45 protein-coding genes and 2 riboswitches are annotated in these 54,666 nt (G+C 54.4%); of the genes, 15 read left to right on the forward strand and 30 right to left on the reverse strand.

Annotated elements, in window-relative coordinates:
- Window positions 1-104 precede the first annotated feature (104 nt).
- Both AC6RNO_RS33025 and AC6RNO_RS33030 read left to right on the forward strand, forming a co-directional pair.
- Complete coding sequence (locus AC6RNO_RS33025; protein WP_497108052.1) at window positions 105-554, forward strand: transposase; 450 nt, start codon at window positions 105-107, stop codon at window positions 552-554.
- Between the two features lie 34 nt (window positions 555-588).
- Window positions 589-882, forward strand: a complete 294-nt coding sequence (locus tag AC6RNO_RS33030; protein ID WP_497108023.1) for a hypothetical protein — start codon at window positions 589-591, stop codon at window positions 880-882.
- 121 nt (window positions 883-1,003) lie between these two features.
- Here AC6RNO_RS33030 and AC6RNO_RS33035 read toward each other — a convergent pair whose 3' ends face one another.
- From AC6RNO_RS33035 to AC6RNO_RS33050, 4 genes are all read right to left on the reverse strand, one after another.
- Window positions 1,004-1,093 (reverse strand): putative holin-like toxin, encoded by a 90-nt coding sequence (locus tag AC6RNO_RS33035; protein ID WP_497108024.1) that lies wholly within the window; start codon window positions 1,091-1,093, stop codon window positions 1,004-1,006.
- A 380-nt stretch (window positions 1,094-1,473) separates the two neighbouring features.
- On the reverse strand, window positions 1,474-1,563 hold the full coding sequence (locus tag AC6RNO_RS33040; RefSeq protein WP_488436113.1) for a putative holin-like toxin: 90 nt from the start codon (window positions 1,561-1,563) through the stop codon (window positions 1,474-1,476).
- A gap of 789 nt (window positions 1,564-2,352) precedes the next feature.
- Entirely contained in the window at window positions 2,353-3,465 is a 1,113-nt protein-coding gene (locus AC6RNO_RS33045) for a hypothetical protein (RefSeq protein ID WP_497108025.1), read from the reverse strand.
- A gap of 216 nt (window positions 3,466-3,681) precedes the next feature.
- On the reverse strand, window positions 3,682-4,410 hold the full coding sequence (locus tag AC6RNO_RS33050; RefSeq protein ID WP_474684226.1) for a ThuA domain-containing protein: 729 nt from the start codon (window positions 4,408-4,410) through the stop codon (window positions 3,682-3,684).
- 207 nt (window positions 4,411-4,617) lie between these two features.
- On the opposite strand from AC6RNO_RS33050, the gene AC6RNO_RS33055 reads away from it, so the two are divergent.
- Complete coding sequence (locus AC6RNO_RS33055) at window positions 4,618-5,562, forward strand: helix-turn-helix domain-containing protein (RefSeq protein ID WP_497108026.1); 945 nt, start codon at window positions 4,618-4,620, stop codon at window positions 5,560-5,562.
- Window positions 5,563-5,639: 77 nt separating this feature from the next.
- Here AC6RNO_RS33055 and AC6RNO_RS33060 read toward each other — a convergent pair whose 3' ends face one another.
- The 3 genes from AC6RNO_RS33060 to AC6RNO_RS33070 all read right to left on the reverse strand — a co-directional run bounded on the left by AC6RNO_RS33060 (window position 5,640) and on the right by AC6RNO_RS33070 (window position 11,034).
- Window positions 5,640-6,395 carry a hypothetical protein gene (locus AC6RNO_RS33060; protein WP_497108027.1) on the reverse strand — a complete coding sequence of 252 codons (756 nt, stop codon included), beginning with the start codon at window positions 6,393-6,395 and terminating at the stop codon, window positions 5,640-5,642.
- A gap of 165 nt (window positions 6,396-6,560) precedes the next feature.
- Window positions 6,561-7,784: a multidrug effflux MFS transporter gene (locus tag AC6RNO_RS33065; protein ID WP_488436109.1), complete on the reverse strand. Its 1,224-nt coding sequence runs from the start codon at window positions 7,782-7,784 to the stop codon at window positions 6,561-6,563.
- Window positions 7,785-8,070: 286 nt separating this feature from the next.
- On the reverse strand, window positions 8,071-11,034 hold the full coding sequence (locus AC6RNO_RS33070; RefSeq protein WP_488436108.1) for an OmpL47-type beta-barrel domain-containing protein: 2,964 nt from the start codon (window positions 11,032-11,034) through the stop codon (window positions 8,071-8,073).
- A 209-nt stretch (window positions 11,035-11,243) separates the two neighbouring features.
- Here AC6RNO_RS33070 and AC6RNO_RS33075 point away from each other — a divergent pair, with 209 nt between their 5' ends.
- Window positions 11,244-11,792, forward strand: coding sequence for a stalk domain-containing protein (locus AC6RNO_RS33075; protein WP_488436107.1), 549 nt, complete (start codon window positions 11,244-11,246; stop codon window positions 11,790-11,792).
- A 169-nt stretch (window positions 11,793-11,961) separates the two neighbouring features.
- Window positions 11,962-12,210 (forward strand): hypothetical protein, encoded by a 249-nt coding sequence (locus AC6RNO_RS33080; protein ID WP_488436106.1) that lies wholly within the window; start codon window positions 11,962-11,964, stop codon window positions 12,208-12,210.
- 942 nt (window positions 12,211-13,152) lie between these two features.
- On the opposite strand, the gene AC6RNO_RS33085 is transcribed toward AC6RNO_RS33080, so the two are convergent.
- From AC6RNO_RS33085 to AC6RNO_RS33120, 8 genes are all read right to left on the reverse strand, one after another.
- On the reverse strand, window positions 13,153-15,339 hold the full coding sequence (locus tag AC6RNO_RS33085) for an alpha-galactosidase (RefSeq protein ID WP_497108028.1): 2,187 nt from the start codon (window positions 15,337-15,339) through the stop codon (window positions 13,153-13,155).
- Window positions 15,340-15,361: 22 nt separating this feature from the next.
- Entirely contained in the window at window positions 15,362-16,183 is an 822-nt protein-coding gene (locus tag AC6RNO_RS33090) for an ABC transporter permease subunit (protein ID WP_497108029.1), read from the reverse strand.
- Window positions 16,183-17,049, reverse strand: coding sequence for an ABC transporter permease subunit (locus tag AC6RNO_RS33095; protein WP_497108030.1), 867 nt, complete (start codon window positions 17,047-17,049; stop codon window positions 16,183-16,185). Before AC6RNO_RS33095 ends, AC6RNO_RS33090 begins: the two co-directional genes overlap by 1 nt.
- A gap of 87 nt (window positions 17,050-17,136) precedes the next feature.
- Window positions 17,137-18,399 carry an extracellular solute-binding protein gene (locus AC6RNO_RS33100; RefSeq protein ID WP_497108031.1) on the reverse strand — a complete coding sequence of 421 codons (1,263 nt, stop codon included), beginning with the start codon at window positions 18,397-18,399 and terminating at the stop codon, window positions 17,137-17,139.
- A 272-nt stretch (window positions 18,400-18,671) separates the two neighbouring features.
- Window positions 18,672-19,694 (reverse strand): substrate-binding domain-containing protein, encoded by a 1,023-nt coding sequence (locus tag AC6RNO_RS33105; protein ID WP_497108032.1) that lies wholly within the window; start codon window positions 19,692-19,694, stop codon window positions 18,672-18,674.
- Between the two features lie 127 nt (window positions 19,695-19,821).
- Window positions 19,822-20,025 carry a hypothetical protein gene (locus tag AC6RNO_RS33110; RefSeq protein WP_497108033.1) on the reverse strand — a complete coding sequence of 68 codons (204 nt, stop codon included), beginning with the start codon at window positions 20,023-20,025 and terminating at the stop codon, window positions 19,822-19,824.
- 21 nt (window positions 20,026-20,046) lie between these two features.
- Window positions 20,047-21,231, reverse strand: a complete 1,185-nt coding sequence (locus AC6RNO_RS33115) for an MGDG synthase family glycosyltransferase (RefSeq protein ID WP_497108034.1) — start codon at window positions 21,229-21,231, stop codon at window positions 20,047-20,049.
- Window positions 21,228-22,001, reverse strand: coding sequence for a phosphatase PAP2 family protein (locus tag AC6RNO_RS33120; protein ID WP_497108035.1), 774 nt, complete (start codon window positions 21,999-22,001; stop codon window positions 21,228-21,230). Before AC6RNO_RS33120 ends, AC6RNO_RS33115 begins: the two co-directional genes overlap by 4 nt.
- A 500-nt stretch (window positions 22,002-22,501) precedes the next feature.
- On the opposite strand from AC6RNO_RS33120, the gene AC6RNO_RS33125 reads away from it, so the two are divergent.
- Window positions 22,502-23,077, forward strand: a complete 576-nt coding sequence (locus AC6RNO_RS33125) for a BsuPI-related putative proteinase inhibitor (protein WP_497108036.1) — start codon at window positions 22,502-22,504, stop codon at window positions 23,075-23,077.
- A gap of 227 nt (window positions 23,078-23,304) precedes the next feature.
- On the opposite strand, the gene atzF is transcribed toward AC6RNO_RS33125, so the two are convergent.
- The 4 genes from atzF to AC6RNO_RS33145 form a co-directional block, all read right to left on the reverse strand.
- A complete protein-coding gene (gene atzF / locus AC6RNO_RS33130) occupies window positions 23,305-25,065 on the reverse strand; it encodes an allophanate hydrolase (protein ID WP_497108037.1) in 1,761 nt (586 codons plus the stop codon).
- A gap of 21 nt (window positions 25,066-25,086) precedes the next feature.
- Complete coding sequence (locus AC6RNO_RS33135; protein WP_497108038.1) at window positions 25,087-28,833, reverse strand: ATP-binding protein; 3,747 nt, start codon at window positions 28,831-28,833, stop codon at window positions 25,087-25,089.
- 5 nt (window positions 28,834-28,838) lie between these two features.
- Window positions 28,839-29,489 carry an urea amidolyase associated protein UAAP2 gene (locus tag AC6RNO_RS33140; protein ID WP_474684208.1) on the reverse strand — a complete coding sequence of 217 codons (651 nt, stop codon included), beginning with the start codon at window positions 29,487-29,489 and terminating at the stop codon, window positions 28,839-28,841.
- Between the two features lie 28 nt (window positions 29,490-29,517).
- Window positions 29,518-30,237, reverse strand: a complete 720-nt coding sequence (locus tag AC6RNO_RS33145; RefSeq protein WP_497108039.1) for an urea amidolyase associated protein UAAP1 — start codon at window positions 30,235-30,237, stop codon at window positions 29,518-29,520.
- 72 nt (window positions 30,238-30,309) lie between these two features.
- Window positions 30,310-30,421: riboswitch (guanidine-I (ykkC/yxkD leader) on the reverse strand.
- Between the two features lie 194 nt (window positions 30,422-30,615).
- Window positions 30,616-30,716, forward strand: a riboswitch (guanidine-I (ykkC/yxkD leader).
- 67 nt (window positions 30,717-30,783) lie between these two features.
- On the opposite strand from AC6RNO_RS33145, the gene AC6RNO_RS33150 reads away from it, so the two are divergent.
- The gene (locus AC6RNO_RS33150) at window positions 30,784-32,139 is read left to right on the forward strand and encodes an amino acid permease (RefSeq protein ID WP_497108040.1); all 1,356 of its coding nucleotides are present in this window, start codon (window positions 30,784-30,786) and stop codon (window positions 32,137-32,139) included.
- A gap of 52 nt (window positions 32,140-32,191) precedes the next feature.
- On the opposite strand, the gene AC6RNO_RS33155 is transcribed toward AC6RNO_RS33150, so the two are convergent.
- Complete coding sequence (locus tag AC6RNO_RS33155; RefSeq protein WP_497108041.1) at window positions 32,192-32,665, reverse strand: VanZ family protein; 474 nt, start codon at window positions 32,663-32,665, stop codon at window positions 32,192-32,194.
- A 202-nt stretch (window positions 32,666-32,867) separates the two neighbouring features.
- On the opposite strand from AC6RNO_RS33155, the gene AC6RNO_RS33160 reads away from it, so the two are divergent.
- Entirely contained in the window at window positions 32,868-32,957 is a 90-nt protein-coding gene (locus AC6RNO_RS33160; RefSeq protein ID WP_497108053.1) for a putative holin-like toxin, read from the forward strand.
- A 185-nt stretch (window positions 32,958-33,142) separates the two neighbouring features.
- Here AC6RNO_RS33160 and AC6RNO_RS33165 read toward each other — a convergent pair whose 3' ends face one another.
- On the reverse strand, window positions 33,143-34,282 hold the full coding sequence (locus AC6RNO_RS33165; RefSeq protein ID WP_497108042.1) for an N-acetylmuramoyl-L-alanine amidase: 1,140 nt from the start codon (window positions 34,280-34,282) through the stop codon (window positions 33,143-33,145).
- Between the two features lie 576 nt (window positions 34,283-34,858).
- On the opposite strand from AC6RNO_RS33165, the gene sdaAB reads away from it, so the two are divergent.
- The 3 genes from sdaAB (at window position 34,859) to AC6RNO_RS33180 (ending at window position 36,936) form a co-directional block, all read left to right on the forward strand.
- Window positions 34,859-35,530 (forward strand): L-serine ammonia-lyase, iron-sulfur-dependent subunit beta, encoded by a 672-nt coding sequence (gene sdaAB, locus AC6RNO_RS33170; RefSeq protein ID WP_497108043.1) that lies wholly within the window; start codon window positions 34,859-34,861, stop codon window positions 35,528-35,530.
- 13 nt (window positions 35,531-35,543) lie between these two features.
- On the forward strand, window positions 35,544-36,419 hold the full coding sequence (gene sdaAA / locus AC6RNO_RS33175) for an L-serine ammonia-lyase, iron-sulfur-dependent, subunit alpha (RefSeq protein WP_474684201.1): 876 nt from the start codon (window positions 35,544-35,546) through the stop codon (window positions 36,417-36,419).
- Window positions 36,420-36,699: 280 nt separating this feature from the next.
- Window positions 36,700-36,936 carry a hypothetical protein gene (locus AC6RNO_RS33180; RefSeq protein WP_488436089.1) on the forward strand — a complete coding sequence of 79 codons (237 nt, stop codon included), beginning with the start codon at window positions 36,700-36,702 and terminating at the stop codon, window positions 36,934-36,936.
- Window positions 36,937-37,383: 447 nt separating this feature from the next.
- On the opposite strand, the gene AC6RNO_RS33185 is transcribed toward AC6RNO_RS33180, so the two are convergent.
- From AC6RNO_RS33185 to AC6RNO_RS33205, 5 genes are all read right to left on the reverse strand, one after another.
- On the reverse strand, window positions 37,384-38,478 hold the full coding sequence (locus AC6RNO_RS33185) for an S-layer homology domain-containing protein (protein ID WP_497108044.1): 1,095 nt from the start codon (window positions 38,476-38,478) through the stop codon (window positions 37,384-37,386).
- 264 nt (window positions 38,479-38,742) lie between these two features.
- Window positions 38,743-39,642 (reverse strand): UTP--glucose-1-phosphate uridylyltransferase GalU, encoded by a 900-nt coding sequence (gene galU / locus AC6RNO_RS33190; protein WP_497108045.1) that lies wholly within the window; start codon window positions 39,640-39,642, stop codon window positions 38,743-38,745.
- Between the two features lie 23 nt (window positions 39,643-39,665).
- Window positions 39,666-41,780 carry a glycosyltransferase family 39 protein gene (locus AC6RNO_RS33195; protein WP_497108046.1) on the reverse strand — a complete coding sequence of 705 codons (2,115 nt, stop codon included), beginning with the start codon at window positions 41,778-41,780 and terminating at the stop codon, window positions 39,666-39,668.
- Between the two features lie 217 nt (window positions 41,781-41,997).
- Complete coding sequence (locus tag AC6RNO_RS33200; protein WP_497108047.1) at window positions 41,998-43,305, reverse strand: trypsin-like peptidase domain-containing protein; 1,308 nt, start codon at window positions 43,303-43,305, stop codon at window positions 41,998-42,000.
- Between the two features lie 40 nt (window positions 43,306-43,345).
- Window positions 43,346-43,510 carry a hypothetical protein gene (locus AC6RNO_RS33205; RefSeq protein WP_497108048.1) on the reverse strand — a complete coding sequence of 55 codons (165 nt, stop codon included), beginning with the start codon at window positions 43,508-43,510 and terminating at the stop codon, window positions 43,346-43,348.
- A 324-nt stretch (window positions 43,511-43,834) separates the two neighbouring features.
- Between AC6RNO_RS33205 and AC6RNO_RS33210 the strand changes: the two genes are divergently transcribed.
- Entirely contained in the window at window positions 43,835-44,875 is a 1,041-nt protein-coding gene (locus AC6RNO_RS33210) for an LLM class flavin-dependent oxidoreductase (protein ID WP_474684194.1), read from the forward strand.
- Window positions 44,876-44,972: 97 nt separating this feature from the next.
- Here the strand turns inward: AC6RNO_RS33210 and AC6RNO_RS33215 are convergent, their stop codons facing one another.
- Window positions 44,973-46,166: an MFS transporter gene (locus tag AC6RNO_RS33215; RefSeq protein ID WP_497108049.1), complete on the reverse strand. Its 1,194-nt coding sequence runs from the start codon at window positions 46,164-46,166 to the stop codon at window positions 44,973-44,975.
- Window positions 46,167-46,477: 311 nt separating this feature from the next.
- On the reverse strand, window positions 46,478-46,921 hold the full coding sequence (locus tag AC6RNO_RS33220; RefSeq protein ID WP_474684192.1) for a MarR family winged helix-turn-helix transcriptional regulator: 444 nt from the start codon (window positions 46,919-46,921) through the stop codon (window positions 46,478-46,480).
- Window positions 46,922-47,252: 331 nt separating this feature from the next.
- Between AC6RNO_RS33220 and AC6RNO_RS33225 the strand changes: the two genes are divergently transcribed.
- From AC6RNO_RS33225 to AC6RNO_RS33235, 3 genes are all read left to right on the forward strand, one after another.
- Window positions 47,253-50,585 (forward strand): NTTRR-F1 domain, encoded by a 3,333-nt coding sequence (locus tag AC6RNO_RS33225; RefSeq protein WP_497108054.1) that lies wholly within the window; start codon window positions 47,253-47,255, stop codon window positions 50,583-50,585.
- Between the two features lie 130 nt (window positions 50,586-50,715).
- Window positions 50,716-50,868, forward strand: coding sequence for a hypothetical protein (locus AC6RNO_RS33230; protein ID WP_474684191.1), 153 nt, complete (start codon window positions 50,716-50,718; stop codon window positions 50,866-50,868).
- A 103-nt stretch (window positions 50,869-50,971) separates the two neighbouring features.
- Entirely contained in the window at window positions 50,972-52,783 is a 1,812-nt protein-coding gene (locus AC6RNO_RS33235) for a DUF2334 domain-containing protein (RefSeq protein ID WP_497108050.1), read from the forward strand.
- Between the two features lie 125 nt (window positions 52,784-52,908).
- On the opposite strand, the gene AC6RNO_RS33240 is transcribed toward AC6RNO_RS33235, so the two are convergent.
- Both AC6RNO_RS33240 and AC6RNO_RS33245 read right to left on the reverse strand, forming a co-directional pair.
- Entirely contained in the window at window positions 52,909-53,328 is a 420-nt protein-coding gene (locus AC6RNO_RS33240) for a MerR family transcriptional regulator (RefSeq protein WP_474684189.1), read from the reverse strand.
- A 23-nt stretch (window positions 53,329-53,351) separates the two neighbouring features.
- Window positions 53,352-54,086 (reverse strand): SDR family NAD(P)-dependent oxidoreductase, encoded by a 735-nt coding sequence (locus AC6RNO_RS33245; protein ID WP_497108051.1) that lies wholly within the window; start codon window positions 54,084-54,086, stop codon window positions 53,352-53,354.
- Window positions 54,087-54,666 lie beyond the last annotated feature (580 nt).

Here is a 54,666-nt window from a genome sequence, read left to right on the forward strand (position 1 = left end):
TTAGTACCTGCCTAAGCCGTTATGACGATAATGAACGGGATCTGGCCAAACGGAACGTAGAACACCTGTTGAGTCTTGAAACCACGCCTGTTCGGAATCTGATCTTGTTTGATCGTGGCTACCCGTCAGCGGAGTTCATGCTGTATTTACAAGAAAAAGGCATCTTTTACTTGATGCGGGCTCAAGGGTCATTTTACAAAGAAATTGTAAACACGACACTGCCGGATGAAGTCGTGACGATCGAAATCACGAAAGCCAGAGCCAAAGAACTGAAGAAGCAAGGGAAAAGCATTCCACCGGGAACAATACTGAAAGTTCGGGTACTGAAAGTGGAACTATCTACCGGCGAAACGGAAATCCTGTTAACCAACGTTAGCGCTGACGAACTGAGTTACGCAGCGAGCAAGCCCTTGTATTTCAAAAGATGGGGGATTGAAACGCGTTTCGACGATTTGAAGCATAAGTTTGAGATTGAGAATTTTTCGGGACAAAAGCCTCAGATCATTGAACAGGATTTCTACGCANTTTTCGGGACAAAAGCCTCAGATCATTGAACAGGATTTCTACGCAGCGGTGCTGCTGAGCAACATGGCTTCTATATTGGAACAAGAAGCCGAAACGCAGATGAAGGAAAGCAAGCGAACTGAGCATCTGAAATACACAGAGTACCGGATCAATAAAAATATTCTGGTCGGCAAATTGCGCAATCGGCTCATCGAAATGATGCTGGAAGAAGACGATACGAAAAGGGACGACCTGCACGCCCGATTTTTGGAGGAGCTTCAGCGCAACATCGTCCCCATAGTGAAGGATCGCTCTTTCAAACGGAACAAACAGACAAAAGCTAACAAATTCACGAAGACCAAGCGGCGGGGGCTATAACCGCTTAACCTGACAACATTGGGTTGCACCCGTCCCCCCTGCGCAATAGCCGCTTTTAAGGGCGGTTGGCTTTTAAAGGTGAAACAGTCAAGAATAGACCGCTACCTTTGACCAGGGCGGTCTATTTCTTTTTCATGTAGGTAAGCAGCACAAGAATAAACATTCCGAATAGGAACATTAACTGGATCGCTTGAAATACCTCCACTGGCATCACCTCCCTTCCGGGAGACTAGCCGACCGCCCATATCAGCCGTTCTATTGTGCAAGCCATATTATAGCACGATAGACCCTCTGCCTGAAGGCCTATTTTCTTCAAAATGAATCTCATACTGTCTTTTCATTATTTTCACCATAATTAATTGCAGCTTCATCGGAATAGCATTCATTCCCGGCGTGCCGTTCGGCCAAGCTGAGCGTAGAGGGTATTTTGTATAAGGTGGTTGCGCGTATAAAGTGCTGGTATTATAATAAAAATAAATAAAGAGGAGCCGGTTGCAGCCGTCTCCCCTGCACGATAGCCGCTTTTAAGGGCGGTTGGCTTTTAAAGGTGAATCAGTCAAGAATAGACCGCTACCTTTGACCTAGGGCGGTCTATTTCTTTTTCATGTAGGTAAGCAGCGCGAGAATAAACATTCCGAATAGGAACATTAACTGTATCGCTTGAAATACCTCCACTGGCATCACCTCCCTTCCGGGAGACTAGCCGACCGCCCATATCAGCCGTTCTATTGTGCAAGCCATATTATAGCACGATAGACCCTCTGCCTGAAGGCCTATTTTTCGTCGGGTTTGATTCCCATATCAAGTCTAAATCTTCAGGCTTCCCGAGAAAGTCGCGGTACTTTGTTAGGGCAGCCAGAGATAGCCCTGATCGGGGGGCAGCCACTCATAAAGCAGCTACAACCCGAAAAGCCTGCGATTGTGCAGGCTTTCTTCGTAAAAGCAGCTTAGTTTGCCGAAAGCCTGCGATTGTGCAGGAATTTTCAGTGAAAACGGGCCTGAACCCAGATGTTCGATGAAAAACCTGTATTTTTGCAGGAATGTTTCGTTATTAGCGTATGAACCTACAAAAAACTGCACTTTTGCAGGTATTCTCCGTACTACGAAGCAGATGCGCTTCCCTGGTGAGGGATTTGCAACTGTCTCACTTTTTTACGAACTAGTTTCCAACTGTTACGCTTTTAAAGCTTGAAACTGTAGCAGTAGAACTGATTATTTTCAATCTGTGGGGGGGTGACCTCCACGGGTCGTGCGGGTTTTGCAAGTTTTCTCCGTGTTGTTAAGCAATGCGCTGTCTCCTAGCAAGCAACTGGAAGACCGGCTGCCAACGAGAACAAAATCAGGTCTGTACGTTCAAAACTATCAAACAATCACCCGCATTTCAGACCTGATGCTGGGCTAGCGTCCCCCCGATTCAGCCTGCGTAATTCCCATCAAACCCCAGACTGCCTTATCATTATTACATCATATTTATTCGCTAGATTCACCGGAATAGCGCTCTAGCAGTTGATGTATGCCCGTTGGCAATTGGCCGGCTTCCTCGATATCCATTACGGATCCGGGGCTCAATTGGTAGCTTAAATTCTGCAAATCTTTCCCAGTGGCGATGCCCTCGATTTCGGTAACGTCAAAGGAAGTGAATTTATACTTCGCAATCGAATCCAGATTCATCAAACTCAAGACATTCGGATCGGCATCGAACCAGCTTATCGTGTACTTGTCCCCTTGTTCGGTGGTGCCTTCGCCATAAATTTGAGCCACGGACAGGTTGTTTTCTTCAAAAAAATCTTTCAATCCGTTTGGAGACACCGGTTTATCAAAAGTAATCGCAAACGGAATGTTTACATCTGGCGAAGCGATATTAATCAGCCGTTTCCTCTCTTTTTTGAATTGCTCCAGCGACTCTTTGGAATCAATTTTCATGTAACTTTTCACTTTACCGCCATTGATGAAAGCCTCTTCCGCTTTGCCGGTAAAGAACCCGCTATTGAACGTATAGTCTGTATCGCGGGTTTTGGAGTCGATAGCTTTCAACTGCTTCCACTCTACACCGGCCAGCGTATCTTCGGTTTTCGTCAAATCGTTGACCGTGCCGTTTCCGGGCTGCATAAAGCGCTGGAGCGACTGCAGGGTAATGGCCGGGTTATCTTTTTTGCCTCCCGCGTAAGTCCATGAAGTGGAAAACGTGTAGGACTTGTCCTCGGCCAGTTTCCTGCCGTCCAAAGCAGTTACTTCGATTTCGACTCCCCGGCCGTCGTCCACAAGCTTTTTGTTAAATTTCGCGCCGGGCAAATTAGTGACCAACACTTGGGGCTGCAGCAGATCGGAGCGATCCGCCGTCATTTTTAATGCAGGCACATAAAATTTCCGGTTTGAAATATCGATTTTATCCTTGCTCCACTGCACCTCAGCGGTAGTAGAGACGTACTTGTCGTCCACTTGGAATGCTTCCAGCCGCCCTTTGGCAGGACTGTCCCAATTCGTCTTGTCCTGGTTTGTAAACTCCATCTGACTAGCGGAAGCGGTTGTCTCCAAAAGCAACAGTACCGTCAAGGACGCTGCAATCACTTGCCATTGTTTCATCGATTTAATCCCTCCCTCTACCAGAGTAACATTATTTTCCTTTCCGCTCAAGAAAACGGGAATCCGGTAGTCCGCACTAGCCTGTGGTCGACCGGCCGCCGTGATGCTGCGCAACACCGCGCACCGGAAGCTGCGGGCGGTTATAACGAAACAGCCCCGCGGCGTTCTGCACAAGGCAGCTGCCGCAGGGCTAATCGTTTTTTAAGATTGAACTTCCTAAGCTTTCGCTTTGATCGTTTCCAGCGGCTTGTGGTTGCCGTATTTCGGATATTCGCGCGTCGTCGGAGCCGCCCAGTGCGCAGCATTGCGAATCACACGGCGAACTTGCTCGTTGTAGTAAGTAGGGTACGTTTCGTGTCCCGGGCGGAAGTAGAAAATTTTGCCCTGGCCGCGATTGAATGTGCAGCCGCTGCGGAACACTTCGCCGCCTTCGAACCAGCTGACCATGATCAGCTCATCAGGCTGCGGAATATCGAAGTGCTCGCCGTACATTTCTTCTTCTTGCAGCTCGATGTACTCGCCGATGCCTTCGACGATCGGATGTCCCGGCGCTACGACCCAGATGCGCTCCTTCTCGTCGGCTTCGCGCCATTTGAGGTCGCAGCTTGTGCCCATCAGCTTTTTGAACACTTTGGAAAAGTGTCCGGAATGCAGCACGATAAGCCCCATGCCATGCAGGACGCGGTTTTGAACGCGGTTTACGATTTCGTCCTGCACTTCGTCATGCGCCTTATGTCCCCACCAGATCAATACGTCCGTATTGTTCAGCACTTCCTCGGTCAGCCCGTGCTCGGCATCATCAAGCGTTGCATACGTAACTTCCACATCGCCAAGACCTTCGCCAATGGCCGTATGGATGCCGTTCGGATAAGCCGCGCGGACGATTTCGCTTTCTTTTTCATGACGGAATTCGTTCCAAACTGTAACTTTCAGCTTCTGGCTCATTTGCAAATTACCTCCACGGGGTAGGAATTGATTTATTACCTTGAGTATAGGCTTCCGGCTGCCGAATAAAAAGGCGTGATCCTGCCTATTTCTTATTCAAAAATGTCTATCCGCTAAAAAGCATGCTATACTTGTACTGGGAAATCCCCGTTTGTTGCCGTCTTTCTTCTATTCAAAATTGTCTTTCCGTTAGCGAGGTATGTACCTATGACGAGTGCCGCGAGTACATTTACAGAGCTTGTCAATGAGGAAGTCGTTTATCAGAATCCGCTGCTATTTTTGAAAGTATGGGAAATCGCCAACGAAACGGCCGACTGCGGCATCCGCCATCCCTGGCCCTGGCATTACCATAAGCAGGTTGAATTTCTGGCCGTCACCCACGGGCATCTGGGCATTCAGACCAGGAACGACTTTGCCGTTCTCGGCCCCGGCGATGTGATCGTACTGGGCTCTTCCCAGCCGCACCGCACTTACAAGCACACCGCAGATCCGCTCTCTTACGTCGTATTCCAGGTCGATCTGTCGCAGCATTTTGACCCCAGTACCATGCCGTATTTGCACTGTTTTTCCGAGTTGACGCAGCCGCTCGAACTGTTTAATTATTTGTTTCGGGAAAATGCCGCGGTCAAGCAGTCGGCCTACGATCTCATTATGGACATTTTCCAGGAGTCCCAGTCGCGCAAGCTGGGTTACGAATTGGCCATTACCGCATCCATCAAAAGACTGCTGCTGCTGCTTATGCGCAGCGATAACCGCAATCTGATCGGCACCGCCGAGGAAACCGGGCTTATCCGGCTCCGTCCTGCGCTTGACTACATCGAGACGCATCTGAGCGATAAAATCGCCGTCGAGGACGTATGCTCCCTGCTCAATCTGAGCTATCATTATTTTATCAAATATTTCAAAAAAATAATGGGCATGTCCTTCGTCGATTACGTGAATTACAAAAGAATAAAAAAAGCCGAGCGCCTGCTTCTGACCGGCGATCTCAGCATGATGGATGTGAGCTTTGAAGTGGGCATTTCAAATATGGCGCAGTTCTACAAGCTGTTCAAGCGCCATAACGAATGCTCGCCCAAGGAATTCAAGCGGCGCATGAGAAGCCAGCGCGCCATCGGCTCGGCGCTGCAAGCGCCAGGCGGCACGCCGTAAGCCCGGCCCGCCCGCCAACAAAAAAAAGGTTGTCCGACAGTCTGCAAAAGACATGCCGGAGCAACCTTTTTTCGGGTTTATGGCGTCGTCGTTGGAGCAGGCGTGGCGCTTGGGGCAGTGCCGCTGTCCGCTTTTTTCGCATGCGGCCCGCCTTTGTGCTCAACGAACTTTGTAAGCTGATCGGTCAGGCTGTCTTTCAGCTTCGCAATCAGTTGATCTTCGCTGATGCCTTTTTCCGCGGCGATGTCGGCGATGGATTTGCCGGCTTTGCGCTCTGCCGCCAGCTCTTCCTTGGTCATGCCGAGCAGGCTCGCGATTTTGTCCGGGCTGCCCCACTTGGCGGCCTGCTGCTTGCCTTTGAAAGCCATCGCCTTCGGCTTGCTTTCGACAAGTTTTTTCAACCGGTCGGCGAGCCCGGATTTTTGCTTGTCGGCTTGTGCTTGCGTAATTTTGCCGGCGCTGAGGGCGTCGTCGATTTTTTTCGTTTGTGCATCGGTCAGCTTTTGCAGCACCGCATCCTCGCTGAGCCCTGCTTTTTCCTGTGCGATTTGTGCGATGGTTTTGCCCTGCTTGAGCTCTTCTTTGAAAGTGCTTTGGTCAATGCCAAGAACCGCTGCTGCGTCTAAATAGCTTTTGCCGAGAGCGAAGCCGCCGCGGAATTGATGATGGCTGGCCAAATGTTTGGAGTTGTTGGAAGCCGGCTGATTCGCAGTTGTCGAAGTTGTTCCCGCCTCATCGGCAAAAGCCTGATTGTGCTGCGCCACGATTCCGCCGCCAATCATCAGCCCGGCTGCCAATGTGCCTGTGAGCATTGCTTTGTGAAGTTTCTTCATGAACCTTGTCTCCTCTTCAATGAATTCGACTACGATTCAAAGTATAGGAAATAAATGTGAAGGAACTTTGACGCAAGGCTTAATACAGCTTAAATGTTTGATGAAATGAAAATAAAGGGAGCCTGAACGGCTTAACCGGAAGCCGCCGCTCTCCCAGCCCAGGCCCTAGCTCCGCTGTCTGGCCAGCAGCAGGAAGGATGTGACGGCTCCCGCTTCCATAAGCGCTATAATAATCCCGAGCGGTACGGCGGTCTGGCTGCCGCCGATTCCGACAAGCGGCGCGACAATGCCGCCGATAATGAACATCAGCAAGCCCAGCAGCGCGGACGCACTGCCCGCCGTTTTCCCCTGATTCTGCAATGCGAGCGAAGATGTCGAGGTTGAGACGAGCCCGACGCTGGACACGACCAGGAAAAGCGCCGGCAAAATAACGTGCAGTCCGGCACCGGCCAAAACCGCAACAAGCAGCAGCAGGCTGCCGGTGGCCGCCATTCCCAGCCCCCAGGCAAGCATCTTGCGCAAGTCGACTTTGCCGGCCAGCCGGCCCGTAATTTGACCGGCAATAATAATGCCGAGAGCGTTGATGCCGAACAGCACGCTGAACATTTGCTCGGAAACGCCGAAAATGTTTTGCAGCACAAAGGGCGACCCGGATATGTAAGCAAACATAGCGGCCATCACCAAGCCCTGTGTTAAGGCATACCCCATGAACGAGCGATCCGTAAGCAGCACGCGAAAAGTGGCCAGCGTATTGCCAAGCCCGCCCTTGGAGCGACGATGGGCCGGCAGCGTCTCGCCGAGGCCGAACAAAACGGCGATCAGCATCGCGACACCGATCAGGCTCAGCGCTACGAAGACGCCCCGCCAAGATGCGAATTGTAAAATTTGCGCCCCTAAGATCGGTGCCAAAATCGGGGCAGCGCCGTTAATCAGCATGAGCAGCGAGAAAAACCTGGTCAGTTCCACACCCGAGTACAAATCGCGGACTATCGCTCTTGAAATGACGATCCCCACCGCTCCGGCGAGCCCTTGAATGAAACGCAGTGCGATGAAGACCCAGATCGATGAAGCAATCATGCATAAAATCGAAGCAATGGCATAGACGACAAGTCCCAGGAGCAGCGGCTTGCGCCGTCCCCGCACATCGCTGACCGGCCCTGCGGCCAATTGTCCCAGGGATAGCCCCAGCATGCAGGCCGTCAAGCTCATCTGGGTGAGCGAGGTGCTCGTATGCAAATCGTCGGCCAATACGGGCAATGCGGGCAAATACATATCCAGCGACAGCGGTCCGAATGAGGCAAGCGCTCCTAAAACGGCCGCAGTTCCCAGCCGCCGCGACGGACTCAAAGAAGCCGGAGCCGCTGCGTCGGCATGATTGTGTTTATTCATCGTATATCACAAACTTTCTGTACTTTTTTTGCTGCTACTATTCCACTGTCGAAAAATAGTTGCTACGGCAACTGTTTCTCATCCATCCTACCATTTGACCGGCTTGTCTGTCCAGCACCAAACAACCTAATCCGAGCATGTTTTCTTGTCTGGATAGAGCGCTTTCAAACAGGCCGGATTTCATCAAAGATCCCAGCATGCCGCGATGCCCCGGGCAGCCTTTCAGACAACCCAAAAAGCCCGGCATCGCGGGCTTCTCGGGTACTATTTTTACAGCAGCATTGCCTTACTTCAATCCGTTTAAAATCGCTTCAAGAATAGTCTGCACCAGTTCTTTCGAAGCTTCGGCATTGATGCTGCCCTTCGAAACTTCTCTGTTTACGGAGACTTGCAGTTCCACCATTTTGCCAAACGACTGATCCAAATGACCTTTATTGTACTGATCTTCGGCCTGATTCAGCTTCGCTACGATAGAAGTGTAGGTGCCTTCATTTTTGAAGAACCCGCCATCATGCAGCTGTTTCAAAATTTCCCTGATGATATCGAAGATGCTTCTCACTTTGAACGTTTGGCTTTGCTCGGCTTTATTTCCCGCTGCATCCGTAACCGTATACTGTACCGTATGTGCGCCTAAGCCCAGTTGCTTCGCTTTGATGCTTTGACCGCTGGCGATTTCTTTTCCGTCCAGGAGCAGCTTTTGTGCCGCTACCCCCGATACTGCGTCGGAAGCGGACAGCGTGAAATTCAGCGTTTCAAAAAATGACACATCATGAACCGGCTTGCCCGATTGCGTCAAAGTGACGGAAGGCAGCGTCTTGTCGAGCTTGAATGACAGGGATTGCACCGCTTCCGCATTTCCGGCGGCATCGGTCGAATAGTACTGGATCGTATGAGTGCCTTCCGTTTGAATAACCGCAGGTGCCGTATAAGCCGTCCATGCGCCGCCGTCCAGGTTATACAAAATCGATGCCACGCCGCTGCCTTCATCGGATGCGGTCAATGTCAGCGTCTGATCTTGGTTGAACCAGCCCTCTGTGTTCGGAGTTCCCGACAGTGCAGCTTTCGTCACCGGCGGAGTCGTATCCGCTGGCACCGCAAAATCCGATAAGCCGCGAGGTTTCAATTGATAAACACCTTTGAAAATCGATGCTACGCCCGTAATCGTTACAACTTTTCCCTCTTGATAAGGGAATTGAGTCAAAGTCAAGCCTGTGCGTCCGTCCACGCGAATATGGTTGCTTACCGAACCGGTTGCCGCGTCGAATTCGAAAGAACCTGTCGGTGTCGCGCTAACGATATTGTGAATGGTGACGGAGTCAAGCTGCACCAGCTGCCCTTGGTTGGCGTCATTTACCGCCGCTGCCGATACGGCTTGCGGAACGGCCGCTGTGCCGGTTTTGGCGATTTCAACCGGGTTGGTCAGCTCCAGCTCCGTGTTGTAAAGCGCCGTCGACGCGGTCACTTTCACCGTATCTCCCAGGTGGAAGCCGCTCTGGCTTTGGAAAACATAAATGCCGCCTGTCGCATCCTGCAAATAAAACGCCTGACCGCCAAAAGCGCCCGGCTCGGTCGTAACGGCGCCTTCCAGCGTCACAAGCGATCCTTCGGCTTTACTGCGCGCTTCTGCGACAGTAATTTTGGCCGGGATCGGCGATTCCTCTTCCGGCAGCGGTTCGGCCGGTACGCTTGCGATCGTCACCGCTTCTGTTTTCAAGTTGCCGCCGTTTTGTCTGAGCCGCAAGCTCGCCGCACCGCTTGTACCGGGCTTGATGCGGAATGTCAGATCTTTGGAGGCGTGGCCCTTGAAGTTGGAAGTCACGCTGAAAGCGGAGCTGTAGCCGTAAGCCGTCGGCCATGTGCCGTCGGCGTTTTGCACCATCGCGACCTGCGTGCCTCCGGCCAGATAGATGCCCGCGCTGAAGCCTGAAACAGTCGTGTTCGCAGGCAGATTATCGACGGTGACGCGAACCTGGAAGTCCTGCGCGTTCGGCAGCGTCGCCTGGTGAACCAAACCGTACGTCGCGCTCGCCGTAGCCGCCGGACCGCCGTAGGAGCCCGCTTTGAACGTAGAGCGGTCCCACCACTTGTAGCCCGCATCCGGAGCGGCCCATGGCTCAGGCTTCGGCTCCGTGGAAGCTGCCGGCTCTTCAAAAGGCAGCAGAGCCGTCGGCTGGTCAAGCTGCAGCCCGTCTACTTGCGTCAGGCTCGTGTAGCTTTCCTTTTGCCCCAGCCAGTTGACGAGGTTCACGAGCAGTTTGCCGTCATTCTGTTCTTTAAAGCCGTCGTAAGTCGTTTTCTTCTGTCCGTTGTCTTCGCGCACATATTTCGGAGTGGCGTCCTCTACCGGCGAAGAATCGCCGATAAATGCCGCTTTGCCCGCGCCCGCCTTGGCGATTGCGACATACGGCCCTTCGGCGATGCCACCGCCGTTGTACACGCCCTGATCCACGGCGTTCGCCCAAGCCTCATTCGTCTGCGGCAAATAGACGATGCCTTTCGCTTTCGTCGGATCGACGATTGCTAGCGTAGAGCCCGCGTGCATGGCAACGTTGTATACGGAATCCGTAATGCCAAAAGCTTGCTCCGGCGCAACGATATTGTTGGCGGTAATATCGCCGAGAGCGTTATAGCGGAACTTGACGCCGAAATTCGTCGCCAGCCAGTCCGAGCTGGCTACGTCCTGCATCGCCGCCGAATTGCGCTCTTCGTCGCTCATCCCTTTGGCAGGATCTTCCCATGCGCCCCGGCGGTATCCATTCATAACCTCGGAAGCGTCCCAACGGTTTTTGTTGCGGTCCGCGTTGTAGTGGTCGGCGATGAAGAAAATGCTGCCGCCGCCCTCCACATACTGCTTCATAGCGGCCTGCTCGCTTTGTTTATACGGAATGTTCGCCTCTCCGATCACGAACACGTCGTAGCTTTGCAGATCGGTCAGCGTGATCGGCGTCGTTTTGCGAAGTTCTTTTACATAAAAGCCGTTATTCGCCAAAGCATTGGCAAAGTCCGAAAACCCGCCGTCGATCACCCAATCCGCTGCCCCTGCCGTCTGTGCGTGCGTGTTGTCAAACAGCACCTTCTTGCCGGCATTCCCATTCACAACCTTAGCTTCGATGAAAGGTGCGGGATCGGTCGGACCCTCGGCTAACGCCTGCTGCAAACCGCTCGTAGCCGCAAATTGCAGCGGCAAGGCCAACGATAGCGCCAGCGCCGACTTTACCCATTTCGCTTTCCACCCTGCCATCTTACTCATTATATTCCTCCTCTAGACAAGTGAAGTATGGTCTACCGCCCCCATTCTAACATGTCCCCATCCGGAGCGGTGATATTTTTTTGTAAATGCGGCGAGATTTGTGCAAGCTTCCAAATATCGTTGGAAAAATAAACCTTTGTAAAACGAAACATACGACCGTCAACGTTGTATAAATTGGCATACCGGCAAGTAAAGGAGCTGCCTTTCCAATGAAAAAAATGATTATCGGCATATGTATAGGAGTTTCGCTATCATTTTCCACACTTGTTTTCGCTTCGCCAAACACGCTGGAAGTTCTCTCGTTCCCGGTAAAATACGTAATCGACGGGGCCGAATTGCCGCTGGGCGAAGAATACGTCTCCCTGTACTATCAGGGACATATTTACGCGCCGGTTCGCTTCATAGCCGACAGCCTGGCCGCCAAAATCGAATACCGCTCGGACACGAACACGCTGACCTTCGATACCCCTCCTGTCAGGGGAATCGGCGCCCCCCACGTTAATCCGGACCAGGCGAAACTCACAGCTTATGAGAAACACCATTTGAAGCATGTAGAGGACGACTACACCGTGCGGCTGCTAACCGATGACGAAAAAACGCAAATCCCCGAAGAAGCAAAGAACAAAGCCCCCGTGTACTACTTCCTGAAAGGACAAAACGAAGCCGGCGAAACAGTAACCGTCTGCGTCTGGAGCATGAACCGAGCGGTGAGCTTCCTGTACCACCACCCGGAAGATGAGCGGGAAAAGACCGAGTAAGCCCCGGCGGGCACCTACACAAACGCTTTCACGCTGGAACCCCTCGTCTTTAGAACAAAATCCGGCTTAAACGGGGGCCAATTCTACTCCTTTGCCGGACCGAGACGGTGCAACTGGTTGCGAAGTAGGTTGCCGACCCACAAAGCCTGCAAAAGTGCAGGCTTTTTCGATGGAAACGGCCCGTTTGGAGCAAAAACCTGCGATAGTGCAGGAATTTTTGCCTCTGATCGCTCAGAAGCCCGAATTTAGCGAAAAAAACTGCACATTTGCAGGAATTGTTCGAGGCAAGCGCAGTAAGGTGCAAAAAGATGTACTTTTGCAGGTTTTCTTCGCTAGCAAGCTTTTCGGTAGTATCCTTCGCAGCGCTCGATGGCCGCTAGAGAGCATCGCTCATCGTTGGGAGCAAGAGCGATGCTGATACCGCTGCGGACCCCGTCTGCCGAACGACTCACTGCTCGAACCTCAGTAGCACAATTTTTGCGCCTACCCAATCGTTTTCGCACTGCCCCCTCGTCTTAAGAACAAAATCCGCTCAAACGGGGTCTGACTTGTAAATTTTTCCTTTCTTTAGCCACAGTTGTCGGATGGGGTTTGTTACTCGCAGGGCGATTCTACTCTTTTACCGGACCGAAATGGTGCAGCCGGTTGCGGAGTTTGAACCGCAACAGCACAATTTTTGCGCCTACCCAATCGTTTTCGCACTGCCCCCTCGTCTTAAGAATAAAATCGACTCAAACGGAGGCTGACTAGTAAACTTTTCCTTTCTTTAGCCACAGTTGTTGGATGAGGTTTGTTACTCGCAGGACGATTCAACTCTTTTGTCGGACTGAGACGGTGCAGCCGTCTGCGATGCGGATTGCCGACCCACAAAGCCTGCAAAAGTGCAGGCTTTTTCGATGGAAACGGCCCGTTTGGAGCAAAAACCTGCGATAGTGCAGGAATTTTTGCCTCTGATCGCTCAGAAGCCCGAATTTAGCGAAAAAAACTGCACATTTGCAGGAATTGTTCGAGGCAAGCGCAGTAAGGTGCAAAAAGATGTACTTTTGCAGGTTTTCTCCGCTGGTGAGCTTTTTGGCAGAATCCCTCGCAGCGTTCGATGGCCACTTGGGAGCATCGCTCATCGGTGGGGGCACGAGCGGTGCTTATACCGCTGCGGAGCTGTCTGCCGAACGGTGCTCTGCTCGAAGCGCCTTTGGGCGCGGTGGGGGCGAGCACGGTAGGGCGCACGGTGGCGGCGAGGCCGGCGGGCGGCAAGCGCGGGCGCGGCGGCGGAACGCGTTCGCCCACGCCCGCGCCGCGAGCGCTCGAAAAATAACCGGCCCCCCGGAAGTATCCGGGGGGCCGGTTATTTAAAGCCGCGCTAGGCCTTCAGCCTGTACCACAGGCTGGAGTAATCCTCATGCGGCGCCGGGATCGGCAGGCCGATTTGCATCAGCCGGTCTCCGCCGAACCGGCCTTCCATGCCTTCCACCGCGTAATCGGCCTGCGGGTCCAGCCCTTTCAGGACGAGGCGGCGCAGCGGCGCATTCGGCTCCGCCAGCACCTGAAAGCGGAACACCAGCGCCTCCTTCCGGTCGGCGGAAACGAACATCCAGGCCGTTACGTTGCCCTGGAACGGGCTTTGCAGACGGTACATGTCGCCCGTCTGCACGAGAGCGCGGATGTCCTTGTACATGGCGACCTGCTCCTTGACGGTCCGCTTCTCCTCCGCGGACATCTGCGTCAAGTCCAGCTCGTAGCCGAAGTTGCCGGACATCGCCACATGCCCGCGGGTCGCGAGCGGCGTCACGCGCCCGACCTGATGGTTCGGCACGGCGGACACGTGCGCGCCCATGGAGCTGACCGGATACACGATGCTCGTGCCGTATTGGATTTTCAGCCGCTCCATCGCGTCGGTGTCGTCGCTGGTCCACGTCTGCGGCATGTAATACAGCATGCCGGGATCGAAGCGGCCGCCGCCGCCGGAGCAGCTTTCGAACAAAATATGAGGGAACGCCGAAATCAGCCGTTCCATCACCTCGTACAAACCGAGCATATAGCGGTGCGCGGTTTCCGTCTGGCGTTCCGCCGGGCTTGCAGCGGAGCCGATCTCGGTCATGTTGCGGTTCATGTCCCATTTGACATACGCAACCGGCACGGAAGCAAAGATCGCGCCAAGCGACTCCACGATGTAGTCCCTGACATCAGCCCGCGAATAATCGAGAATCAGCTGGCTTCTCGCTTCCGTGCGCCTGCGCCCCGGCGCATGCAGGCACCAGTCCGGATGGCTGCGGTACAGCTCGCTGTCAGGCGAAACCATCTCCGGCTCGACCCAAAGGCCGAACTGCAGCCCGAGCTTGTTCACCCGCTGCGCCAAATCCTCCAGCCCGCCGGGCAGCTTGTTCTTATCGACGATCCAATCGCCCAACGAGTTCGTATCGTCGTCCCTTTTGCCGAACCAACCGTCGTCGAGCACGAACAATTCGATGCCGAGCTCGGCTGCGGCCGCGGCAATCTGTTCGATTTTGTCCGCGTTAAAGTTAAAATACGTCGCTTCCCAGTTGTTGACGAGAATCGGCCGAACCTTATCGCGGTGAACTCCCCGTGACAATCGCGTGCGGTAGAGGCGGTGATACGTCCTGGACATGCCCCCCAGCCCTTCCGCGGAATACACCATGACCGCTTCCGGGGTCTGGAAGCTCGCGCCCGGTTCAAGCAGCCAACCGAAATCGAACGGATTGATGCCGATGGAAACCCGCGTCGTATGGAACTGATCGACTTCCGCTTCCGCCATAAAGTTGCCGCTGTATACGAGACTAAACCCGTATACATCCCCATGATCCTCGTCCGCATGCGGCCGCAGCAGCGCCATGAACGGATTGTGCTGATGGCTGCTCGAGCCTCTGCGGCTTTCGATCCGCGTGGCGCCGGGCGCGAGCGGCCGCCTTTGCACATGGCGCTCGCGCACCCATGCGCCGGATAAATACAGCGCCTCGTAATCGGCGTCGTGAAAATCCACGCTGGCGCTGAGCGCGCGCCACAGCCGAACAGGAGCGTTTCCGTTGTTCACGAAACGCACCGAACGGGCGATGGCCGCGAAATCCGCGAACACGGTATACGCCACGTATACCGTGATGTTCGCATAAGCGTCCACCAGTTCCAGCTCCAGCGTCTGCGCTTCGCCGCCGGACTCCGCATACACGGCTGGAAGTCCCTCCAACGCGGGCTTCCCGTCAAAAATCTTGTGCCCCCGGTACGTCAGCTCCGTAATCCGGGTGCCGTCTTCCAGCTGCACCTGGTACGCCGGTTCGCGAAAATCGCTCGTGCCGTACTGCGGATACTCCTGCGGCAGCGTGTCCAGCGAAATGCGCCTGTCCTCCGCAACCGGATTCGGGCAAAACGAAGAACGCTCCGTGAACGTCAGGATGCGCGACAAGTTGCCGTCGTGCCGCAGCCTTTTGCCCCAGTAGGCATGAGCCGGGTACCCTTGCACCAGTTGAATGATGTAGCTCATATCCTTGGACTGCAAATGAAACAAGCTTTCTGCTTCGTTATAAAAAATGGCCATGATGGTCTTCCTCTCAACTTGGTTATTTCACTGCGCCCCGCAGCACGCCGCTGATGACCCAGCGCTGGGCGAACAAGTAAATCAGGACAAGCGGCAGCAGCGCCATCAAATACGACGCAAAAGCGTAATTGTAGTTAACTCCGAATTTCGACTGGAACACGTATTGCGCCAGCGGCAGCGTAGCCATCGTCGGCTTGCTCAAAATAATGAGCGGCAGCAAAAAGTCGTTCCAAGCCCAGATGCAAGTCAGAATGCCGACGGTCGCGTTAATGGGCGAAAGCAGCGGGAAAATAATTTTCCAGAACGTGCCCCATACCGTCGCGCCATCCATCGTAGCCGCCTCTTCCAGCTCCGCGGGAATGCTTTTCAAATAGCCGACGTAGACGAACATATTAAAAGCTATGCCGTAAACGACGTAAAGTATGATCAGACCTGCGTGATTGTTCATCCCCAGCTTTGCGGTTTCTTTGACAATCGGCAGCATAATGATCGGAAAAGGAACGAACAAGGCGCTCACAAAGTAATAGTACAAGCCTTTGAAAAACTTTTTGTCCATATTTCTCGCCACCGCGTAAGCGACCATGGAATTCGTCAGCAGCGTGAATACGACTGCGCATGCTGTCACGACCAGGCTGTTTTGAAAAGCGTGGAAAAAATTCGTCATGCGGATCGCTTCCGAGAAGTTGCTCCAGTGCCATTCGGACGGCCAGGCCAGCACGGACGCAGCGATTTGCTGCGGGCTTTTCACGGCGATCATCACGGCCATATAAAGCGGAAACAGCACGATAAGCGAACCCGCGGCAATGAAGAGAGTCGTGATCCAGTTCGTACGCTCGAATTTCATTACAAGCTCGTCTCCCTTCGCTGCAAAAATTTAAGCTGCATTACGGATACAAACACAATAATGATGAAATAAATGACGGAGTTGGCGGATTGATAAGCGAAAGAGCCTCCCTGGAACCCGTCCGTAAAAATCAGGTAAGAGATGGACATCGTCGCTTTAGCCGGTCCTCCTCCGGTAAGCGCGACAATCTGGTCGAATGCCATGAGAAAATTTTTCATCGCCAGCACCATGTTGATCGTGAAAAACGGCGCAATCATCGGGAAGGTGATGTGCCAGAATTCTTTCCATTTGCCCGCGCCGTCCAGGCTTGAAGCCTCGTACAAATCGGCGGGTATCGTCTGCAGGCCGGACAAATATAAAATGATGTTAAAGGCTGTCGCTTGCCAGACGGTCACGATGACGACTCCAAGCCAGGCCCATTCTCTTCTGCCCAAAATATTAAAGGCCAAACTGTCCATATGAAGATTCGCGAACAAATCGGGCAGCAGGTGGGAGAACAAATAGTTGAAAATAAATCCGACAATCAGCATGCTGAGAATGTTCGGGAGAAAATAAATGGCACGGAACGTATTTTTCAGCTTGATTCTCGAATTAAGGCCTATCGCGACAAGCAAACTGACGATATTGACGACAATCGTGGTGAGCACGGCGAATTTAATCGTAAACCAGTACGCCTGGTACACATTTTTGTCCTGAAACACATTCAAGTAGTTTTTTAACCCTACAAAATGATACGTTTTGGCTAATCCGTTCCAGTTGGTAAAGCTGTAGAAAATGCCCATAATAACCGGAAACGTATGAAACGCAAAAAACAGAATCACGGCAGGAATAACCATCATGTAAAACGCGCTCATGTTCTTACGCATCTCGGAACTCCTTTACGAAATGAGGGAATGAAACGTTCGAAAGCGATCCGCCTTCTGTTTCATCCCCGCATGTTCGGTCATTTTAAATTATCTGGCCTGCGCCTTGTTCCACTCGTCGTCCATCGATTTCAGCAGAGCGCCTGAATCTTTTTTGGATACGAACTCCTGAAGAAGCTGGTCGAGCTTCATGCTGCTCGGCACGTAGTGGTCCGGGAAGTCCGCGACAAGACCTTTATCGAACACGGTTTTCAGATCCGCGACCGAAGCGTCGTCCTGGGAAATTCCTTTGATCGCCGAGAACGTATTCACGCCTTTCACATACACTTTCGCATTGTCCGCATCAAGCAGGAAGTCGATGAATTTCTTCGCTTCCGCGGCATGCTTGGTCGTAGCGGACATCGTCAACAGCTGGTCGACGCCGGATACGAGTTTGTTTTTGGCCGGGTCGTTCGTAACCGGGTAAGGGAATACGCCGACCTCGATATTCGGGTTCGCTTTTTTGATCTCGGCGATCGCCCAGACGCCCTGCGCGTACATGAACGACTGTCCGCCCGCAAAAGCTACGTTGCCGTCATTATAGCCTACGCCGAACGTATCCTTTTGTCCGAACGAGACAAACTGCAAATACTTGTCCGCCGCTTCTTTATATCCGGCAGCGAAAGTAGCCTGATTGTCTTTGCGCTTTTTGAAAAATTGGTCCTCCTGCGTGCTCGCGCCAAAAGCGTTGAAAGCCGGAAGCGTCGTCCACGCATCCTTGAACGTGAAGTAGAACGGCAGCTTGCCCATGTCCTGAATTTTTTTGTTCAGCGCCACAAATTCGTCCCAGGTCGTCGGAACCGACAAATTGTTGTCTTTAAACAATTTTTTGTTGTAAATGATGCCGTTAGCGTTAACGCCGTAAGGGATCGCATACGTTTTATCCGTTCCCGCGATATCGCTGAGCATCTTCACGTAAGCCGGCTGGATGTTAGCCAGCTCCGGCGCGTTCGTGAAATCGGCCAGAACGCCGGATTGCGCGAGAGTGGCGTATACGTTGTCGCCGCCGTTGGCGATAACGTCGGGCACTTCGCCTGCCGCGACCTTCGTTTTGAGCACCGTCGAAGCGTCCGGCGGGTTGTCCTGGACGACATGAATGCCCGGATTTTGCTCTTCGAACTTCTTGATCAGCGCGTCGAACGTGTCGCGCGCTTCCGGTTTATATTGCAGAAACTGCAGCTCTACCTTCGCCGTTTTCGTTGAAGCGTTTTCATTAGTGGCAGTGCCGTTCGACGCGCCGCTGCCATTGCCGCAACCGCTGATCAGAGATACGGCAGCGACGGAAGTTATAAGTACGGATAGCATTTTTTTCATCTGTCAAATCCTCCAGGTATCAAGTTTCCTAGTTTGTCGATTTCGTTTGAAACTCTTCTCTTTTTGTTTTACAATTACTTGCATAGTTGTTTTTTTCTTCGACCCATAGCCGCCTTGCGGCTTGGGTTCTTTTTTTTGGTGTTCCCTTGCCCGGTTGCTCCCTCGACTTACCATTCCCGAACGCTCATCAATGAATGCGCCATCACCTCCCCCAATTGATCTCCGCCGGCTTGGAGCCTGTCCGAAGGTGTTGCTATTGTGCGGACAAACTCCTAGCCCCCGCAGCTTTCGCGCACGACAAGCCCTGTGCCGATCACAACGTGCATAGGCACTTCCCTTCCCTCAAGCCGTTCAAGAAGCAGTTGTACGGCAGTTTTGCCTATTTGTTCCGGATACACCTTGACGGTAGTAAGCGGCGGATTTACGTACGCGGATACTTCGATATCGTCAAAACCGACAATCGCCATCTCCCCGGGCACTTTCACTCCGTGCTCGTGCAGCGCTCTCAGCGCGCCGATCGCCATCGGATCGTTGGCAATAAAGCAGGCTGTCGGACGATCCGGCTGCCGCAAAATGTGCTGCATCGCTTCATATCCGGATGCCGTCGACCAGTCGCCGATCTGCACGAACTCGGGCCTGAACAGCTGTTTCACTTCCATGATCCGTTCAAAATGATGTCTCCTGGCATCGGCAACGGGGCTGCCTTTTTTATTCGGAGCCAGCTTATACAAATATTCGTGCCCGCCGATAAAGCCGATGGATGTGTGGCCCAGTTGAAAAAAGTGATCCAGGACGTTTTCCACGGCTTGCTGAAAATCAAGCTTGACCGAATCGTACTTGCGAATGTCGAGCGAATGATTTACTAAAATAATTTCCTTCCTATTACTAAAAATCCGCTCGATATCCTCCACGTCAACGGATCCGACAATGATCAACCCGTCCAGATCCTGCAAAGCGAGATGATCCGCATTATTGCCCCGGATCACTTTGCCGATCGCGACGCCAAGCTCCTCGCAACGCTTTTCGATGCCGCGGCGGACGGAGGAAAAGTACGGATCTTCCTTCTCTTCGTCCGGCGATATCCAGAGAAGAAGGCCGATTTCCTTGCTCGCCAAATCGTTTTCTTTTTTCAGCCGTTTTACGCGCGACGGCTTATAGTGGATATCCTCCGCGATTTGAAAAATCCGCTCCCGCGTCTCTTCGCTGACCGATAAAGAAGGATCGTTGTTCAGAACGCGGGAAACGGTTGCCGACGATACTTTGGCACGCTCGGCAATATCCCTTATTGTAGCCATCTCATCACAACCTAGTTTTAGTTAATATTTTTACTTAAATTTAGTATAACAGAGCAGTACCCATTTTACAAATAAAAAACGATCCTCCCCGCTGCCGCATCCGGGTCGAATCGCTATCACTGCCTTTTTATGAAACGGAAATTTGTTTCTCCACGCGAATGTCCGCCGCCGAACGGTTCATTTCGTCGATGCGCACGTACTTGTAATTCCGGGCCCACAGCTCTTCCAGCACCTTCTGCAAAGCTTGCAGCATATAGGCCGGCGCATCGGAATTAGCCCCGAAAGTCTCGCCGCAGTCGTGAAGCAGAACGACCGAACCGTCTGTGCTCATTCCGTACGCGTGCCGAAGCGATCATGCATTAGCATATGTAACCGACCGGCTCTCGTGTGTCGGCACGTAATGGTGCCGCGTTTCCAAAATTGCATTCAGCGTGTGAAACGCGCCATGCTTCGAATGGGAAGACTTCACCTTCTTCTTTAAGGAAGCAAGCAGCGCCCTGTTGTCAATTACTTGCAGCAGTTGTCTTTTCAAATCCGCCGCATTTTTAGCTTCGAGCGCTGCGCCAAGGCCGACAAGATAGGCCGCATTGTCCTGCTCCTGCCCGGGAATCGGTTTGTACAGCATCATCGGCAGCTCAAGCGCCAACGCCTCCGATACCGTCAGGCCTCCCGGCTTCGTAACGATCAGATCGGATAAAGCCATAAGCTCGTGCACGTGATCCACAAAACCTGTGATCAGCACCCGATGGCGGGTTTTGTGACCCCCGAGCTCGGCTTCAAGCAGCTGTTTCAGCTTTTCATTGCGCCCGCATACGAAAATAAATTGAACCGTGGAAACGAGGTCTTCCGATTGCAGCACCGACAAAAATTGCTTGCCGATCAAACCGTGCCCTCCGCCCATCACCAGCACCGTAGGCAGTTCGCGGTCCAACCCGTGCTGATCCCTCAGCGAGGTCCGGTCGTACTGCTGCATAAAAGGCAGCCGGATCGGAATTCCCGTCACAATAATTCGCTGCTCCGGTATCCGGTAGCGCAGAAGCGCCTGCTTCACATGCCCGGCGCCTACCAGATAGCGGTCCGTACAAGGGTGAATCCAGTAGCTGTGCGCCGTATAATCCGTGATGACCGTAACCGTAGGAACCTCCGTCAGTCCGTTCGCTTTCAAATAAGACATCGCCGCGGCAGCGCCGGGAAACGTGCTGACCACCTCCGTCGGCCTGACTTCGCGAAGAAGCTCCAGCATGCGGTCGGTGCTGAACGATTTCATCCGTTTGAACATGTTGGAAAACGTATTGTCATCTCTCGTTTTGCGGTACAGATAGCCATACAGCGAAGGAAGGCTTTTCACCCATTGCATGTAGCAGTACTTCCCGACCGAATGCAAATAAGGATGCGTCCATTCCAGAAAATCCACCACTTCCACTTCTACGTCAGGGCGGTAATGACGAACCGCCTCTACAATCGCCTGAGCCGCTTTATTGTGTCCGTCACCCAGGGCGCCGGTAAGAATCAAAATTTTCTCTCTCTGCGTTTTCATCGTTTCCTAGGACCCCCTTCAAATGCTTTTGCAGTACCCGCGGTACCCACAGAATGTATGGTTCTTGCAGCCGCTGCCAGCTTCTCTGTTCCCATTGTGCCCATTAATCCCGCCGTTTCTACAGGAAAAGCAGGAGATTTGCCGGCAAAAAATTTGCCGAGCCAACCTTTGCACCAACGATTCACCACATAAATGACACCTTCCGCAACCAAAACGGCGCCAACGATATCCAGCAAAACATGCTGCTTCACAAATTGGGTCGAAATGATGATTACAACAGAAATCACCGTGACAATAAACTTGTAAAACTTCGGAATCACCGCCGAACCGACAAACGCTTTCATCATCAGATAAGCCGTAAGCACATGCGTGCTGGGAAAACAATTCAGCGGTTCATCCGTGCTGTAAACAAAGCCCACCAACCTGTCCAGAAAGCCATCCCCCGTCAGCGCCGGGCGCGGCACATAAGTCTGATACACGGCATACACGCCGTAGCAAATCAACAAACCAAGCAAAAACTTCACCAACGTTTGGAAATAAAGCTCCTTATGCTTGACAGCAAGGTAAACAAACGTGACAAAAAGGAACGCGTACCAGCTTAAATAAGGCACAATAAATATTTTGAGAAAAGGGATCTGATGGTCCATGTCGGTAACCAGACTGTGCGCCGGTCCGCCGGCATGATTCAGATAAACATATATCATTCCCACCAAAGGAATGGAAAGCAGCCAGCTTAATGTTCGCAAATACAATCCCAACGATTCCTTCACCAGCATCCCCTCCTCGAAAACAACTCATTGCACCCGGCGCCCGGATGCGTTTCCCGTTGTTATTTGTTTTCATCATAAAGGAGAATCACGATCGCCAAAACGCACTTTGGTTGTGTATTGTCTTAGACAAAGGTCCGAAGGAATCCCCGACCTAAGACCAGCTTTATGGAAAAAATGGGCAAAATCAGCGGGACAGCCCTGCTTTCATTTTACAGTTTCATATATGATAATACAATTTTTAACAGGCATTTTAATTGGTAAAAATCCGGCTCTGCAAAATAAATATCCACAAAACTGATAGCTGTGGACAAGAGAAGTTGTGGATATGTGCATAGGATTATCCGAACTTATACACAAGAGGCTTTTGGGATATGTTGATAATGTGTATAAATTGTGAATAAGTCATTTTAGGGGATAGAATTGCGGGAAGCTTTTTCGGCGAGTTGCGGGTGGAACATTTTCCAATATCGTACCGTCTAACCGTATTGAGGTGAAGCGCTATGAAAAAAACGCAAATTTTGTGGGGAATCATGCTAATTCCATTGTTGGCCGGATGTTCAGTCATCGTAATCAAGGAAAATCAAGCATTGGAAAACCGCCGGGAACCTGCTGCGTCCATCGAAAGCGGAACGGTTAACGGACCAAAATTAGAGAAAGGCGTTCCGGAAATGAAAACAATGAAGCCCCAGCCCGTATCCGGACTTTTTAAAACTTCGCTGGAATTGAAACAAGAGAACGGGAAAATAAAACTGGACTTTTCTTTGCAGAACGTTTCAGGGAAAGACCTGCAAATTTCATACGGTTCGGGACAAAAGTATGATATTTGGGTCTATAACGAACAAAATGAAGAAGTTTACAAATGGTCGATCAATAAAGCATTTACCCAAGCTTTGATCGTGAGGGGTTTCAAGGATGCGGAGAAGCTCACGTTTAACGAGGAATGGAATCTGAATGACAAGCAAAATCATCCGGTTCCGCCCGGCAAATATACAATCGCCGTCAAAGTGATGATCGGATTAGACTCCGTGTCAATCAGCGATGACGATCTGACGGATAAAATAACAGTCGAATTATAGAACGCCGCGGCGCGTACAGCTCCCAGCGCGCGGTGTTGCGCCGCATGACGACGGTCGATCAAGCCGGGAAAAGGGAACGGGAAGAGGCGCGGCGGGAAAACGTTCGGGAAGGCGCGTTGATGCACGTCATGGGGCATGGAGCAAGTTCAAACACGCCGAGGAACAGGGAGCGCGATCAAGAACACCAAGGAGCAGGAAGCCGCTTGGGCTTTCCTGCTCCTGGTGTATTATGCGGTTGCATTGCGCCAGCCGCCTGAGGCGGTAATGTCTTCCGCGTCCGCAGCCGCGTAAGCTTCGCATACGAACCCCGGCACCTCGGTGCCGTCGAGCAGCTCCACCCGGCCGATGCCCAGCGGTGCCGGGATCGAAGCGACAAAAGCGCCGAACGCCTCAAGCGGCATCGCCCACAGCTCCAGCCGGATGGACGCCCCGCCCTCCGGCCGCTTAATGAGACCGGGCTTGGCCGGAACCGTCGGCAGCTTCACCAGTTGATACTTCGCCGCGGTCAGCGCCTCGTTGAGAAATGTCGCGCTGCAGCTCAGCATCTGCCGCTCCAACGGATAGCCGCGCATGTGCAGGCCGCAGACTGCAACGCGGACCGCCGCTTCCGCCGCAGGCGCAGATTCCGGCGTCGCAGCCGGCTGCGCGCCAAACCATTCCGCCGCGCCGCCGAGTAGCCCTTCGTTCTCCGCGAGGGCGAACAAACTGATGCCGAACGGCGTCCGCTCCGCCGCTTCCCCCGCAGGGAGCGCAACCGCGCACAAATCGAGCAGATTGCAATGATTCGTGTAGCGCCCCATATCCCTGTTCGTCCCGACCGGGTCCTGGCGCACCTGCTCGCGGGTCCACGTCCCGCCGCAGGTCGGCATGACCAGCACCGCGTCCTGCAGCAGCTTCCTCGCTTCCAGCTTGAACCGCTGGAGCCGGTGCAGCGCTTTGAACACGGAGGCCGCGTCGTACTCCGCGGCGGCTCCCGAGCGCAGGATGCGCTCCGTCACCGGGAAGGCCGTGCCCGGGTTGGCCTCGATGAAGCTGCCCAAGGCAGCCCATCGCTCGGCCACCCAGGGGCCTTCGTAGAGGATCGCCGCCGCCTGCGTGAACAGCTCTGCATCCACATACTCGATGTGGATGTCCAGCCCTTCCAGCCGCCGGACCGCCGCGTCCCAGGCGCTGCCGTACTCGCCCGCGTACGGCCCGTAGAACGCGAGCGGCCCCGCCGGCAGGCACACCTTGGCAGGCCGGCGGGCCACAGGCTGCGGCAGACTGCGCGACCACGGGTCCGCGTCGTGGGCGCCCCGCGCCGCAGCATCCACAGCCAGCGCATCCGCGAGGCTGCGGCCGAACACCGTGACGCAGTCGAGACTCGCGCACGCCGGCACTACGCCTTTGGTCGGCCACGCGCCAAGACTTGGCTTGTAGCCGACCAGGCCGTTCAAAGCCGCGGGCACACGGCCCGAGCCCGCGGTGTCGGTACCGAGGGCAAACGCCGCTTGCCCGCGCGCCACGGATACGGCGGAACCGGCGCTGGAGCCGCCGCTGATCCATTCGGGGCGAAGCGCGTTGTGCGTTTCGCCGTAAGGGCTGCGCGTGCCGACCAGGCCTGTGGCGAACTGGTCGAGATTTGTTTTGCCGACGGGGATCGCCCCGGCGGCGATGAGCCGTTCCACCACGGCGGCGTGTTCTTCCGGCGTGTAGGCGTACTCCGCGCAGCCCGCCGTCGTCGGCACTCCGGCCAGGTCGATGTTGTCCTTGATCGCGAAGGGGATGCCCCAGAGCGGCGCATCCGCCGGATCGAGGAATGCCAACCGGTCCAGGTACGGCCGGACCCGCTCCATCGACGGCGGAGTGATCCATATATTCATATCGGCGTCTTCATCGGCGCGCCGGATTATTTCCCCGACGACTTCCGCAGGAGTAACCGTCCCGCTTTCATACATGCTCCGCAGCGCCGAAATGCTCAACTCGCGCGGAAGTTCAACCTTTTTCATAAGCGTGGCACCTCTTCCTTATTATTGGGCAATGCCGACAAGCAGCTGTCCGGCGTGAACCTGATCTCCCGGATTCACAAAAACCGTCGATACGCAACCGTCGCAAGGGGCGTGCTGCGGGAACTCCATTTTCATGCTTTCCAAAATGGCCAGCTTGTCGCCTTTCTTCACCCGCTCGCCCGGGGCGACGAGCACTTTCCAGACGCTTCCGGGCATAATGCCGCGCACGCCGACCGTTCCTTCGGGAAGCTCGTCTTCCGCGGGCGGTTTTGCCGTCTCCTGCTCCGCGACGTACTCGGCCAGCCCTTGAGCTTTCCAGTTTTCGCGCTCGGCCTGGAAGGAAGCCTGCTGCCGCCGGCGGAACGCCCCGGCACTCTCTTCAATCGAGCCAAGGAACTGCAGGTACTCGCCGAGATCGAATGTCGTCTCCGTAATGTCCGCTTCATACCGGCCGCGCAAAAAATCTTCCCGCAGCCGCAGCAGCTCATCCGCCTCCACGGGATAAAATTGAATCTGATCGAAAAAGCGCAGCAGCCAAGGCTTGCCGGGCTTGAAACTCGCCGTCGGCCGCAGCCTGTTCCACATTTGAATCGTGCGGCCGACGAATTGGTAGCCCCCCGGCCCTTCCATCCCGTAGACGCACATGTATGCGCCTCCGATGCCGACGGCATTTTCCGGCGTCCATGTGCGCGCGGGATTGTATTTCGTCGTTACGAGCCGGTGGCGCGGGTCGGTCGGTGTCGCCACCGGCGCCCCCAGATACACGTCGCCCAGACCGAGAACGAGATAGTTGGCGCTGTACACGATCTCGCGTACGTCTTCAATGCTGTCCAGGCCGTTGATGCGGCGGATAAATTCCAGATTGCTCGGACACCACGGTGCGTCAGGCCGCACGCCCTGCTGATAGCGCTGAATCGCGAGCTGCGTCGCGGGATCGTCCCACGATAGCGGCAAGCGCACGATCCGGGAAGGAACCCGGAACGATTCCAGCGGGGGAAGCCCGGCGTCGATCTCCACGATCCGCCGGCAAGCCTCTTTGACCGTCATTTGCGACGGATCGATATGAACCTGCAGCGAACGGATGCCCGGCGTTAAATCCAAGACGGGAATCGCATCGCTATCGGCAATGGCTTGCATAAGCGCCTGCACTTGAAAACGCAGCAGCAAATCCAGTTCCATTGCGCCGTATTCGACGAGCAGGTTTTGATCGCCGCAGCAGCGGATCGTCAGCGGGAACCTGCGGCCTGCCGCAAGCTCCACGAGCTTCGGGTACTCCGCGGTCAGCGCTTCATCTGCCAGCGGCAGCGCATCGCTTCCATAACGCGGGGCCTGCCCGCTGCCGACGGCTTGCAGCTGCTCTTCCTGCCGCTGCCGCAGCGCTTCCGCCTGCTCCAGCGTCAGCAGGCGGAAGCGCACGCTGTCGCCCGGGTGCAACTGGCCGATTTTCCATAGTTCCGCCGTCGCCGTCGTCACCGGACATACGAATCCGCCCAGACTCGGACCGTCCGGCCCGAGCAGGATCGGCATGTCGCCCGTCAGGTCAAGCGTGCCGATCGCATAGGCGTTATCGTGAATGTTGGACGGATGCANGAATCCGCCCAGACTCGGACCGTCCGGCCCGAGCAGGATCGGCATGTCGCCCGTCAGGTCAAGCGTGCCGATCGCATAGGCGTTATCGTGAATGTTGGACGGATGCAGCCCCGCTTCCCCGCCATCCTCCCGCGTCCAGAGCGGAGCAGGGCCGATCAATCGGACACCCGTTCTCGAACTGTTAAAATGCACTTCATAGCTAATTTCGGTCAGCTGCCGCAAATACTCGGGCTTAAGAAACTCTCCGGTGCAGTGCGGGCCCGGAATGACGCCGATCGTCCATTCCCGTGTCATGGCAGGGCGATAGACAAAATCAGGCTGAGTGACGGCGGCTGTATCGCTAGCTGTATCACCGTCCGCTCCCTTTCCGCTTTTGCTTACCCCGAGCACGTCACCGGGACGCAGGGCGCGGCCGCCGTGACCGCCGAAGCCCCCCAGCGTAAATGTGGCGGAGCTGCCGAGAATGTGCGGCATATCGAACCCACCTGCGACGAGCAGGTAAGTCCGCATCCCTTCCTTGGCCTCGCCAAAGCTCAGCACCTGCCCCCTGCCAGCAAAAACAGGACGATACATCGGAACCGCGGCCCCGTCAAGCTCGGCCTGCATGTCGGCCCCGGTGAGGCAGAACCGCATATCGCCGCGGAATTTGTAGGCGCCGCCGCGCAGCGTCAGTTCCACGCCGGGCGCGTCGTCCCCGTTGCCGAGCAGCCTGTTGCCGATGCGGAAGGACAGCGGGTCCATCGGTCCGCAGGGCGGCACGCCCACGTCCCAATGGCGGATGCGTCCCGGGTAGTCCTGCACCGTAGATTGAATGCCGCCGTCCAGCACTTCAAGGGCATGCTCCGACGGCTCAAAACCGTTCAGCAGCCGGGTATGCACATGGCCCTCCGCAACTTCCCGCTCCTGCAGCAGCGCTTGCAAATACTGCAGGTTCGTCGTGATGCCGTACATCCGCGTCTCTTCCAGCGCGCGGATCAGCTTGCGGATCGCATCAGCGCGGTCGGCGCCGCGGACGATAATTTTCGCCAGCATCGGGTCGTACAGCGTCGTCACGGTAATGCCGTCCCGCACCCAGGTCTCATTCCGCGCGCTGTCCGACATAACCGCCCGGTCCAACTGCCCCGCGCTCGGACGGAACTGCTGCAGGCAGTCCTCGGCATATATCCGGGCCTGTATACTGTGGCCGACCGGCTCCCGCAGCAGCGACTGCAAATCCTGCAGCCCGCCCTCCGCTTCGCGGACCATCCACTCGACCAGGTCGATCCCGAGCACTTCTTCCGTGACGCCGTGCTCCACCTGAAGCCTGGTATTAACTTCCAGGAAATAAAATTCGCACGTTTCGGGATCGTACAAAAACTCCACAGTGCCCGCGCTGCGATAGCCGACTTCCGCAGCCAGCCGCCGTGCGGCGGCGAACATCGCTTCGCGCACTTCCCCGGACAGGTTCGGCGCCGGGCTTTCTTCGATCACCTTCTGGTTGCGGCGTTGAATCGAGCAATCCCGCTCGCCAAGGGCGACAACTTCGCCGAAGCCGTTGCCGAATATTTGCACCTCGACATGCCGCGCTCTGGCGATGTATTTCTCCAGGAACATGCCGCCGTTCCGGAAATTCGTCTCGGCAAGATGACGCACGCCGTCATAAGCGGCGCGGAGCTCCGCCTCGTCGGCGCAGACGCGCATTCCGATCCCGCCGCCGCCGGCGGTGCTTTTCAAAATAACCGGGTAGCCGATTCGCCCGGCCTCCCGCAGCGCTTCTTCGAGCCCGGTGATGAGCGGCGTTCCCGGCAGCATCGGAACCCCCGCCCGTTCGGCGATCTCCCTGGCGGAATGCTTGAGGCCGAACATTTCCATCTGTTCCGGCGTCGGACCGATGAACACGATGCCCCGCTCGCGGCATGCACGTGCGAAATCCGCGTTTTCGCTGAGGAAGCCGTAACCGGGATGTATCGCCTGAGCGCCTGTTTCCAGCGCCGTTCTGAGAATGAGCTCGGCGTTCAAGTAGCTTTCTTTGGCCGGACCTTCGCCGATCAGCACCGCTTCGTCCGCATGATCGACGTGAAGGCTGTCCTGGTCGGCGCTCGTATATACGGCAACCGAAGCAATGCCCAGCCTGCGCAAAGTGCGTTCAATCCGCACTGCAATGGCTCCCCTGTTGGCGATCAGCACTTTGTCGAACATATGCGTCATCCCTCCCATATGAGCAGCCGGATCGGCGTCGGGTTGTAGGCGTTGCAAGGATTGTTGAGCTGCGGGCAGTTGCTGATGAGCACCGTCGTGCGTCCGTGCGATTGCATCTCCACATAAGCGCCGGGCGACGATACGCCGTCGTCGAACTTCAACCCGCCGTCCGGCGTTACCGGAACGTTCATGAAAAAGTTTACATTCGGAGCCAAGTCCCGCTTCGTATAAGCACCTTCCCGCTTCCCAAGCTGCAGCATGAACGTGTCCCGGCAGTTGTGCATCGATAGTTTGTCGTGGGAATACCGCACGGTATTGCTTTGAGCGGAGCAGGAACCGCCCACCGTATCATGGCGTCCGCACGTATCGGCGACAATCGTCACCAGTTTTTTGCCGGACTCGGCCCGAAGCACCGAACCTGCGGTCAAATACATGTTGCCTTGATCGGCGATGGTCGCCACTGCACTATAATGATCTTCCGGATGATCAGCGTCATAAAACAGCGTATCCGCCGCCTGATTGCCTTCCAGATCGACGATGCGCAGCACTTGTCCCGGCTCGAGATCATGCATCCATCCGTCTCCGGCCAACACCACCGCGTCATATATGGCATCTTCGGCCTTGCGGGGACTTTCCACTCGATTAAAAACCGTCATTGGGACTCCTCCTCGAAAATAATGTTCATTAAAAACCGGATAACTCGTGGTATTCCCAAGTATTTTCAAAAGCCCGGCGATTTTCCGGCCGGTAATTCACACAGTAATCCTGCACATCCACGGGCTCTGCGGCCTGAACTTCAAACTTTACGGGAACCGACGGATACGAGGTTCGCGGATCAAGCGGGTTCGGCGTATTGGACAGCACAAGCAAAATGTCCATTTCCGTACGCAGTGTCACAGTCGCACCCGCCTGGCAATGATTCTCGCTGAAATGCAGCACGCCCAAATCATCGCAGTATACTTTCGAGAACAAATTGACGACAGGCATCATGTCGCGCATGCCGAGACCATTGCGCACCAGTTCCACGGCGAAATTTTCCTGGCCGCTGCGAAGCCAACCGTTCCGCAGATCCTGGTAGTTCGTCGCCCCGTATTTGACATCGGTCGCCGCCCGACTTGTGTATCCGCACAGCGGATCGTGCCAACCGAGGCTGTCCTCGACAAAGCTGGCCAGCGCCCGCCCGTTATCGCTCATCAGCACGTTCCCTTTCGTCAAATGCGCCGTATGCTGCGCTTTCAGCGTATCCGGCATATTGTAGCGCTCCGTCAGCTCCCTGGCGTTAAACATCATCATCGAAACGTTCGCGCCCGATTCGAGCGCCGTAAAGCGCAGCAGCTTCCTTTTACCGATGACGCCCGACCATTTCCCTCCGGCATTAAGGGTCGTATTCCAAATGCTCCTCATCCTGACCAGCTCCTTTTCGCTTATGCGTGTAAACAAAAAGGAGACATCACGAGACTTTGTCGTCTCCATGATATCTCCCAGGTTTTTATCCTTCCGTGGCACTCTTCCTACAAAGAGCGGTTTACTCTCGGACCAGCCTGACATCCTATCTTTGGCAGCCAGCGGAACCCTAGTAAACAAAGCTATGCGGTTGTGTTAATTAAAGTAACACCATATCAAGCGATTGTCAATGAGGCTGGCGAAAAATGAGTAAATTTTGTCCGAACGCTTCTCAAACCGTTTTATTTGTGTTATATTAACTAACATAATTTTCTGATGTCTCATAATTCTTATGAAATAACAGTCAGTTCGAATTTTAAAGTCATGTATTGTGACATATATTTTGTTTTCTAGGGTTCCGCGGAAAAGCATCTCCGGCCAGGTCCGAGAGAAAACGCACAGCGCCGCTGTGTTCACGGAGGGACAAAAGCCCGGGAGGATATTCTTTTATGGATATCGCCCGGGCTTTTTCTTATGAGACTAACAACAAGGGAGAGTGCTGCTATCATGAAGTCCGAAGTCAAGCTTCGCCAAACTTTGAATCTGCGCCAAGTCGTCTATATGGGTTTGGCCTGGATGACGCCGATGATTTATTTCTCGATCTACGGGATCGCTTACGAAAATTCGCAGGGCATGCTGACCCAGGCGTATTCGCTTGCTTTTATCGCCATCTTTTTCACGGCGCACAGCTATGGCATTATGTCCAAAACGTACCCGACCTCCGGTTCCGCCTATACGTATACCGGCAAAAGCATCCATCCTTACCTCGGATTTCTGGTAGGCTGGGCGCTGCTTCTGGATTATTTGTTCTCGCCGATCATCGCCTGCCTGACGTTCGGCATTTATCTTCATGCGCAATTCCCTTCCGTGCCCGCTTATGTATGGATCGTCTCGCTAAATATCGTTTTGGCGGCCGTTGCGATAATCGGCATCCGCTTTTCGGCCAATCTCAGCAAAATTTTCGTATGGCTGCAAATCGTCTTCATCGCCGTGTTCTGTTTGTTCCTCTTTAAAAATCTTACCGGTTTTGCCGGCATTCATCCGCTGCAGCCCTTCGTTCAAACGGAGATCCCGTTTTCGGCTATTTTGGCGGGCGCAGCGCTGATTTGCTTCTCTTTTCTCGGTTTTGACACCGTCACTACGATGTCCGAAGAAACGATTGATTCACAAAAAACGATTCCAAGAGCCATTATGATCATCATTATTGCGGCCAGCATTCTTTATCTGGCGCCGTCTTATTTGACCCAGCTCGCCTATCCGAATCTGACTTTTCAAAATACGGACTCGGCCGGCTTTGAAATCGTCAAGCTCGTCGGCGGCGCGGCGCTTAGCTCCATTTTCATCACGGTACTTGTACTCGCCATCTTTACCCAGGGATTATCATCCGTGACCAGCGTCTCGCGCCTTCTGTATGCGATGGGGCGGGACTCCATACTGCCCAAACGGGTATTCGGCTCGTTGCACCCGAAGTTCAAAACCCCCGTCGTCAACGTCCTCATCGTTAGCGCCATTTCCCTGCTTGCCTTGGTCATCAGCCTCGATACGGCGGTGAAATTCGTTAATTTCGGCGCGCTGACCGCCTTCTTTTTTGTCAACATATCCGTCATCGTCAAGCGTTATGTCAAAGACCGGCAGCGTTCGTTCAAACAAACGGTCCTTTACCTTGCGCTGCCTTTGGCCGGAGCCGGATTTATCGGTTATTTGCTCTCGCTCCTCGACAAAAACGCCCTGTGGATGGGGCTCGCCTGGGTCGCTTTCGGCATCGTCTACCGACTGTTGACCGTCAAGCTTCCCGGGCATTCCCCAACGGGCGGAAAAATTAGAGCGGACATCCCGGCCGGACCTAGTTGGGGCCGAAGATGAAAGGCGGATCGACCTGCCGGGCCGCTAAATCGGCGGACGGGCAGTCCGTCGTTCAGCTTTTGGCGTACTGCTTGCCGCTGTAATCGCCTGGCTTGTTCCAGGAGGACGGAGTCCGGTTTTTCAAGGAAAACACGGCGCGAATGACAAAATAGGACAGAAGCACTCCGGCGGAATCGATCATCATATCATACAATCTGCCGTCCCGATTGAAGAAAAGCTGGAGAATTTCGGTAAGAACGGCGAACAGGATCGCAACCAGCATTGCCGGTTTTTGCTTCCGTATTAAGTAAAAGGCCAAAACGTCAATCATGCCGAAGCCGAGAAAATGGCCTGTCTTCACGATAATCCAAGCGGGATGAACTTCGGTCAAATCGAACAGAAACAGCTGCGAAAAATCCGGATGCGGATCGAAAGCAAACCGGACCGTATGGTTGTAGAACAAAGATTCGAGATTACTGGTGCATGTTAAAACGACAAGAATGACGGACCACAAACAAACCAAAAAAAGCCGGTATCGAACCTTCATTCCGTTCACCTTCCTCATCATTTTTTTATCCGTGGGATTAATAAAATGATAAGATCGTGAACTGAAGCCAGGCTGATAACCAGCTGAATAACACGTTAATATTCGCTTAAATATTTCTGAAAGTTCCAATATATGCCATAATCGGTGTGCAATAGAATAGGCTTGCAAGGGCGGTCGGCTAATCCTCTGTGAAAGGAGGATGATGCCTGTGACAGTATACGAGGCACTTATGATCATGCTTACGTTCGGACTACTTATCGTAGCTCTGCTGTCTTTCAGAAATAAGAAATAGACCGCCCTACCCAAGGTAACGGTCTATTTCTGATCGTGTTAACCTATCTAAAGCCTACCGCCCTTAAAAGCGGCTATTGCGCGGAGAGTCGTGTTACCAGCACGGCTCTCTTAGCATTGTACGCATGTCTTGAATCCAGTATACCACAAGGACAACGAAAATATAACCCACTATCCAATGACTTCTTACACTTCCGCCGCTGTCCTGACCCACATTTCTCCCAGCCAGGTATCGATCAAATACCACTCGTTCCATTGCTCGCGGGCGTTTACCTTTTGCGAGGATAGCCGGCCCGCAGGCTCCACATCAAGCGGGCTCCGGTAGATTGCCGTATTTTCCCGCAGTTCAATTTGCTTGTTCACCGGCTGGATCGGGGTTAAAGCGTGCCCAAGGAACACCCACCGCTCTCCAAGCCAGGTGTTCACTTTTCCCCAGCCACCCCTGACGGCGGCAACTTGCAAAGGCTGAGGCGACAAAGCAGACCGGGTACGGGTCATTTTGCCCTTGGAAAATTCATACAGCCAGGTTTGGATCGGCATGTAGATCCGGGATTGCCCCTCAACCTCCGGCTCTTCCACCCGGGCGGCCAAAGCCGAATTAATGCCCGCCGCGATCCCTCCGGTCAGTTTATTTAAATAACCGGGATCCGACAGCTTCCTGTCTTCCTGCGGATTTGTCATAAATCCCATCTCGACCAAAACCGTCGGCACCTTGGACCAATTGAATCCGGTCAAATCGGAGCGCGGCACGGCGCCCCTGGATACGGCTCCCGAAGCTGCTGCCGCTTCCCTTAAAATGATCTCCGCCGCTTCCTTGCTTGGAGCGTAAATCGCTTGAGTCCCCTCGCTCCATGCCGGATACAACACAGAGATGCCCTGCGTCGCTGGAGAGCTGTCGCCATCGGCGTGAATCCGCACGGCCAAATCTGCGTGAGCTTCGTTGCACATTTGTGCTCTTTCCGCATTCGAAATGTCGACGTTGTGGGACTCCCTGGTCATGACCACCTTGTAGCCCAGCAGTTCCAGCTCTTTTTTGAGCAGCAGCGAAGCTTCTAAGGTCAGCACATACTCCGGCTTTTTCGTGGCTACTCCCGTTGTCCCGGAAGACACTTTCGCTTTCATTTCCTTTGAATTCGGAGCGACGGGCTCCGGATCATTGTTTCCGTGCAGTTGATGCCCGGGATCCAGGCAAATAAGCTGCTCGCCCTGAGCTTTGGCGCTGACCGGCGCCGGCACCAGCGCCCCGAACAACAGGACGAGTGACAAACAAATAAAACCAAGACTGCTGCTGCAGCGTAAAAGGCGACTCCCCGATCTGTTCCGCATGTAAGTTTACTCCTGCCTTCAGCCTCCGCTTTACCCGTTTTCCGGTTCAGGAGGGGCTCCGATGATTGATTTTTGCCCGAATTGAGCTTTAAGCACTTTACACATGCAAATTATAAAATTTTTCTCGTAAAATGTCACTGCTGCTATGACCGCGGCTGCCCGGTGGAGTAAGGACGCCTCCCATTAACAGCTGTCCGGCCGAAGAAAGCGCTGCAGCAAAATGGCGCGCGAGGGGCTGTTCGGCGATACGGATGCGGATGCGGCATTTCCGGGCATCTGCTGCGGATCAAGCGGGCAAATCGCTTGCTGCTCAGCTCGCGAAGCGGCCGATTCCTGAATTTATTGCGCGTTATACGCATAAACTGTCCAAAACGGCTGGTTCGACCGACGGCGTTTACGGACGCCGAACTGTCGGCTCAGGCCAAAACGGAGCTGCCCGGACGGCTGGACGGCGAGTCCTGCGATTGTCTCGTACCGGCCGGCGTGTCCCCGCCCCAAACGTCCATGTCCGTTCAAGCCGCGGCTATCCAGCTGTCCTTTGCGGATTGTATATCCTTGTCTCGGAGACGATGGCTCATGCGATTTAAAGACGTTTTTTCCATTATCGGTCCTGCTATGGTCGGACCGTCAAGCTCCCACACGGCAGGAGCCGCCCGGATTGGCCGGGCGGCTCGCCAGCTTTTCGGCGGACAGCCTGCCGATGCGCACATTATTTTTTTCGGCTCGTTCGCCGCCACCTATGCGGGCCATGGCACCGACCGGGCGATTGTCGGAGGGCTGCTCGATTTCCGGCCTGATGATACCCGCATTTCGAATGCGCTTGAAATCGCCGGACAGAGCGGGCTGCACATTGCCTTTGAAATCGGCAAGGGCTTATATCCGCACCCGAACACAGCCAAGCTGATTCTTTCCGACCCAACGAAACAGAAGCAGCTCACTGTAGTCGGCACGTCCATCGGGGGAGGCAACATTGAGATCGTCGAAGTGAACGGATTCAGCGTCAAAATGACCGGCATTTACCCGACTCTGGTTTTGCAGCACCGCGATTGGACCGGTGTCATTGCCGATATCACCCAGCTGCTGCGCCAGCATGAAACGAATATCGGCTACATGTCCGTCGACCGCAAAAGCCGCAGCGGAGATGCCCTCACCGTGCTGGAACTGGACGGTCCGGTGACCACTGAGCTTATGGAGGAACTGCACCGTATACCGGCGTTGCAGTCGATACAAATCGTAGATTTGCAATAGGAGGTTGGACGTAATGAATTTTCGCACATTAGACGAGCTAGCCGCGTTAAGCCAGTCCAAGGCAACCGGCATTGGCAGGCTCATGCTGGAGGAGCAGTCCGCCGAGTCGGGACGGGATTCCCGGCTGGAATTCGCCAAGATGGCGGACTATTACGCCGTTATGAAAGACGCGGTGCAGCGCGGGCTGCGGGAAGATACGACATCGCGCAGCGGCTTGACCGGGCTGGACGCCCAGCGCGTCATGGCTTATCGGAGCCAAACCGAGCCCAATCTTGGCGGAGATGCGAGCCTGGCCATGGCCTACGCTCTGGCCGTCTCGGAAGTGAACGCGTCCATGGGGAGAATCATCGCAACGCCGACGGCCGGCTCGTGCGGCATTATTCCCGGCGTGTTCGTCAGCTGTCAGCAAAGGTTCGGCTGGAGCGACGAACATATGGTGTACGGCTTATTCGCCGCAGGCGCTATCGGCTACGTGATCGCCAACAACTCTTTCGTCTCCGGCGCCGAAGGCGGCTGCCAGGCTGAGGTCGGCTCCGCCATCGGCATGGCGGCCGGCGCGCTGACCGAACTGCGCGGCGGCACGCCCGCACAAGCGGTTCACGCCGTCGGCCTCGCGCTGAAAAACTCGCTCGGGCTCATCTGCGATCCCGTAGGCGGGCTCGTCGAAATCCCCTGCATCGTCCGCAACGGCTTCGGCGCCGTCACCGCCCTCGCGGCAGCGGATATGGCGCTCGCCGGTGTGCGGAGCGTCATCCCGTCTGACGAGGTCATCCAGGTGATGCTCGAGGTAGGATCGGCGATGCCGGAGCAGCACCGCGAAACGGCCGGCGGCGGCCTGGCCCAGACGCCGACAGGCCGCCGCATCATGAACGACTTGAAAAAACGCTGATCATGAGCAGCGATGGAGAACCTTGAGAAAGCGCGAGAGTGTTGAAACTCGCCCGCTAGAACCAGCACGGACAACGCGGGGAAAGCCTGCGAAAGTGCAGGTTTTGCCCGTGGATACGCTTGAAGTGAGAGGGCACAAGGTGGTTGGCAGGGAGAACCCTGCGAAAGTGTAGGTTTCTCCCGTGGATACGCTTGAAGTGGAGGGCACAAGACGGTTGGCAGGGAGAATCCTGCGGAAGTGTAGGTTTCTCCCGTGGATGTACTGAAGTGGAGGGAACAAGGTGGTTGGCAAGGGAAAGCCTGCGAAAGCGCAGGTTTTTTTCATAAAAGTGGTTCATTTTGGCGAAAAGCCTGCAATTGTGCAGGAATTTTCGATGAAAATGAACCTGAGCCCATGTTCGCGGCGAAAAGCCTGCACATTTGCAGGAATTTGTCGTAGCCAGCGCATCAACCGAGCAAAAACTGCACTTTTGCAGGTTTTCTTCACGCAACCGGGCGGATTGGGCGACCTCCCTTAGCATGGGTTACTGGGCAGCCTGACAGGCGCAGGTTTTGCGTGCTCGGTGTTGCGCTGGGAGGTACGGGGAGATGTTGCGCCGAGGGCTGTTGCGCCAGGAGCTGTTGCACCGGGGAGATGTTGCGCCGAGGGCTGTTGCGCCAGGAGCTGTTCCACTGGGGAGGTGTCGCGCCGAGAGCTGTTGTGCCGTGGGCGCGCGGTGCGGCACTTTTCGCAGAAGAAGCCTGCATTGTTTCAGCTTTTTCAGGTGCCAGCCGGGTCCCGCCCTCCTTCGGCGATGAGATAAACCTCTATCGAGGTCTTTCGAAGATGTGGGGCTGCACTCAGAGGCAGATTTATTCGCCAATCAGAACGATTGTCCTACTATCCCACGCGCTTAGCGCTGCATATGGCAACAAAAAAACGCCCCCACACCTAAAAGGTTTGGGAGGCGTCTTTTTTTATCGGCTCATTGGCTGCTGTCGCTAGTGAGACAACGATCGAGCAGCGTCGCTACTTCAGCGCGGGTAATGGTATGCGTAGGTGCGAAGTTTCCTTGTTCGTCCCCTTGAATTAAGTTATGTTGAACCGCAGTTGCGATATATGGACGGAGAGCGGCAGGAATGCTGTCGGCATCTTTGAATTTCTCTTTAAGCAGTTTGTCGGCGGAAGCCGTGTCCATCAAAGTAGTCGAAGGCTTGTTCTTCAAAAGTATTTTTACGAGACTGACCGCTACATCTTGCCGCTTCGCTCCGTCGGTCGGATTGAAGGCCGAATTGCCGTTAGCGTCGGTTTGCGGATCGAGGTAATCTTTTACCGCGGCAATGTTGTTGTAGGACCATCTGTTTTTCTGCACATCCGAGTAATTAGGAGTTTTCGAAGTGTCCGCAGTTAAATTAAAGCCTCTGGACAGCATCGCAGCCAACTCTTCGCGTGTGACGGTCGAGTCCGGGTTAAAACGCTTGTTCTGGTCCCCCTGAAGAACGCCTCTGCCTACCAGATCATTGATGGACTTGTTAGCCCAATGATTTTTAATATCGATCAAACCTTTATCGTCGTTGGATTGGGAGCCCGCTGCTGTTGTCGCTGTATTATTGTAGACAGGGTCGGTCTTTTGCGTTTGCCAATTCCAATTCGCCAATGTGTTTGCGAGGTTTGCATTATCGATTTGCTGGTTCAAACGGTCGGGAAAAGCGGCTTTTTGCTTGTCGGCCTGATCCTTGGTAAGCGTGCCGGCATTAACGTCGGAGTCGATGGAAGTGTTAACGGCATCCTTCAGCTTTTGTAGAAAAGCGTCTTTGCCGAATCCTTTATCAGAAGCTATTTGTGATAGCGTTCTGCCTTTTTTCAATTCCGTAGTCATTGCCGCCTCGTCGACCCCGAGCAGCTTGGCGCCTTCTTTGACCATTCTGCTGTCCTGATTTGCGGATGTGTCGGTTGCTGCGCTGTACTTCGAAGTCGGCGTTGCCGCGTAGGCTTGACTATTGAGAAGGACGCTGCCTGAGCTGAACAGGCAAGTAGTAAGAAGAGTGCCGGCGATGATTTTTTTGCTTAGTGCTTTCATGATGTAGTTCCACCTCTCGGATAAGTTATTGTTTCTTACAAGGACAAGTATAGACCCCTAACCTGAATATCCCCTGAGCCTGCCCTGAAGAGACAATGAGAACTGCCTGAGAATCCCCTGAATCCGGCAAAAGCGCCAAACTGCGCTGAAGAGGGCCAAATGACGGTAAAAAAAGAAAAAGCATCATCGGCGGCAGGTTTACGGGAAACCGCTGCGATCATGCTTTTTCAATCCATACGTATCGCTCTTGTACTGGGCAAAGCTTCATACGCTCTTCTTCATATTCTCTTTACCGCGTTCCTTCAATATAAGCATCTCCAGATAATCGAGCAGGCGCGTACGGAGGCTTTTTCTTTGCAGGCCCATTTCTACGAATGCCTTCATATATCCGAATTTGTCTCCGATATCATATCTTTCTCCGTTCAGTTGGAGCGCGAGCAGCCCCTCGGTACGGCATACTTCGCGCAGCGCGTCGGTAAGCTGGTATTCGTTGCCGGCCCCTCTCTCGATCCTTCGCAGCGCGTCAAACACCGCTGGCTTCAAAATATATCTGCCCATCACCGCCATATTGGACGGCGCTTGATGCGGAGCCGGCTTTTCGATCATGTCGCGCACGGAATACGTTCGGTTGAGGTTTCTGACCGGATCGATGATGCCGTATTTGCTCACCTCGTCCGGCGGGACGGGCTGTACGCCTACAATATTCATATCCGCGGTTTCGAACAGCCGGATCATCTCCTGCAGCACCGGGGTATCGCTGACCATGATGTCGTCGCCGAGCAAAACGGCAAACGGTTCATTGCCGACAAACGGCTGCGCGCAAAGGATGGCATGGCCCAATCCGAGCGGTTCCTGCTGTCGGATATAATGAATATTCGCCATCTGATTGATGTTCTGTATTTCTGCGAGCAGCTCGCTTTTGCCTTTTTCGCGAAGAATTTGTTCCAGTTCAACGGATTTATCAAAATGATCCTCGATCGACTTCTTATTACGCCCCGTCACAATCAAAATACTTTCAATTCCCGATTGAACGGCCTCTTCCACAATATATTGAATGGCCGGCTTGTCGACGATCGGCAGCATTTCCTTAGGTTGAGCTTTGGTAGCGGGCAATATGCGCGTTCCCAAGCCTGCGGCAGGAATAATAGCTTTCTTGATTTTCATTTTGATACACTCCTTGTCTCGGATTAGGATTGAATTTCGTATAACGTCATCGAACTGCCCATGCGCATTGGCGCACCCTGGCCCTGCGTCGTGTCTTGAGTTGTGCTCGAAGTTGAGTTCGAAGCTGCCGCAGCCGAGGTCTGCCACTCATCGGTCGAAACCACGGTGCCGTTTTCTTGAATCCAGTTCGTCAGCTCGGAGCTGTCGCCGCCCGGGGAACCCGATCCCTCGAGCAGGAAGTATTTGACTTCTTTGTTTTTCACTAAAGTTTTAAGTTGATCCAGCGTCAAAATCGGGTCGGACCCCGAAAAGCCGCCCATCGCCATAACCGGCTTGCCGGATTCGATAATATAAGGCGCTGCCGACGTGGCGCGCATTGTGGCGAATAAATATTTTTCGCCGGTGTTGTGCTCGATCAAATATTGCAGCAGCTTGGCGTTCACTTCTTCTTGCCCCATGCCTGCGCCCTGTGACGAGGATTTCAACTGAGGCCCCGCTTCAGGCAGCATGCTGTTGCCGCCGTACATAAGCGGCGTAGCGGACCAATACAGCGGAACGACCAGCAGGACGAGCAGTCCGGCAGCGGCGGCGATCCGGTTCCATTTCGCTTTTTGCGTGCGCAGACCGAGATATGCGGATACCAGGACGCCCGCTGCGCCGATCCCTATGGACCAGCCGATACCGATTTGACTCGTATAATCGGACATGATGTATAGCTGAAGCGCTGTCGTAGCGAGAACGCCCGACGGCAGCAGCCACATCCGCCAGCCGGCCTTATCGCAGTAAAGCCTCCACATTTCGACCCATCCTGCTCCGACAAGCGCTGCGATCGAAGGAGCGAGCATGATCAGGTAGTATTGATGGAAAAAGCCTGCGACGCTGAAGAATGCCATGGCGGGAAGCAACCATGCGAGCCAGAACAGCGTTTCTTTCTGTTTGTCCGTCAGCGGCTTTCTGCGGTGGATGCCTGCAAGCAGCCCGGCGGAGCCAAAGGCTGCAAAAGGGATCAGCCAGCTGATCTGCCCGGACAGGCCGGATTGGAACAGCCGCAGCGGTCCGACGCTACCCGTGCCGAATGCGCCGCCGCTGCCGCTGCCGCCGCCCATCGGTCCGCCGCCACCATCGCCGGCTCCGGGCCCTTGCCCGCCGCCGAACCCGCCCGGCGGCATATTGCCGCTGCCGGCTGCATCGCCGGCCTGCGGTCCGACCGCGCTTCCGTCGGCTGAAGCGCCGGTGCTTGCAGCGGAGGCTGTGCCGTCGCTGCCGCTTTGCCCCTGCTCGGTGGCTGTGCCGTCCGCCGCCGGAGCTTCTTTCGGCGCGCCCCCGCTGCCGCCGCCACCGACTATCCCGGAGCCCGTTAAACGGGATACGCCGTTATACCCGAAGGCCAGCTCCAGGACGGAGTTGGTCTGGCTGCTGCCGATATACGGCCGGCTGTCTTTGGCAATCGAGTCTACCGTCACCGCCCACGAGACGGATATCGCGACAAGCAGGACGGTTGAGGCGGCAAGTACGGCCAGTTTCTTTTTCCAGTTGGCGCGAAAAGCGATCAAGTACAGCAAGTAAAAAGCAGGTACAACCATATACGCTTGAAGCATTTTTATGTTGAAAGCGAGGCCGACCGTGCCGAAGGCGGCTGCGACCCATCCCCACTTGTGATTGCGGATGCCGCGCAGCAGCATCCAGACGGCGAGCAGCAAAGTGAATACGAGCAAGCTGTCCACGTTGTTCGTTCGGGCAACCGCTACCGCAATCGGCGTACAGGCAAAAACGAACGCGGCCATGCGGGCGGCAATCTTGCCGTAAGTCGGCTTCACTGTAAAATAGATCAGCAATACGGAACCGACACCGGCCAAAGCCTGCGGAAGGATGACGCTCCAGCCGCTAAGCCCGAACAAGTAAGCGCTGGCGGTCTGCAGCCAAAATGTAACAGGCGGTTTATCGACTGTAACGAAGCCTCCCGGGTCAAACGATGCGTAGAAAAAATTATGAAAGCTTTGAAGCATGCTGGTAACCGCCGACGTGTAATAAGCGTTGACATAGGTCTGGTTCCAAATGTTCCAGACGTTTAAAAAAGCCGATAACAAAACCGCTGCAACCAAAAAATAGTCCAATTTCCGCAATGATTTTGCGTGCATATTGCCCACCCCTTTGTGCCAAATCGTTGTCTCTTTCGTTATGTATACTGTAACGAACGAAACTGAATCGGCCCTGAGGGCGGCCTGAGCATTTCTTGATAGCCTGCTTAACATTTACTGAAAAGAAATCCCGGGCTCAGGAAGACAAAAACCCATTGACGCATAAGTCAACGGGTTTGCATTTGTCCTGGTTTCCTGCACAATCCGGCAATCCGGCTTATTTCCGGGTGGAAGCAGTGCCTGCGTTATTTTTATCCCCGACGGTAACCGTCAGATCTTGAGTCTGGCCATTGCGGGAAATCGTCACTTTCAGCTTATCCCCGACTTTGGCCGCCTGAACCTGTTTGGTCAGCTGCTCTGCGCTCGAAATACTCGTTCCGTTGATGGCCGTAATGACATCATACTGGCGGATGCCGGCTTCGAAGGCGGGCGATTTTTGCTGTACGGCAGCCACAAAGGCGCCATCGGTATTTTTCAATTTAAAATCGGACAGCATATCTTGCGTAACATCCTGAACGCTGACGCCCATGTAAGGAGAAGCTTCTTTCGGAATCGCTTCGTTGTTTTTCAATTTATCCAGAACGGAATTGATTGTGCTTGTCGGAATGGCAAAGCCGATGCCTTGAGCTTCCGAGCTGACAGCCGTGTTGATGCCGATCACTTCGCCGTTCATATTGAGCAGCGGACCGCCGGAGTTGCCGGGGTTAATCGCCGCATCCGTCTGAATCAGATGCTTGTAGTTTCTTGTGCCCTGCTGGTCGTCGATGCTGATCGAGCGTTCTTTGGCACTAAGCACGCCGGATGTAACTGTATAGTCGAAATCGTACGGATTGCCGATAGCGACAACCCCGTCTCCCGGTTGAGCATTATCCGAATTGCCGATCGGCAAGGAGGCGAACTCTTTGTTTCCGGAAAGTTTGAGCACGGCCAGATCCAGATCGTAGCTGTTGCCCAGCAAAGTCGCTTTGAACGGCGTATCGTAGCCTTGTACGTACACGTCGATCTCATCGGCGCCGTCAATTACGTGCTCATTGGTTAAAATATAACCGGAGGACTCGAAAATAAATCCGGAGCCGAGCCCGCTTTCCTGCAAGCTGCCGCTGTTGTCGCCCTGGGACTGGCTGCCGCCACCGCTGCCGTTGCCACTGCCGTCACCAAGAAATTGCCGGAAGAACGGGCTGTCGTATAGCGGGTTGCTGCTTTTCGTCTTGGTCGCTTTCGTTTTCGTCTCGATTTTGACTACGGCAGGACTGGCTTGTTTGGCAATAGCGGCTATGCTGTTCGTTCCGGTGGAAGCGCCCAGCGATGCGGTCTGTACGCCGCGGCCGGTCGTAGTTCCCGCTGCCGCGGCGACCGTTCCGCTTGCAAGCGGCTGAACACCGCCGGTAAACAAATTCAGCTTATCGGAAGCGAACATAAGACTGCCGACTACGACCGCTCCGGCCATAAAAGCCGCGAAGACGCTTTTCATGGAAGTTTTGCGACGTTCCTCAGGTGTGTGATTGGTTGGAATTAATTCGTTCATTGATATACCACCTTTCTTTTATTTGCAATCTATAAAATGTTTAAGCTATAACGGACCAATTGGAGAGCGCGGATACGATTTTCCGAATGCGTTCATCCAGCTTGATCTGGCCGACAGACCGGGAAACGGTATTGTCTGAAGCTGCGGCGTAAATTTTGTTGTATACGATAGCTTCGGCCGAACTATGGCTTGGTTTAGCGCTCATGTTCATTCCACCTAACTGTGTTGGATTAACTTTATGTTTTGAGTATAGATGCCTAACCTGAAACGCTCCTGAAGCTATGCTGATAAGAACATAAAAACTATCTGAAAATACGCTGAATTTGCGGGCGGCAAAAAACCTCTCTCACAGCAGCAAACCGCTGCAAAAGAGGCTTTTATAAGGAAATTCAAAAAAATGTTCCTTGCTGGTATAAAAAAGATACTATACTACAAATAAGTTGGTACTTGCTTTAATTTGCATAATATCTAATAATGAGAGCATGGTTATTATCGTTGGATTTTACTTATCGAGGAGGTTGACGACTTTATGTTCGAAGATAGTAGTACTACCAAACAAAACAAGCGATTTGATGAGGTGCCTGTTTCCGTTCTGGACCTGGCCCCTGTCGTTGAAGGCAGCAACCCGGCCGAATCTTTTCGTCGGACGCTTGATCTTGCGCAGCATGCCGAAAAGTGGGGCTATCACCGGTATTGGCTGGCTGAGCACCATAACATGGCCGGCGTTGCCAGTTCGGCCACTTCGCTTATTATCAGCCATGTCGCGGCAGGCACTTCGAGAATCCGCGTAGGCTCAGGCGGCATCATGCTGCCCAACCACGCCCCTCTGGTCATTGCCGAGCAATTCGGCACGCTGGAATCTTTGTATCCGGGGCGCATCGATTTGGGGCTGGGAAGAGCCCCCGGATCGGACCAGCTTGCTTCCCGCGCTCTGCGCCGCGGTCTGGGCAGCGACGGGCATGATTTCCCCGAACTGCTCAGCGAGCTGCGCGGTTACCTGGACCCGTCCTTGGGAACCAGCATGCCCGGCGTGCGGGCCGTTCCCGGCGAAGGGCTGAACATCCCGATCTGGCTGCTCGGCTCAAGCGGATTTAGCGCCCAGCTCGCAGGCCAATTGGGCTTGCCGTTCGCTTTTGCCAGCCATTTTGCCCCGGACTATTTGATGCCGGCCCTGGAACTGTACCGCAGCAGCTTCCGTCCGTCTAAAGTGCTGGACAAACCTCATGCCATGGTAGGCATCAGCGTCGTTGCCGCCGATACCGACGAAGAAGCGCAAAAATTGTCCACGTCGCAGCAGCAGCTGTTTCTCAATCTGATCCGCGGCCGGCCCGGCTTGTTGAAGCCTCCTGTGGACAGCATGGAGCCGCTCTGGCTGCCGCAGGAAAAAGCCCACGTCCTGAAGCAATTGAGCTTCACGGTTGCCGGAAGCAAAGAAACGGTACGTGAGCGGCTGCAGCAGATCTTGAATAAAACGGAAGCCGACGAAATCATTGTGGCCGGGCAAATTTTTGATCACAGCGCCCGTCTGCGCTCCTACGAAATACTTGCCGAAATCGTGCAAGGAAAGTAAAAATCAACAATGAAACCTCCGACTCCACTTGATTGCCGTGGTTTCGGAGGTTTTTTTGCTGCGCCTCGCTTCTATATAAAATGCACACCTCAAAGATTTACTTCTTCTCTGTGGCGAAATAAAGCAGAGCAATGACCGGAAAGATTATTCCTACCCATAATGCTGCACTCCATCCTCCTAATGCGTATACCCATCCGCCGATAGCGGATCCAACGGCACCTCCCAAAAAGAAAATAGCCATGAATAGCCCATTTAATCGGCTGCGGATTTCTGGCCCTAACGAGAAGATTGACCGTTGTCCAAGCACAAGATTTGCGGATACTCCAGCGTCCAATAGAATGGCTGATACGACTAAAACAGCTATTCCGACAGGCGAACTTGTCTGGATGATGAGTGGCAGTAAAACAGAAACGACGACAATCGTGAGAGCTATCCCTGTAGACGATCTGGTCAAGCCGCGATCAGCCAGTCGGCCGGCTATAGGTGCCGCTATAGAACCCGCGACTCCGACAAGGGCGAACAACGCAATGGCTTTTTGAGAAAAATGAAAAGCAGGACTGGTCAACAATAACGGAACTGTTGTCCAGAACAAGCTGAAAGTCCCAAACAAACACGCATGATAAACGGCTCGACGACGTAAGATCGGGGTAGTCCGAAGCAGATGCCACATTGAACCAAGGAGGACTACATAGTGCGTGTTTGCCGTGGGCTTCCTTGCAGGAAGGACCTTAGCCAGCACGACCGCCAGGAGAACAATAGCTGCGGCTGACAGGGCGAATATCGCATGCCAGCCTAAGAAGTCAGCCACCAGGCTCGATAACGGACGTGAGAGCATGATACCAAGTAACAGACCGCTCATGACATTGCCTACAACGCGGCCGCGTGTCGCTTCCGTTGCAAGGTATGATGCAAATGGCACGAGTACTTGTGCTGCTACCGACCCCAACCCGATGAAAAGTGAAGCCGCTAAGAAAAGCATAGCGTGTTTCACGACTGCAGCGGCAATCAGGGCGACTGCGCTGAGCAGTAAAGTGACGACTACCAGCCTTCGATTTTCAATAATATCCCCCAAAGGTACGACAAACAGCAAGCCGACAACATACCCAATCTGGGTTAACGTTACGATCAAGCCGGCACTTCCGGCAGACATCCCAATTGAAGAGCTGATTAAACCTACCAAGGGCTGTGCGTAGTAAAGATTAGCTACAATGATACCGCATGCGGCCGCCAGAAGTATGGCTAACCATGCTGGGAGATCCTTTTCGATGGCTTGTTTTTTTGAAAAAGTCATAGTTACAACTCCTTATTTGGAAATCATATTGACATATGGATTTTATATAAGCGCTGCGATGATCCCCCCTTTACCGACTAACGCAATTAAATACTGTACTTAAAGTTCACTAATTAATAATTAAATAATATACTGAACGTATAGTTTTGTAAATAGACAATTTAATTTAGTTTATACTTTTCAGTTCGGATACATACGTGCGAAAGTTGGGAGGGTAAAATCATTACGGAGTTATTAGGCGAGGCGCTGCATCTTCAAATGCAAAAAAGCCCGAACAAACATCTTCGGGCAAAAGTTACTCTGCAGCAGATTTATTTATCCGCCGTTTTGCATTTTTGGATTAAAGACTGCAGCTCATTCTGGAGGCCGTCCTCTAAAAAGGCAGACTGAATAATTTCGTTAAAAGTTACCAAGGCTCTTTTAAATTTATTTTCGCCGAGCTCCGTCAAATGGGTGTAGATCCCTCTCCGATCGTCTTCACAAACGTGCCGCTGCAAAGCACCGCAGCTTTTAGCTTCCATTCTGCCTACCAGTCTTGATACGGCGCTTTGACTTAAGCCGACCATTTCCTCCAATTTCTGTAACCTTAATTGTTTATCGCTTGTTTGGGACAGGAAATAAAGAACATAGAATTCTTTTAACGATAAACTATAGTTCTCTTGTAGAGCACTCTCCAATTTATTATTAATGCTCGTTTGTATATTGGTAAAAGACAGCCAGTTATCTAATAGTTCATTGTTGGCGCTAGTATGCATATAAGTCTCACCTGTTCTGTTTCAAATAATATAGTCATTCGGATTATTACAGCCGCCGTTCATTATTTTAAGAATATCATAATGATTATTCCCAAGCTAGACCGCAGCATTCATGTTTATGCTTTTTTGTGCAAATAAAAAAATTGGATTTAGACAGCCTCCCCTCTCGGTAACGGTCTTCATGACTGCCCACATCTTCTTCGCGCGTTCAAAAATTGTGATTCTGACCAGCGTCAAAGGACGTTACTGGAAAACAAAAGCTGCCGTATACTATTCTACGTTTCTCTAACGGGTTAAGGGAAACGCAATTATGAGGAAAGGGGCTTTAAAAATGACTATTCAAAACTTAGTCGTTAACGGCGGTTTTGAAACAGGAACTCTTGTCCCGTGGAGCTCTGCCAATGCTTCGGTTACAAGTACTTTTTCGCATTCGGGTATATTTGCTGCCGATTTGCAAGGCGGTGCAGTTACCTCTTTTATAGCACAATTCGTACCGGCAACTTCAGGAGAATCTTACGAATTCCTTGTTTCGCTTGCCAAGGTCGGGGGACTGCCGGCACCTTCCGTTACGGCCCAGGTGCTTTTTTTTGACAGCCTCTTTAATCTGCTCAGCACCGGACTTTTTATAGACGTTCTACAAGATCGAATTCCTGACGCTACAAACAATACTTGGCTCGAAATCTACCAAACGACGAGCCCTGCTCCCGCCGGCACCACTCAAGCGTTCATACTAATCAACACTATCCCGCTGGCTGGAACAGCGGATATTTTAGTAGACGACGTGGCATTGCTGGCTGCAACCGGAGGCGGAGCCACCGGGCCGACGGGTGCTACGGGAGCTACAGGTGCTACTGGTGCTACGGGGGCTGCAGGAGCCACTGGGGCGACGGGCGCGACAGGGCCATCAGGCGGAGCTACTGGCGCGACAGGTGTGACTGGGGCTACAGGTGCTACCGGGGCCACTGGAGCCACGGGCGCTACCGGTGCCACGGGTGCTGCTGGAGCCACGGGAGCCACAGGTGCTACGGGCGCTACTGGGGCTACCGGAGCCACGGGCGCTACTGGTGCCACTGGTGACACTGGTGCCACTGGTGACACTGGTGCTACGGGCGCTACGGGCGCTACTGGGGCCACGGGCGACACTGGGGCCACTGGCGCTACTGGTGCCACAGGTGCCACGGGGGCTACTGGTGCTACCGGAGCCACGGGCGACACTGGGGCCACTGGCGCTACAGGGGCTACTGGCGCTACTGGTGCCACGGGCGACACTGGCGCAACGGGCGATACAGGAGCTACTGGAGCCACGGGCGACGCAGGGGCTACTGGTGCTACCGGAGCCACGGGTGACACGGGCGCTACTGGTGACACTGGGGCCACGGGCGCTACGGGCGCTACTGGAGCCACGGGCGACGCAGGGGCTACTGGTGCTACCGGAGCCACGGGCGACACTGGTGCCACTGGCGACACGGGGGCCACGGGCGACACGGGGGCCACTGGCGACACGGGGGCTACGGGGGCTACCGGTGCCACGGGTGCGATGGGTGACACCGGAGCCACGGGCGCCACGGGGGCCACGGGCGACACGGGGGCTACGGGGGCTACCGGTGCCACGGGTGCGATGGGTGACACCGGAGCCACGGGCGCCACGGGGGCCACGGGCGACACGGGGGCTACGGGGGCTACCGGTGCCACGGGTGCGATGGGTGACACCGGAGCCACGGGCGCCACGGGGGCCACGGGCGACACGGGGGCTACGGGCGCTACTGGTGCCACAGGGGCCACGGGTGACACGGGTGCCACAGGTGACACGGGCGCTACTGGTGCCACAGGTGCTACGGGTGACACGGGCGCTACTGGTGCCACAGGGGCCACGGGTGACACGGGTGCCACAGGTGACACGGGTGACACGGGGGCTACTGGCGACACAGGTGCCACTGGCGCTACAGGGGCTACGGGCGCTACTGGTGCCACGGGCGACACTGGTGCCACTGGGGCCACTGGGGCTACGGGCGACACAGGTGCCACGGGAGCCACGGGCGCTACTGGTGCCACAGGTGCTACCGGAGCCACGGGTGACACGGGTGACACGGGCGCTACTGGTGCCACAGGTGCTACGGGTGACACGGGCGCTACTGGTGCCACAGGGGCCACGGGTGACACGGGTGCCACAGGTGACACGGGCGCTACTGGTGCCACGGGCGACACTGGGGCCACTGGGGCCACTGGGGCTACTGGCGACACCGGAGCCACGGGAGCCACGGGCGCTACTGGTGCCACAGGTGCCACAGGGGCCACGGGGGCCACTGGTGACACTGGGGCTACTGGCGACACCGGAGCCATGGGAGCCACGGGCGCTACCGGGGCCACCGGCGACACTGGGGCCACGGGCGCTACCGGCGACACTGGTGACACGGGTGCTACCGGCGACACTGGGGCTACAGGGGCCACGGGAGCCACGGGCGCTACTGGTGCCACAGGGGCCACGGGGGCCACTGGTGACACTGGGGCTACTGGCGACACCGGAGCCATGGGAGCCACGGGCGCTACTGGGGCCACAGGGGCCACGGGGGCCACGGGCGACACGGGCGCTACTGGTGCCACAGGGGCCACGGGGGCCACTGGTGACACTGGGGCTACTGGCGACACCGGAGCCACGGGAGCCACGGGCGCTACTGGGGCCACAGGGGCCACGGGGGCCACGGGCGACACGGGCGACACGGGGGCTACTGGCGACACAGGTGCCACTGGTGACACGGGTGCTACTGGTGCCACAGGTGCCACGGGCGCTACCGGCGACACTGGTGACACGGGTGACACGGGGGCTACTGGGGCTACTGGCACTACCGGAGCCACGGGCGACACTGGGGCTACTGGCGCTACCGGAATCACCGGCGACACGGGGGCTACTGGCGCTACTGGCGCTACTGGGGCCACTGGGGCTACAGGCGACATCGGAGCCACCGGCGACACTGGGGCCACGGGCGACACAGGTGCCACTGGAGCCACGGGCGCTACAGGTACCACGGGCGACACAGGTGCCACTGGGGCTACTGGCGACACTGGCGCTACTGGCGCTACTGGCGCTACTGGGGCTACCGGAGTCACGGGTGCCACGGGTGCTACTGGCGACACTGGCGCTACTGGAGCCACGGGCGACACAGGTGCCACTGGGGCTACTGGGGCTACTGGCGACACTGGCGACACTGGCGCTACCGGAGCCACGGGCGATACTGGTGCTACGGGTGCTACCGGGGCCACGGGCGCTACCGGGGCCACAGGGGCGTTCCAACAGTTTCAGGTTTCCGAGAATTCGCCAAATACGACGGGGAGTTCAGCAATAGCGATAAGTGCTGTCGCGACTCCTCTCGGGACGATTACAATAACGGGGGTTCCGGCCGGAAGCCGCGTTTGGTTAACCGGAATTGTTGGATGGCAAGCAGATGCGGCTAATACTGTGCTTCAATTGCAAATTCTTAATGGAGCAACCGTCATCTTTAGCATCAATGATGAAGCGACCTCGACATCCTCATTTTTCGCAACGAGCGTCGACCATGTTGATTCAACGCCTGGAACCGGCGATGTAACGTATACGTTACAGGCGTTAACGCTGAGCGGTACGGCGACTGCAATCGGAGCGATCACTTTCACCGGAATTTTGCTGTAAAAAATAAAGCTTTGAGGCCGACCTTTTACAGGTTGGCCTTTTAACTGCCCTTTTGCCCCCTCTTCATGCCTGAAAAGCGGATATCCTTCCTAACGAATGGCTATATTACTTGTTAAGGAGCGTGAAAATAGTGCCAAAACATGAAAAAGAAACCGAGCCGACGATCGCACCCGGAATGAACACCCATGATCCGCTTGAAGAAAAGGCTGACGGAAAAGAGATCGAGCAAGGCGAATATACGGAGGTCACCCGCCTGTACCTTGATCGCACGCCGGAAGACTAGCCCCCTCCCATCCTCTCCCCCTGCAAAAGCCGGTTATGAAAAAAGCTGATCCCATCATACATATCACCAACGAAAGGTTTCGTGCAGGCGAGGGGGAATTCGGATGAAAAAAGCATTGATTCGGCTTGAAGATATCGGCCCCGGAGACTATTACGAATCTGCGGAAAATCAGGCGAAGCTTATTGCTGTCGCCGATTTTTTGCGTGCGTCTGGCGTTCCGTTTCATGTCGCCGTCATTCCCCGGTTTGTCGACCCGATCCGCCGGATCGACCGCTCCATTGCGGACCGGAGCGATCCGGTATCGGTTCGTTTTGTCCAAACGCTGCACACGTTGTCCGATAAAGGCGCATCCCTCGGCATTCACGGATACACGCATCAATACGGCAAAACGGTAAGCGGCGAAGGCTACGAATTTCATTACGCAGACTGCCGCGCGAACTGCCCGCCGGACGATTCGCCGAAGGCATTGAGTCAGCCTGACCAGCTGCGGCATTCGTACGCATACGGACGATTCGCCAAGGCGCTTGAGCTGTTTCACGCCGCCGGGCTGCGGGCGGATTGGTTCGAGACGCCGCACTATGCGGCATCCCCGGTTCAAAGGGATATTCTTGAAGCTTGCAGCGGCCTCATTTATGAAAATAATCCCGCCTTCCCCGACAGCCGAAAGATCACTTTTCGCAGCTCGGACTCGCCTGTCTCCAGTGGAGCTCTGTACGTTCCGACGCCCCTCTTCTACGTAAGCGGCGAAGCTGTCAAGGAAGACACGGAACGAATCGTCAGCGAGATGCGCAAGTATGGAGCCGATGACTTGGCTTCTTTTTTCTATCATCCGTTTCTTGAATTCCCATATATCCGGCTTCAGCCCGGCGCCCCGCCAATCTATGAGGACAAAACGCCGCTCAAAACGCTGATCCGCTCCTTTCAAGCGGACGGCCGACGGTTCGTCTCCATTTTGGGTTTGCTTTCGTTTGTACCGGATTTCCGGCAAACCGATGTTTGGGAAGGACCCGATTACCGGGTTCTGACTGCAAAAACCGAAAAAGGCGGTAAAGACAGGCTCATGATCCGTCAGCGCTCAAGCGGCAATTGGTATTTTGCTGAGGTGAGTTTGGACAGCAGGTTTAAAATCGGGAACGGGATTCGCACGGTTCGTCCGGTTTTGTCGGGTTGGCCCGCTTGGGGCGGCGGGACGGAGCTGGCCGGCGATTTCAACGGCGACGGCCGAAATGACGCTGCGGTATGGCATCCCGGGCTTTGCGTTTGCGAGGTGGCGCTACATACAGGTACCGGGCTGCAGCCTGACGGGAGATGGCTTGCCGCGGGAGACGCGTTCAGGGGATGGCAAGCTCTTGCGGGGGATTTGAACGGCGACGGGCTGACGGATTTGGTGCTGTGGGACCCGGATTCCGGCCGTCTGGCTGTGGCTCTCAGCCATGGACAAGGGTTTCACGCCCCGCAGCTCCGGCTGCAAGTCCCCGGCTTCGCCAAAGCCCGCTCCCCTTATATCGCGGACGTCAACGGCGACGGGCTGGCCGATCTTGTGCTCTGGGACCGCGCGGCAGGTCAATGGGACGTCTGGCTAAGCGACGGACTGCGTTTACATGCCGCTGGCGCCTGGTTGACCGCGCCCATATCCGGCGAGCGCTATGACGCGCTTCTCGCTGATTTGAACGGCGACGGCCGCAGCGATCTCCTGCTTGTGGATCGGGAGCAGGGACTTTGGACAGCCGCCCTCAGTACAGGAAGCGTCTTCTTACCGCCGGCTTCCCCTTTCGGGCCGTGGGCCGCGGGCGCAAGCATGGAGCCGCTCGCGGGCGACTTTCACGCGACTGGCCGGAACGACCTGCTGGCGCGTTGGCCCGATCGGTTTGGCGGCACGCTATCTGCCGCGGTCAACATTTTGAACAGGCGTTAAAACCGCCGGCTGCAGGCTGCAGGCAGCGTGCATTTTGTCACGCTCAGTTCTTTCCCTCGACGACACATTCCTTGTGTTCGAAGAAAATAAAATGCAGACTGGCGATATGGCAGCTCATCGTTTAATTACTCTTCTATGGGATCGCAGTTGGAATCTTTTAAATCGGGGTTCATTAGAACCCTATTATAATAATCAATTTTATAATCAATAATTTTTTCGGTCTCCTGCAATCGAGAAATTTCGTCTTGGACTCTTGTCTTGTGCTCGATTAGAAACGAGATTTTTTGATGGATTGAGGAAGATCCTTGCGAGGAGAGTTGACGGTATCGCTTGATTTCTTCCAACGTCATTCCTGTTGCCTTCATTCTCGTCAAAAAAACCATAAACTCCAGCTGATGTTTATTGTAAGTCCTGCGCCCGTTTGCTTCACGATCCGCATACGGCAGTAATCCAATTTTCTCATAATAGCGGATCGTATCTTCCGATAGCCCAGTGAATTTTGCCGCCTGTTTAATTGAACTGAAGGCTTCCGGAACGTCGCTCACTTTTGCCACCTCCTCCTGCTGTATTACCACGGTATCACTCCGTTTTCATCAAAGAAACCGCCGGTCGGACCCTCGTTGGGAAGGGTTGCGAGTTTCACGACAATAGACGCGCCCTGTTCAACGGTACGATAACCCGTATGCCCATTCAAATCCGTAGCTGTGTACCCCGGATCAGCTGAATTTATCTTGATCGGCGTACCTTTTAATTCTCTGGCAAACAAGACAGTCAGTGCATTGACAGCCGTTTTCGAACTCATGTAGGCGAGCACATTGACTCCGTATTTTTCGGCATCGGATTCCGGGTCATTATTCAAGGTCAAGGAAGCCAGGCCACTTGAGAGGTTTACAATTCTGCCAGCAGGCGAATTTTTAATCAAAGGGAGCATTACCTTAGTGACAGAAAACATGCCGAATACATTCGTTTCATAAGTATTCCTTAGAACGGTCAATTCCAGTTGACTCGGAGGAAGACCTCCATCCAAGCTCACGCCAGCGTTATTAATCAGAATATCAAGCGCCCCATATTGATCATCAATTCGTTTCGCGGCAGATTGAATGGTATCCATGTCTGTAACGTCAAGCGTAATTGCCTCAGCATCTATGTTCTCATTCTTCAGCAAAGCTGCAGCTTCATCCCCTTTAGATTGATCTCTTGAACCGATTAAAATTGTGAATCCCAGCTTGCCCAATTGCCTGGCAGTCTCAAGACCAATACCTTTGTTTCCGCCAGTGATCAAAACTGTTTTTGAAGTGCTCATGATTACGCCTCCTGGAGGTAGAATTTACTTGCTGAAAATCATGATAAAACTTGGAGTATACTCCAAGTCAAGCATTAACAAGGAGCGTTTTTTATTGAACTAAGGGGGCGATAGGGAAAGTCTCGCGAGTTCAACGTTCGCGTGATGACAAGTGCGATCACGGGGGCGATCGGGGAGTATTAGGCGAATGCGAATCTTTACGGTAAAGTCGACCTGGAGTCGTATTCCGCGGAATTGGTGAACATATTCGACAAAACTATCCTGATCGACGCCGGCTCCAGCGATTCGATTGCAAAAAAATGAGCCGTGAGGGGGTGGTAATTACTGGAAGTAGGAGTCTGTGCGACGGGGTTGCTTTTATACATACCCATTGCCCTAATTTGAGGGACAGCTGCTTTTTCTGGGCGCGTACCTCTCCTTGCGAGGTCGCGGAACTGAACAGAATGGGCAGGATGCATCGTTCAGGGAGAAAACCTTCGAAAGTGCAGTTTTTTTCCACTAGCTTTGCAAAGAAGCTAACATCGACTGGATTAAAATGGTTAAGTTTCTTTTTGAGTTATTAGATACTTATTTTCCCATT

The organism is Paenibacillus sp. sgz302190 (assembly GCF_059820445.1).

What these genes read in the sequence shown, in the direction of transcription:
- AC6RNO_RS33030 (WP_497108023.1), top strand. Translation starts at nt 589, where the DNA reads ATGGCTTCTATATTGGAACAAGAAGCCGAAACGCAGATGAAGGAAAGC.
- AC6RNO_RS33035 (WP_497108024.1), bottom strand. Translation starts at nt 1,093, where the DNA reads ATGCCAGTGGAGGTATTTCAAGCGATCCAGTTAATGTTCCTATTCGGA.
- AC6RNO_RS33040 (WP_488436113.1), bottom strand. Translation starts at nt 1,563, where the DNA reads ATGCCAGTGGAGGTATTTCAAGCGATACAGTTAATGTTCCTATTCGGA.
- AC6RNO_RS33045 (WP_497108025.1), bottom strand. Translation starts at nt 3,465, where the DNA reads ATGAAACAATGGCAAGTGATTGCAGCGTCCTTGACGGTACTGTTGCTT.
- AC6RNO_RS33050 (WP_474684226.1), bottom strand. Translation starts at nt 4,410, where the DNA reads ATGAGCCAGAAGCTGAAAGTTACAGTTTGGAACGAATTCCGTCATGAA.
- AC6RNO_RS33055 (WP_497108026.1), top strand. Translation starts at nt 4,618, where the DNA reads ATGACGAGTGCCGCGAGTACATTTACAGAGCTTGTCAATGAGGAAGTC.
- AC6RNO_RS33060 (WP_497108027.1), bottom strand. Translation starts at nt 6,395, where the DNA reads ATGAAGAAACTTCACAAAGCAATGCTCACAGGCACATTGGCAGCCGGG.
- AC6RNO_RS33065 (WP_488436109.1), bottom strand. Translation starts at nt 7,784, where the DNA reads ATGAATAAACACAATCATGCCGACGCAGCGGCTCCGGCTTCTTTGAGT.
- AC6RNO_RS33070 (WP_488436108.1), bottom strand. Translation starts at nt 11,034, where the DNA reads ATGAGTAAGATGGCAGGGTGGAAAGCGAAATGGGTAAAGTCGGCGCTG.
- AC6RNO_RS33075 (WP_488436107.1), top strand. Translation starts at nt 11,244, where the DNA reads ATGAAAAAAATGATTATCGGCATATGTATAGGAGTTTCGCTATCATTT.
- AC6RNO_RS33080 (WP_488436106.1), top strand. Translation starts at nt 11,962, where the DNA reads ATGGAAACGGCCCGTTTGGAGCAAAAACCTGCGATAGTGCAGGAATTT.
- AC6RNO_RS33085 (WP_497108028.1), bottom strand. Translation starts at nt 15,339, where the DNA reads ATGGCCATTTTTTATAACGAAGCAGAAAGCTTGTTTCATTTGCAGTCC.
- AC6RNO_RS33090 (WP_497108029.1), bottom strand. Translation starts at nt 16,183, where the DNA reads ATGAAATTCGAGCGTACGAACTGGATCACGACTCTCTTCATTGCCGCG.
- AC6RNO_RS33095 (WP_497108030.1), bottom strand. Translation starts at nt 17,049, where the DNA reads ATGCGTAAGAACATGAGCGCGTTTTACATGATGGTTATTCCTGCCGTG.
- AC6RNO_RS33100 (WP_497108031.1), bottom strand. Translation starts at nt 18,399, where the DNA reads ATGAAAAAAATGCTATCCGTACTTATAACTTCCGTCGCTGCCGTATCT.
- AC6RNO_RS33105 (WP_497108032.1), bottom strand. Translation starts at nt 19,694, where the DNA reads ATGGCTACAATAAGGGATATTGCCGAGCGTGCCAAAGTATCGTCGGCA.
- AC6RNO_RS33110 (WP_497108033.1), bottom strand. Translation starts at nt 20,025, where the DNA reads ATGAGCACAGACGGTTCGGTCGTTCTGCTTCACGACTGCGGCGAGACT.
- AC6RNO_RS33115 (WP_497108034.1), bottom strand. Translation starts at nt 21,231, where the DNA reads ATGAAAACGCAGAGAGAGAAAATTTTGATTCTTACCGGCGCCCTGGGT.
- AC6RNO_RS33125 (WP_497108036.1), top strand. Translation starts at nt 22,502, where the DNA reads ATGAAAAAAACGCAAATTTTGTGGGGAATCATGCTAATTCCATTGTTG.
- atzF (WP_497108037.1), bottom strand. Translation starts at nt 25,065, where the DNA reads ATGAAAAAGGTTGAACTTCCGCGCGAGTTGAGCATTTCGGCGCTGCGG.
- AC6RNO_RS33140 (WP_474684208.1), bottom strand. Translation starts at nt 29,489, where the DNA reads ATGACGGTTTTTAATCGAGTGGAAAGTCCCCGCAAGGCCGAAGATGCC.
- AC6RNO_RS33145 (WP_497108039.1), bottom strand. Translation starts at nt 30,237, where the DNA reads ATGAGGAGCATTTGGAATACGACCCTTAATGCCGGAGGGAAATGGTCG.
- AC6RNO_RS33150 (WP_497108040.1), top strand. Translation starts at nt 30,784, where the DNA reads ATGAAGTCCGAAGTCAAGCTTCGCCAAACTTTGAATCTGCGCCAAGTC.
- AC6RNO_RS33155 (WP_497108041.1), bottom strand. Translation starts at nt 32,665, where the DNA reads ATGAAGGTTCGATACCGGCTTTTTTTGGTTTGTTTGTGGTCCGTCATT.
- AC6RNO_RS33160 (WP_497108053.1), top strand. Translation starts at nt 32,868, where the DNA reads ATGCCTGTGACAGTATACGAGGCACTTATGATCATGCTTACGTTCGGA.
- AC6RNO_RS33165 (WP_497108042.1), bottom strand. Translation starts at nt 34,282, where the DNA reads ATGCGGAACAGATCGGGGAGTCGCCTTTTACGCTGCAGCAGCAGTCTT.
- sdaAB (WP_497108043.1), top strand. Translation starts at nt 34,859, where the DNA reads ATGCGATTTAAAGACGTTTTTTCCATTATCGGTCCTGCTATGGTCGGA.
- sdaAA (WP_474684201.1), top strand. Translation starts at nt 35,544, where the DNA reads ATGAATTTTCGCACATTAGACGAGCTAGCCGCGTTAAGCCAGTCCAAG.
- AC6RNO_RS33185 (WP_497108044.1), bottom strand. Translation starts at nt 38,478, where the DNA reads ATGAAAGCACTAAGCAAAAAAATCATCGCCGGCACTCTTCTTACTACT.
- galU (WP_497108045.1), bottom strand. Translation starts at nt 39,642, where the DNA reads ATGAAAATCAAGAAAGCTATTATTCCTGCCGCAGGCTTGGGAACGCGC.
- AC6RNO_RS33195 (WP_497108046.1), bottom strand. Translation starts at nt 41,780, where the DNA reads ATGCACGCAAAATCATTGCGGAAATTGGACTATTTTTTGGTTGCAGCG.
- AC6RNO_RS33200 (WP_497108047.1), bottom strand. Translation starts at nt 43,305, where the DNA reads ATGAACGAATTAATTCCAACCAATCACACACCTGAGGAACGTCGCAAA.
- AC6RNO_RS33205 (WP_497108048.1), bottom strand. Translation starts at nt 43,510, where the DNA reads ATGAGCGCTAAACCAAGCCATAGTTCGGCCGAAGCTATCGTATACAAC.
- AC6RNO_RS33210 (WP_474684194.1), top strand. Translation starts at nt 43,835, where the DNA reads ATGTTCGAAGATAGTAGTACTACCAAACAAAACAAGCGATTTGATGAG.
- AC6RNO_RS33215 (WP_497108049.1), bottom strand. Translation starts at nt 46,166, where the DNA reads ATGACTTTTTCAAAAAAACAAGCCATCGAAAAGGATCTCCCAGCATGG.
- AC6RNO_RS33220 (WP_474684192.1), bottom strand. Translation starts at nt 46,921, where the DNA reads ATGCATACTAGCGCCAACAATGAACTATTAGATAACTGGCTGTCTTTT.
- AC6RNO_RS33225 (WP_497108054.1), top strand. Translation starts at nt 47,253, where the DNA reads ATGACTATTCAAAACTTAGTCGTTAACGGCGGTTTTGAAACAGGAACT.
- AC6RNO_RS33235 (WP_497108050.1), top strand. Translation starts at nt 50,972, where the DNA reads ATGAAAAAAGCATTGATTCGGCTTGAAGATATCGGCCCCGGAGACTAT.
- AC6RNO_RS33245 (WP_497108051.1), bottom strand. Translation starts at nt 54,086, where the DNA reads ATGAGCACTTCAAAAACAGTTTTGATCACTGGCGGAAACAAAGGTATT.